Below are 43,404 nucleotides of genomic sequence, written 5' to 3' on the forward strand. Positions count from 1 at the left end.
GGGCGGTGCGCCCGTACCGGTCGTCGAGCTGCGCCTGTGTCGTCATCGGGCCTCTTCCGGGAAAGTTAGGCTGGGAGTACCAGGCTAGCCGTCGTCGTGGCGGCGGTCAGAACAGGAGCCCCTCGATGCACGATCTCGGCGCGTCCGCCGTCGCCTCCCTCGCCACGTCGCTGGCGGTCGCGACGCCGACGACCGTCGCCGCAGTCGACCCGGACCTCGTGACGCCGGGGCCGGCGGGGTTCGCGGTGATCGGACTCCTCGTCGTCCTGCTGGTCGTCCTCGCCGGTGACATGCTGCGCCGGGTGCGGCGCGCGCGCTACCGTCAGGAGGCGCAGGAAGCCCTCGACGCGGAGGAGGCGGCGGCCCGCGGCGACCAGACCGGCACCGAGGGCGACGACTCCCCGGCGGGCCGGTAGGCCTCACCCACCGGTCTGCACCGACGCGTCAGGCCGGGCCGTTGTAGGCGGGATCCAGGGCGATGAGCAGCGCCCCGGTCCAGTGGCACAGGAACGCGAGCACCGTGCACACGTGGAAGATCTCGTGGAAGCCGAAGTGTCCGGGCCACGGGTTGGGGCGCTTGACCGCGTACACGGCGGCACCCGCCGAGTACAGGAGGCCGCCGACGATCACCAGCACCATCATCGCGGCGTTCGCGTGGAACAGGTCCACCAGGTACATCACGGCGGCCCACCCGAGCAGCAGGTACAGCGCGACGTAGAGCCACCGCGGAGCGCTGAGCCAGAACACGCGGAACAGGATGCCGAGGATCGCGCCGCCCCACACCAGGCACAGCAGGAGCACGCCCTTCCCGGGCGGCAGCGCGAGCACCGCGATGGGCGTGTACGTCCCGGCGATGAGGAGCAGGATGTTCGCGTGGTCGACTCGGCGCAGGATCGCCTTGGTGGTCGGCTTCCAGTCGAAGCGGTGGTACACGGCCGAATTGCCGAACAGCAGCAGCGACGACGCCATGAAGACCGCCGAGGCCCACTTGGCCGCCGCGCCTTCGGCGAGGCAGATCAGCACGATGCCCGCGGCGATCGCCACGGGGAAGGTTCCGGCGTGGATCCAGCCGCGCCAGCTCGGCTTGATCTCGGCCGTGCCGGCGTCGCGCCCGGCTGCGTCGAGCAGCGGGAGCTGCGGCAGGCCGTCCGCTGAGGCGGGGTTCTCGTCCGAGGTCGGCGTCATATTCCGAGGTTACGCGGCTCCGCATGCCGTGCGGAGCACGCGCGGGGGCGGAGTAGCGTATTGCCGTGCGCACCACGCGATCCACCGAGGGCAGAGGGCCGCTGTACCGTCTCTACAGCTCGCGGCTGCGACGCCAGATCGACCCCGGCAGCGTGCCGCACCACGTCGCCATGGTGATCGACGGCAACCGGAGATGGGCCCGCCAGCTGGGCTATGCGTCCGCCGCCCACGGTCACCGCGCGGGGGCGGCGAAGATGATCGAGTTCCTCGGATGGTGCGACGAGCTCGGGATCAAGGTCGTCTCGCTCTACTTGTTGTCGAACGACAACCTGCGCAAGCGCGACAAGCGCGAGCTGGACGATCTCATCGAGATCATCGCGGACCTGGCGAGGGAGCTGTCCGCCGATGGCGACTGGCGGGTCCAGCACGTCGGGAGAGCCGCCCTCCTGCCCGACGGGCTCGCGGCCGCGCTGCGGGACGCCGAGGAGCGCACGCGGTCCCACGGGGGGCTGCACGTCAACCTGGCCGTCGGCTACGGCGGTCGGCACGAGATCGTCGACGCCGTGCGCCGCATCATCGACGGACACAGCCGCCGCGGCGGCACGCTCGAGGAGCTGGCGGAGAACCTCACGCCCGAGTCCATCGGTGAGCACCTCTACACGGGTGGGCAGCCGGACCCGGACCTCGTGATCCGCACGAGCGGCGAGCAGCGCCTGAGCGACTTCCTCGTGTGGCAGAGCGCGCACAGCGAGTTCTACTTCATGGAGGCGCTGGGGCCGGACCTGCGCGAGGTGGACTTCCTGCGCGCGATCCGCGACTACGCGTCGCGCGAGCGGAGGTTCGGCGGCTGAGGTCCAGCGGCTGAGGACCGTCGGCGGCGGGGCGGGCGATTCTGCCACAATGACGGAGTGAGCACGACCCTCGAGGAGTATCGCGCCACCTTCCAGGGTGAGCCCGGCTACCTGAACTGGGCGGCCTTCGGACCGCTGTCCTCGTCGGTCCGCGACGAGGTCGTCGCCGACCTGGAGCTGCTCGGGACGGGACGCGCGACGAGCATCGCGCACGTCGACGAGCGCGTCGCGGAGGCCCGGACGCTCCTCGCCGACCTGCTGGGGGCGTCGGCCGAAGACGTGACGCTCCAGCCCTCCACGTCGCACGGCCTCCTGCACGCGGTCTACGGGCTCGAGGGCGGCGTCCTCGCGTCGCCCGCGGATTTCCCCGCCATCCCGACCGCCCTGGTGCGTGCCGCGGACGCCTTCGGGCGGATCTCCCCCCGGTGGCTGCGGCCCGAGCACGGCATCGTGACGCCGCAGTCGGTGGCGGACGCGGTCGACGACGACACCGCTGCGCTCGTGGTGAGTCTCGTGGATTTCCGCACGGGGCACCGGGTGGACCTGGCCGAGCTGCGGGAGGCGCTCGGTCCCGACCGCCTCCTGATCGTCGACGCGATGCAGGGGTTCGGCGTGGTGCAGGCGGACTGGGCGTCCGCCGACGTCGTCTGCGGCAACGGGTACAAGTGGCTGCGCGCGGGACGCGGCACCGGATTCGCCTGGTTCAGCGCTCGCGCGCGCTCGCGCATCGCGCCGGTGCTCTCCGGCTTCGCGGGCGTCGAGGGCGGCCTCGCGCTCGACGAGGTGCCCGCTCCGGCGGCGTCCGCGCAGGCCTACACGGTGACCGGATCCGACGTCCTCGCCGCCGCCCGCCTCGCGGTGGCGCTCGCGGAGGTCTCGAGCGTCGGCGTCGCCGCGATCTCGGCCGCGCTCGCCGAACGCGTCGAGCGCGTCGTCGAGATCGCGCAGCGTCACGACATCCCGGTCGCAACGCCCGAGGATCCCGCTCGTCGCGCGGGCATCGTCGCGTTGGCGCCGCGGCCGCAGGACGTCGCGCCCCTCGGGGCCGCGCTCGCCAACCGCGGCGTGGTCGCGACCGCGCGCGGCGGACTGCTGCGGATCGCGCCGCACGTCGGCACCGACGAGGCGACGCTCGCCATGCTCGATGAGGCGTGCGCGGCGTTCGCCCAGCAGAGGGCCTGATCCGTCGGGGGCCGGCACGGCCCCGCCGCGGCGCGCGGATGCGGGGTATCCGGGTCGGCTGACGCGACCGTCCGGAAATTCACCTTCCCTTAATGCGGATCCGTGCGTGTCGTCGTAGCCGGATGGGCCCCCGCGGCCGTACGTTCGTCGCATCGGGCAAGGTGCTCGATCGGGTCGGCCCCTCGGATCGCGACTCGTGGCCCCAGGTCGACTCGCTGAAGCCGGGCAGGATCCCGGGTCGGGAGTGGGCGTGACTACAACAACTCACCAGTCCAGCCGTCGTCGACGCAGCACCGCGAGCGTGGCTGCGGGGGACTCCGCGCAGGACCTCCGTACCTACGTGCTCGACACCTCCGTGCTGCTGAGCGATCCGGGAGCCTTCTTCCGTTTCGCCGAGCACTCGGTCGTGATACCGGTCGTCGTGATCTCGGAGCTCGAGGGGAAGCGGCACGACCCGGAGCTCGGCTACTTCGCGCGCCAAGCGCTGCGCCACCTGGACGAGCTACGCGTCGAGCACGGCCGCCTCGACTTCCCGGTGCCGGTCGGCGACGGCGGCACGCTGCGGGTCGAGCTCAACAACACGGATGCGACGGTGCTGCCGAGCGGCATCCGGCTGGGCGACAACGACAGCCGCATCCTCGCCGTCGCGATGCACCTGGCGCAGGACGGTCAGCATGTCACGGTCATCTCCAAGGACCTGCCGATGCGGGTCAAGGCGGCATCGCTCGGCCTGTCCGCGGAGGAGTACCTCGCCGAGCAGGCGGTCGACTCGGGCTGGACCGGCATCAGCACGCTCCAGATCTCGGGCGACGACATGTCGGACCTCTACGAGAGCGAGATCGCCTCGCACGATCAGGCGCGGGGGCTTCCCGTGAACACGGGTCTGGTGATCCAGTCGGAGCGCGGGTCGGCGCTGGGCCGCGTCACCGGGGACGGCCAGCTGCGGCTGGTGCGCGGCGACCGCGAGGTGTTCGGGATGCACGGCCGCTCGGCCGAGCAGCGCATCGCGATCGACCTGCTGCTCGACCCCGAGGTCGGGATCGTCTCCCTCGGCGGACGAGCGGGAACGGGCAAGTCGGCCCTCGCGCTGTGCGCGGGCCTCGAGGCCGTGCTCGAGCGGCAGCAGCAGCGCAAGATCATCGTGTTCCGGCCCCTGTACGCGGTCGGCGGCCAGGACCTCGGCTATCTCCCGGGTGACCACGGCGAGAAGATGAACCCGTGGGGGCAGGCGGTCTTCGACACGCTCGGATCCGTCGTCTCCACCAACGTCCTCGACGAGGTCGTGGAGCGGGGTCTGCTCGAGGTGCTGCCGCTGACGCACATCCGCGGCCGGTCGCTGCACGACGCCTTCGTGATCGTCGACGAGGCGCAGTCGCTCGAGCGCAACGTGCTGCTGACGGTGCTGAGCCGCATCGGCCAGAACTCCCGCGTCGTGCTGACGCACGACGTGGCGCAGCGCGACAACCTGCGCGTCGGCCGCCACGACGGCATCGCGAGCGTGATCGAGACGCTCAAGGGCCAGCCCCTGTTCGGCCACGTCACCCTCACCCGGTCCGAGCGCTCCGCGATCGCCGCGCTCGTCACCGACCTGCTGGAGGCCGGCGAACTCACCTGAGCGCGGCGGCTGCGCGAAGACGAGGGGGCCCGGAGGCGATCGCCTCCGGGCCCCCTCGCGCGACAGGCGTCAGCCGGCGTGCGTCATGGAGAGCAGGTCGAGCTTCTCGTCCAGCTGCTCCTCGGTGATCTCGCCGCGCTCGACGTAACCGAGGTCGATGACGGCCTCGCGCACCGTGATGCCCTTCGCGACCGAGTGCTTGGCGATCTTGGCGGCCGCCTCGTAGCCGATCAGCTTGTTGAGCGGCGTGACGATCGACGGGCTCATGCCCGCGAATGCGGCGGCGCGCTCGAGGTTCGCCTCCAGTCCCGTCACCGTCTTGTCGGCGAGGACGCGCGAGGCGTTCGCCAGCAGGCGGATGGACTCGAGCAGGGCGGTGCCCATGACGGGGATCGCGACGTTGAGCTCGAACGAGCCCGACGCGCCCGCCCAGGCGATCGTCGCGTCGTTGCCGATGACGCGGGCCGCGACCATCAGCACGGCCTCCGGCACGACCGGGTTGACCTTGCCGGGCATGATCGAGGATCCGGGCTGCAGGTCGGGAATGTGGAGCTCGCCGAGGCCCGTGTTGGGGCCCGAGCCCATCCAGCGCAGATCGTTGTTGATCTTCGTGAGCGACACCGCGATCGTGCGCAGCGCGCCGGATGCCTCGACGAGACCGTCGCGGTTGGCCTGCGCCTCGAAGTGGTCCTGGGCCTCGGTGATCGGCAGGCCGGTCTCCTCGGCGAGCAGAGCGATCACCTTCTGCGGGAAGCCCAGCGGGGTGTTGATGCCCGTGCCGACCGCCGTGCCGCCCAGCGGCACCTCGGCCACGCGGGGGAGCGCGGCCCGCACGCGCTCGATCCCGAGGCGCATCTGGCGCGCGTAGCCGCCGAACTCCTGGCCGAGGGTCACCGGCGTGGCGTCCATGAGGTGCGTGCGGCCCGCCTTGACGGCGTCCTTCCACAGCTCCGCCTTCGCCTCGAACGCCCGCGCGAGGTGGTCGAGTGCGGGGATGAGGTCCTCGATCAGCGCCTGCGTCACGGCGACGTGCACGGACGTCGGGAACACGTCGTTCGAGGACTGGGAGGCGTTCACGTGGTCGTTGGGGTGGACGTCCGCGCCGAGCTTCTGCGTCGCCAGCGTCGCGAGCACCTCGTTCATGTTCATGTTCGAGGACGTGCCGGACCCGGTCTGGTAGGTGTCGACGGGGAAGTGCGCGTCGTGCTGGCCCGTCGCGACCTCGTCGGCCGCCGCCGCGATCGCGTCCGCGATGGCGCCGTCGAGCGTGCCGAGTTCCTTGTTGGCGAGCGCGGCGGCCTTCTTGATGCGGGCCAGCGCCGCGATCTGCGTCGACTCCAGACCCTTGCCCGAGATGGGGAAGTTCTCCACGGCGCGCTGCGTCTGCGCCCGGTACAGCGCGGTGGCGGGGACGCGCACCTCGCCCATGGTGTCGTGCTCGATGCGGTACTCGGTGTCGGTCACTTCGTCGTTCCTCCGGACGGGTCGTGGTGGTGCGTCGTGGTGGTTGGGGGATCGGGTCGGTCAGGCGGCCGCGTCGTCGGCTGTGCCCAGCATCACGTTGGGAACGACCGTGCCCTCTGCGAGGCGGTAGTTGGCTCCGACGATCGCGACGCGCCGCTCGGCGACCGCCTCGCTGATCAGTTCGGACGCGTGCAGGAGCGACGAGACGGTGTCGCGCAGGTGCTCCCGCCCGACGCGCTCCGCGTCGATCGTGTCGGGCGTCACGCCGTCCGCCGCGCCCTCGCGCTGCACGCGGCGGACCGCGGGCACGATCGGCGCGATGAGCCGCCACACCAGGGGCGGGAGTGCGGGGGCGTCCGACCGGGTGCTCTCGATCGCGGCGCGCACGGCGCCGCACTCGTCGTGACCGAGCACGACGATGAGCGGCACCTTCAGCACGTCCACCGCGTACTCGAGGCTGCCGACGATCGAGTCGCCCGCGACCTGCCCCGCGTTGCGCACGACGAACAGGTCGCCGAGGCCCATGTCGAAGATGATCTCGGCCGCGAGGCGCGAGTCGGAGCAGCCGAACAGCGCCGCGCGGGGCGTCTGCGCGGCGGCGATCTCGTGGCGGCGCGCGACGTCCTGATGGGGGTGCTTGGGCGTGCCCGCGACGAAGCGCGCATTGCCCGCCAGCATCTCGGCCCACGCCTCGTCGGGCGTCATCTCCCGCGCCATGGTCTCTCGCGTCATTCCCTCTCCTCGGCTAGAGCACGGACCTGCGAAGCGATCATTCCCGCGACCTCGGCCGTCTTCTCGGGCGACGACGTGCCGTAGAGCAGCACGTGGTCGTCGCCGGCCTGCGTGCCGAGGGCGTAAGAGATGTTGGCGTTCCGGCGGGGATCGACGTCGTACACCTGCCAGGTGATGCCGTCGATCACGACGTCGTCTGAGGGGGCGGTGCCGCCGAGCACCTGGGCGGCCCACGTGGCATCCGCGTCGAAGCCCTGGGCGAAGCGCAGGAAGCTCGTGTCGCCGGGGACGTAGACGATGTTCCAGGACGCGGGGGAGCCGGGTGTGACCTCCGCGAGGTTGACCCGCCAGCCGTCGCCGGCAGGCACGTCGGGGACGACCACGGTGCGGTCGTAGGCGTCTTCCGCCATGGCCGCGACCGGGGCGGGGTCGACGCTCGGGCGCTCACCGGGGTCGCCGCGCGGCACGCCCCAGATCATGATCGCGACGACGCCGAGCGTGACCGCGAGGGCGACGATCAGGTTCCGCAGGCTCTGGCTCTGGCGATAGGCGCGGGAGTTCGCGGCCTTCCGGGCCGCCGTCTCCTCCGGAGTCTCGGGACGGCCGAGCTCCGCGACCACGCGCGGCGAGCGCGCCATCACGACGCATCCTCCGCGCCGCCCCGGGCGTCCTCGAGCCGTCGCTGGGCCCCGCGCAGCCACTCGTCGCAGCGCGCCGCCAGCGCCTCGCCCCGCTCCCACAGCGCGAGCGACTGCTCGAGCGTGGGCGCGCCCTGCTCGAGCTCGCCGACGACACGGACGAGCTCGTCGCGCGCCTGCTCGAACGAGAGCGTCGCGACATCGGGAAGTGCGGGCTCCGCGGTCACGTCCTCCATCCTACGATCCAGCCTCCGAGGTCGCGGACGGGTCCGGATGAGGTCCGCCCTCGGCGACCTCGCCCGTCGACGTGGCCGCGACCGATCCTCGCTCGAGCGTCACGACGAGGCGCGTCCCGGCCGGCGCCTGCGCCGCGTCGCGGACGATGACGCCGCCGTCCGTGTGCGCGATGGCGTAGCCGCGCGCGAGCGTGGCAGCCGGCGACAGGGCACGCAGCGACGCGCGCAGTTCGGCGGTGCGCAGGGCGCCCTGCTCGATGCGGCGCGCGACCAGTTCCCGTCCGCGCGTGACCAGCTGCCAGACATCCTGCGTCCGCGTCCGGATCATGTGCTCGGGGGTGCGGAGAACGGGGCGCGAACGGAGCTGCTCGAGCTGCGCGACGTCGTGCGCGATGCGATGGCTCAGTCGCGTGGCCATGCGCGCGCGCAGCTGCGCCACGATGGCCCGCTGCTCGCCGACGTCTGGGACCACGCGCTTGGCCGCGTCGGTCGGGGTGGACGCCCGCAGGTCGGCGACGTCGTCGAGGAGCGGGCGGTCGTTCTCGTGCCCGATCGCGCTGACGACGGGCGTCCGTGCGGCCGCGACCGCGCGCAGGAGGCGCTCGTCACTGAAGCCGAGGAGGGTCTGGGGGTCGCCCCCGCCGCGCGCGATGACGATGACGTCGACCTCGGGATCCGCGTCCAGACGGGCGAGCGCAGCGAGCGTCTCGGGGACGCAGCGGTCGCCCTGCACCGCCGCATACTCGGTGCGGAAGCGCACCTGGGGCCAGCGCAGCTCGGCGTTGCGGTGAACGTCCTTCTCGGCGTCGCTGCGCTCGCCCGTGATCAGCCCGATGCAGTGCGGCAGGAACGGCAGCGGCTTCTTGCGCGCGGGGTCGAACAGGCCCTCCGCGCGCAGGGCCGCGCGCAGGCGCTCCAGCCGCTCGAGCTGCTCGCCCAGGCCGACGTGCTTCATCGACGACACCTGGAACGTGAAGTCGCCGCCGCGCACGTAGTAGTCCGCCTTGACGCATGCCACCACGTGGTCGCCGACCTTGAGGTCTGCGGGCATCCGTCCGCGCGCGCTCGACCAGATCCGGATGGAGATCTGCGCATCGCCCTGCAGGTCCTTCAGCCGGGCGTACACAGCCCCGGCTCGCACGTTCCACGACGTGATCTCGCCCTCGACCCACACCGAGCCCCACCGTTCGATGAACCCACGGATGGTCTGGTTGAGCCGCGCGACGGACGTGGGCGCGGCCGGCGTCGAGTCGCGCGGCGACACGCTGTCGGCGGGCGGTGCCTCGCCCGGCACCTCGGCCGGCTGGAACGACGTCATGCCACCTCGGTTCTGGCTCGGTGTACGGTCTGGTCTGTCCTCGCGACGCGCACGGGTGGCGCGGGCGAAACGGCGGCGCTCGGGCCCCGCACAGGGCGTCGCGCGTAGAATCGGCGTGTGAGCCCCACCGCCATCTCGCTACCCGTGCCCTCCGTTCCGGCGCGTCGCGCCCAGGCGCGGCAGGAGCCCCTCAAGGATATCCCGGTGGCCGGGCACAAGCGTGTGCTGCTCGCGGCGCCGCGGGGATACTGCGCCGGCGTCGACCGTGCCGTGGTCGCCGTGGAGAAGGCGCTCGAGCGCTACGGGGCGCCCGTCTACGTGCGCAAGCAGATCGTCCACAACATCCACGTCGTGACCGAGCTCGAGGGCAAGGGTGCGATCTTCGTGGACGAGGTCGACGAGGTGCCGGAAGGCGCGCACGTGGTGTTCAGCGCGCACGGCGTCTCGCCTGCGGTGGTGAACGCCGCCTCTGACCGCGGCCTGCACGCGATCGATGCCACGTGCCCGCTCGTGACGAAGGTGCACCGGGAGGCCGTCCGCTTCGCGCGGGACGACTACCGGATCCTCCTCATCGGCCACGACGGTCACGAGGAGGTCGAGGGCACCGCGGGGGAGGCCCCCGACCACGTGACGATCGTCAACTCGCCCGAGGAGGCCGACCACGTCGTGGTCGACGACCCGAGCAAGGTCGTGTGGCTGTCGCAGACGACCCTCTCCGTCGACGAGACGATGGAGACGGTGCGCCGGCTGCGCGCGCGCTTCCCCCAGTTGCAGGACCCGCCGTCCGACGACATCTGCTACGCCACGCAGAACCGCCAGGTCGCGATCAAGAAGGTCGCGCGCGACGCGGATCTCGTGATCGTCGTGGGTTCGGCGAACTCCTCCAACAGCGTCCGGCTCGTGGAGGTGGCGCTCGAGCACGGCGCCAAGGCCGCGTACCGCGTCGACTACGCGGACGAGGTGCGGCAGGAGTGGCTCGACGGCGTCGCGACGGTCGGCGTCACGAGCGGCGCCTCCGTGCCGGAGGTGCTCGTGCAGGAGGTGCTCTCCCAGCTCGCGGGCGCGGGGTACCGCGACGTCGAGGAGGTCCGCACGGCGGAGGAGGACCTCATGTTCTCGCTGCCGAAGGAACTGCGCCAGGACCCGAGTGGGCGTCGCGATGAGCGCGCCCTCGGCGGGCGGGGCCGCGCGTGAGCGGACCGACACCGCCCGCGGGCGGGCCCCGGTTCGGCGAGTACGCGACGCCCGAGGAGCAGCGCGCCCACATCCGCGCGCCGCTGCACGAGCCGCCGGTCCCGCCGCCTGCGGGGCCGCCCGCTGCGGCATCCGCGGGGACGTCGACGCGGCGTTCGCCGGGGCGCACGCTGGATCGCGTGGTCGCGGTCGGCCTGCTGATCTACGGCCTGCTGACCGTCGTGCGCGCCGCCACCGTGCTGCTCGACCCGGTCGCGCTCGCCGACGCCATCGGCGTGGACGCCGGATCCGTGGGGCTGCACTCGACGGGCGCGTGGGGCGTCGCAGGGGCGCTCGTGCTCGCGGTCGGCTGGTTCGTCACGGCATGGGCGACCTGGAAAGCGCACGTGCGCGGCTGGGTCCTGTTCTGGATCCCGCTCGCCGGGGGCGCCGTGTTCAACCTGTTCTCCGCGATGATCGTCGCGAACGCGCTGCTCTCGCACCCCGGTCTGATCGATGTGCTGGTGCAGCGCTTCGCCGGCTGACGCTTCTCCGGCTGACGCTTCTCCGGCTGGCCTTGGGATGCGCGGTGGCCGGGTCACTCCGGTCCGTCGCCGTGACGGCGCCGATTCGGAGCGCCTTCACCGCGGCGGGAGCGGGGCACGACAGACTGTGATCACATGAGCCCTCTCAGTCGTCGCCGTCGGCAGCGCCTCGCGCGCTCCGGGCTGTTCGTCGTGCTCGCGGTCGCGCTGGGTGCGGGCATCGCGTCGTTCGCGAACTCGGCGGTCGGATCGGGAGTCGGCCCCGAACAGGGGATCGAGGCCGAGGTCGTCCGGCAGGAGCTGCCGTCCCTCGACGCCGACCGGATGCCGTGGCCGGCCGAGGGCTCCGCAGCCGTCGCGGCGGGCGACGGACCGGCGCTCGCGCGCTCGGAGGAGGCGGCGCCCATGGCGAGCATCACGAAGCTCGTCACGGCGCTCATGGTGCTCGAGGAGCGGCCGCTCGCACCGGGGGAGCACGGCCCGGACTATCACTTCGTCGAGCGCTGGAACAACTCGTACGCCGAGTACACCGAGCGGGGCGAGTCGGCCCTTCCGGTGCCCGCGGGCGGGATTCTGACCCAGTACCAGCTGCTCCAGGGCATGCTCATGGGTTCGGCCTGCAACTACGCCGACATCCTCGTGACCGACATCTGGGGCGGCGACGAGGCCTTCGCCGCGGCCGCGGCGGTCTTCCTCGAGCGCCACGGGCTCGGTGGCATCGCCATCGTCGAGCCGACGGGCATCGACCCTCGGAACACGGCGAGGCCGTCCTCACTCATCGCGCTCGCACGGCTCGCGCTCGCCCACCCGGTGGTCGCGGAGATCGTGGCGACGCGCGAGGTCGAGCTGCCGGGCGCCGGCCTGGTGGAGAACACGAACGATCTCCTGGACGATCCCGGGGTCGTGGGCGTGAAGACCGGGACGCTGGATGGCAGCAGCCTGCTGTCCGCCAAGGACGTCGTGGTCGGCGGCGAGAGCGTCCGCGTCTACGTCGTCGTGCTCCACCAGCTCGACGACGACGCGCGCTTCGCGGAGTCGCGCGCGCTGTACGCGGCGGTGGAAGCGCAGCTCGCCGCGACTCCCTGACCCGCCGCCGACTTCCGCCCGCCATGCGCGCGGGGCACCGGCGGGGGACGTCGACCGGGGGCGCGCTCCGCGGATGCTAGGTTTGCATCGTGCAAATGAGAATGAGAATCAGTAGCTTCTGTCTCGTGATCGGAACGGGTGCGCTCCTCGTCGGGTGCAACGCATCGACGTCGCCGTACTCGGGCGATCCCGCGTCCGCGGCGGCCGGGTATCCGCTGGAGTACGACAACTGCGGACTGACCGTCTCGGTGGCGGACCCGCCGGAGCGCGTGGTCTCGCTCAACCAGTCGGCGACGGAGCTGCTGATCCGCCTCGGGGCGGCGGAGCGCGTCGTGGGGACCGCTTACCAGACCGATCCGGTGCCGGACGACATCCGTGCCGCGTACGAGTCGATCCCCCTGCTCACCGACGGCATCCTCACGCACGAGGGTCTCCTCGAGGCGCAGCCGGACTTCGTCTATTCGTCCTACGCGTCGTTCCTGACGGCGGACAACGCCGGCGAGCGGGCCGAGCTGCATTCCCTCGGGGTGCCCACCTACCTGACGGAGTTCGACTGCATCTATCACGCGGCGGTCGACGAGGCGTCCTTCGCGCTCCTGAACGAGGAGATCCGCGACATCGCGCACATCCTGGATGTCGCACCCGCGGGCGAGGAGCTCGTGGCGGAGCAGGAGGCGACGGTCCGGCAGGGGCTCGACGTCGCCGAGGCGATCGAGGGGGAGCCGTCCGTCGTGTGGTTCTATTCGACGGCGGCGTCCGCCGCGACTCCCTCGGTGGCGGGGCCGGGAGGCCTGCCCCAGCACGTGTCGGAGCTCCTCGGGCTGCGGAACCTCTTCGACGATGCGGCGAACAAGTGGCCGGAGGTGAGCTGGGACGAGGTCGCCGCGCGCGATCCCGAGTTCATCGTCCTGGCGGACCTCACCCGCGGGTACCCCGGTGACACCGCGGCGGAGAAGATCGAGTTCCTCACCACGGATCCGCTGATGTCGCAGCTGGAGGCCGTGCGGGAGGAGCGGTTCATCGTCGTTCCCGGCCAGTACATGGATCCCTCGATCAACAGCGTCCGCGCGGTTCCCGCCGTGGCCGAGGGCATTGTCGACCTGCAGGGGCGTGCGCGATGACCGACTGGGAGCGCCTCGTGGCGCGCTGGGATGCGCAGCAGGCCGCCTACATCACCGACCGGGAAGCACGGTTCGAGGTCATGCTCGACGTCCTCGCCGCGACGCAGGACGGAAGGACGTCCTTCGTCGTCGCGGACCTCGGGTGCGGCCCCGGTAGCCTCTCGGCGCGCATCCTGGATCGCTTCCCCGACGCCACGGTGATCGGGATCGACTATGACCCGGTGCTGCTGCGTCTGGCCGCGATCGCGCTGGAGTCGTATGGCGATCGATTCGTGCCGGTCTCCGCGGACCTCGCTGCGCCGGGCTGGGCGTCGGCGCTGCCTGTGACAGGGGTGGATGCGGCGGTGTCCTCCACGGCGCTGCACTGGCTGCCGCCGTCCACGCTCGTCGCGCTCTACGCGGAGCTCGGTGACCTGGTGCGGGAGGGCGGCGTCGTGCTCAACGCCGACCACCTGAGGTTCGACCCCGCGACGCAACCGCTCCTGCGCTCGCTCGCCGTCCGCGACGACACCCGCACGCAGGATGCCGCGCGAGGCGCGGGGGTGCCCACCTGGGATGAGTGGTGGGAGGAGGCGCTCGCGATGCCCGAGCTCGCCGCGCACGCGGACGAGCGCGAGCGACGCTTCCGGGATCGACCGGCTCCCGCGGACAGCCCGCTGGCGCTGCACCACGAGGCGCTGCGAGCCGCCGGCTTCCGCGAGACCGGCACGGTCTGGCAGCTCTACGACGACTACATCGTCCTCGCGCGGCGATGACGGCCGCGACGGCCGTCTCGCCCCGCCCGGTCGACGCGCGGCCCCGGCGGCTGCGCGGAGCCGCCGTCGCTGCGCTGGCGTCGGGCGGGCTGGTGGTGACCGTGATCGGGGCGGTGCTCGTGGGGACGGCGAGCATCGGTGCGCTCGATGTCGTCGGCATCGTGCTGCGCAACGTCGGCCTCGGCGCGCTGGCGCCCACGGCGCCGGCGCCGCCGCTCGTGGACTCGCTGGTCTGGCAGTCGCGGGTGCCGCGCGTGATCCTCGCCGGCGTGGTCGGCGCGGGTCTGGCCGTCTGCGGCGCCGTGCTCCAGTCGGTGACCCGCAACCCGCTCGCCGAGCCCTACCTGCTGGGGGTCTCTTCGGGCGCTTCCACGGGTGCGGTCGCCGTGCTGATCCTGGGCTGGGGCACGGGGGCGTTCGCGCTGTCCACGGGGGCGTTCGCCGGCGCGCTGCTCGCATTCGGGATCGTGCTCGTGCTGATCGGCGGCGGGCGGATCGCGAACCCCGCCCGCGTCGTGCTCACGGGCGTCCTCGTGTCCCAGTTCTTCTCCGCGGTGACGTCGCTCGTGCTCATGCTCGGCGGCGACGCGGACTCGACGCGGGGGTTCACCTTCTGGCTGCTGGGGTCTCTCAGCGGAGCGAGATGGCCCCAGACGCTGCTCGCCGCCGGCATCGTCCTCGTCGGCTGTTCGGTCTGTGCGGCACTCGCTCCGGCGATGGACGCGTTCGAGCTCGGTTGGGACGCTGCCGGCGCCCTCGGCATCCGCGTGACGGCGGCGCGGATCACCCTGATGACGTCCGCCGCGCTGGTCACGGCCGCCGCAGTGGCCGCCTCGGGGGCGATCGGGTTCGTGGGGCTGCTCGTTCCCCACGCGGTGCGGATCATCGCGGGCCCGGGGCATCGTCTGCTGATCCCGCTCTCCGCCATCACGGGCGCCATCTTCCTCATCTGGGTGGACGCGTTCGCTCGCACGGCGTTCGCGCCGCACGAGCTCCCGGTCGGGGTGATCACGGCACTGCTGGGCGCCCCGGCGTTCGCTCTCGTCCTGCGCAGGACGGCGCGATGACGGCCGCCGTGGGAGCGCTTCGAGCGCGTGACCTGACGGTGAGGGCACACGGGCGTGATCTCCTGAGCGCAGTGGAGATCGAGGCTCAGCCCGCTCGGCTCCTGGGGCTGCTCGGACCGAACGGCGCGGGGAAGACCACGCTGCTCCGGGCGCTCGCGGGCGTCCGGCGGCCGGACTCGGGGGAGGTGACGCTCGACGGGCTGCCGGTGCACGCGGCTCGTCGCCGTGCGGTCGCGCGCCGGATGGCGCTGGTCGAGCAGCACCACGACCTCCACACGGATCTTCTGGTCGCCGACATCGTGATGCTGGGTCGGACGCCGTACCGTCGCGCGTTCAGCGCGGCGAGCGAGCGGGATCGGGAGGTCGTCGAGGCGGCGTTGGCGAGGGTGGGCGTGGCGGAGCTGGCGTCACGCCGCTGGAGCACGCTCTCGGGAGGGGAGAGGCAACGGGTCCACATCGCCCGCGCCCTCGCTCAGGAACCGGAAGTGATGCTGCTGGACGAGCCGACCAACCACCTCGACATCCGCTTCCAGCTCGAGGTGCTCGCGCTGCTGCGGGGGCTGGGGATCACCGTCGTCGCGGCTCTGCACGATCTCAACCTGGCAGCGCGGTTCTGCCACGACGTCGCGGTGCTGGAGTCGGGGCGGCTCGTCGCCGCCGGCCCCGTGCAGGAGGTGCTGGACGCCGACCTCATCGAGCGCGTCTACGCGGTGCGGGCCGTGGTCGAGCGGTCGCCGCACACGGGTGCGGCGACCGCGACGTTCCTCGCGCCCTCGCGATGATCCGGGGCGAGGCACCGGTCCGAGGACCGGTGCCTCGCCGAGGGCTCAGCCAGAGCGTTCAGCCCTGGGAGTGGCCGTGGGAGCCGAGCTGCTTGGTCGCCTCGACCACGCGCGCGGCCATCGCCGACTCGGCGATCTTCCCCCAGGCGCGGGGGTCGTACTGCTTCTTGTTGCCGACCTCGCCGTCGACCTTCAGCACGCCCTCGTAGTTCGAGAACATGTAGCCCGCGATCGAGCGGGTGAAGGCGTACTGGGTGTCGGTGTCGATGTTCATCTTGATGACGCCGTTGGCCACCGCGAGCGCGATCTCCTCGTCGCTCGAGCCGCTGCCCCCGTGGAAGACGAGGTCGAGCGGCTTGGGGCCCGTGCCGAACGCCGCGGCGATGCCCTCCTGGATCTCGCCGAGCAGCTCGGGGCGGAGCTTGACGTTGCCGGGCTTGTAGACGCCGTGGACGTTCCCGAACGTGAGCGCCGAGATGTACCGGCCCTTCTCGCCCAGGCCGAGGGCCTCGACGGCCTTCGTCACGTCGGCGACCGTCGTGTAGAGCGCCTCGTTCGAGCCCTCGTGCTTGACGCCGTCCTCCTCGCCGCCGACGACGCCGACCTCGATCTCGAGGATCGCCCCGATGTTCTTCATCCGGGGCAGCAGCTCGCCCGCGATCTGGATGTTCTCGTCCAGCGGCACCGCCGAGCCGTCCCACATGTGCGAGTGGAAGATGGGGGCGCCGCCCGCCTTCACCTGCTCCTCGGAAGCCTCCAGCACCGGGAACAGGAACGAGTCGAGGGCGTCCTTCGGGCAGTGGTCCGTGTGGACCGCGACCGTGACGGGGTAGTTCTGGGCGACCTGCTTGACGTACTGCGCCATCGCGATCGCGCCCGTCGCGCGCCCCTTCACGGTGTGGCCGGCGAAGTAGTCGGCGCCGCCCGTGGTCACCTGCAGGATGCCGTCCGACCCCGCCTCCGTCAGGCCCTGCAGGACGGCGTTGATGGTCTGCGAGCTCGAGACGTTGATCGCGGGGTAGGCGAAGCCGCCTGCCTTCGCGCGATCCAGCATGTCGGCGTACTGATCCGGGGTGGCGAAGGGCATGGCGACTCCTTGAAGATCGGCGATCAGGCTTCGCCAGTCTATCCGCGCGGGCTCGCGCGCGAGAGGGTGTGCCCCGGGCCCGTACGCCGCCGACCAACGCTTGGCGGCGAGGAAAGAAACGCGATTTCTGCGCGCCCGTCGTGCCGGTCCGCGGCGTCACGCGGCCATACGCTGGAGAACATGGAGACCTCTGACATGGCGCCCCTTCACCCCGACCGCAACATCGCACTCGAGCTCGTGCGATCCACGGAGGCGGCCGCGATTCGCGCCGTGCCCTTCATCGGACGGGGTGACAAGGAAGCCGCGGACGGCGCCGCGGTCGACGCGATGCGCGCGTTCCTGGCGACCGTGGACTTCGACGGCGTGATCGTGATCGGCGAGGGGGAGAAGGACGACGCCCCCATGCTGTTCAACGGCGAGCACGTCGGCACCGGGAAGGGGCGCTCCTACGACATCGCGGTCGACCCGATCGACGGCACGTCGCTCACGGCGGCGGGCCGGCAGAACGCCCTGTCGGTCATCGCCATGTCGGATCGCGGGACCATGCTCGACGCGTCGAGCGTCTTCTACATGGACAAGCTCGTGACGGGCCCCGCGGGCGTGGGGGTCGTCGACATCCGCCTGCCCATCGGCGAGAACATCCGCAAGCTGGCGGCCGCACTGGGCAAGCCCGTCGACGAGATGGTGGTCTCCGTGCTGAACCGGCCCCGCCACGATCAGCTCATCCGCGAGATCCGCGAGGCCGGCGCCGGCACGCGCCTGATGAGCGACGGCGACGTCGCGGGCGGCATCAACGCCGCGCGGCATGATGCGCGCACCGACATGTGCGTGGGCATCGGCGGAAGTCCCGAGGGGATCGTGACGGCATGCGCGATCAAGGCGCTCGGGGGTCACATCCAGGGCCGCCTCTGGCCGCGCGACGACGAGGAGCGCCAGAAGGGCATCGACGCGGGGCTGAAGATGGACCACGTGTACGAGGCCGACGATCTTGTGGCCGGCAACAACACGCTGTTCGTGGCGACGGGTGTGACGGACGGGCAGCTCGTCGCCGGTGTCCGACGGCAGGGCGACTACGTGTACACGGAGAGCGTCGTGCTGCGCAGCCACTCGGGCACGCTGCGCCGGATCTCGTCGGACCACCTCGTCTCGAAGTGGCTCTGACCGTCGCTGCGGTGTGACCGCGGCCGCGCGATGGCGCCGCGACACTCGCCACCCGTGACGCACCTGTAACCGTCTTCTCGGCAAGCGTCTGGGAGAATGGGTGGGGACCGAACGGTCCGCACCACTGGGGGCGAACGATGACGGTAGGGCACGTGACAGCACGCGAGACGGCGAGGTCGGCGAAGGCCCCTCAGCAGGCCGTGAACGATCCGGCGCGACGCCCGGACGTGCTGCTGCGTGTACGCCGCGCCCCCGGCCAGGAGCCCAGCGCGTGGTGGTTCATCGGCGCCTTCGTCGCCTTCTCGGGGGCCGTCACGGCGCTGCTCAGCTTCGTTCCGGGCTGATCCGCTCCGGCGCGTCGAGTCTGCCCGGCTCCAGTCGGTCGGCGATCGACTCGGGCGGTGCGACGGCAGGTTCGGAGCCCTCGTCGAGGGCCTCCAGCAGTTCGGGGGCGGTCATGCGCCGCGGCACGGCATGCAGGGCAGCGGGCTCGGCGGCGGCATCGAGCTTGGTCGCGTCGATGCCGGGGAATCGCCGTGCGGTGACCAGCACGCGTGACTCGAGCGATCCGACGAAGCGGTTGTACGAGTCCACCGTGCGCTCGATCGCGCGCCGAAGGTCGTCCGCGTGCTGCGCGAGGGTGCCGAGGCGCTCGTAGAGCTGGTTGCCGAGCGTGAACAGCGTGCGCGCCTCGTCGGAGACCTCCTGCTGGGTCCACGCGTACGCGACGGTCTTCAGCACGGCCCACAGGTTGACCGGCGACGCCAGCGCGACGCGCTTGGCGAAGGCGTACTCCAGCAGGGTCGGGTCCTCGTCCAGCGCGACGGCGAGGATCGCCTCGTTCGGCAGGAAGCAGATCACGAACTCCGGGCTCGAATCGAGTCCCGACCAGTAGGCCTTGCGCGCGAGCGCGTCGACGTGCGCGCGCACCGCCTTGACATGTTGCGTACGGAGTTCGCGCCGGCGGCGTGCGGCGTCGCCCGTGGCCGTGTCGGGAATCGCCGCGGCGTCCAGGAACGCGTCGAGCGGGGCCTTCGCGTCCACCGCGAGCGCCTTGCCGCCCGGCAGGCGCACCACGAGGTCGGGCCGTGCGGTGACGCCGTCAACGGCGGTGCTCACCTGCGTGTCGAAGTCGACGTGGCGGAGCAGACCGGCCGCCTCCACGACGCGCCGCAGCTGAGCCTCTCCCCACACGCCCCGCGCGGTCGTGGAGCGGAGGGCGCCGGCGAGCGACTCGGTCGTGAGCCGCAGCGCTTCGTCGGCGGCGTGCGCGCGCCGGAGCTGCTCCGCGATCGCGCCGAACTGCCCGTGGCGTTCGCGCTCCATCTCGTCCACGCGCTGCTGCATGCGGTGCAGGCTGTCGCGCACGGGGGCCAGCGCCTTGAGCACCGCGCTCTCGCGACGAGCCCTCTCCTCCGCCGTCCGCCGCTCCGCCTCGGCGTGCGCGACCGCGTCGCGACGCAGATCCTCCTGCCGCTCGACCGTTTCGCGCAGCCCCGCGATCTCGGCTTCGCGCGCGGCCAGAGCCGCGCGCACCGCGGACTCGGCGCGCGCGGCGTGTGCGGCCCGCGCGAGCCATCCGGCGACGGCACCGGCGGCCAGTGCGACGACCGCGAGGATCAGGGAGAGCGCATCCATGCCGCCATCCTCCCGGGGGCCTCCGACATCGGCCGGAGACGCGCCCGGAGGGGCTCAGACGGCGACGGCTGCCGGAGCGATGCTGTGGGTGCGCACGCCGATCGTGGCTGCGAGGGCCTCGATGTCGTCGGCGCCGGAACGGCGAGCGGCGTCGATGAGGATGTGGGCGCACGCCAGCGCGTCGGCGACCGCGTCGTGGTGCGAGAAACCGGCGAACCCGGCGGCCTCGGCCGCGGCGGGCAGTCGGTACGAGGGGAGCCGGTAGACCTTGCGCGCCACCTGCAGCGTGCACAGATAGCGGTACGGCGGGCACGCGTACGCCGTGACCTCGCACGCCGCGCGCAGCACGCGCATGTCGAAGCTCGCGTTGTGCGCGACGAGCACGTCGTCGCCGGCGAAACCGATCAGGTCCTCGACCTGTTCGTCCCACGCGAGCGCGTCCGCGACGTCCTCGGCGGTGATCCCGTGGATCCGGGTGTTCCACTCGAGGAAGGCGTCGTGCCCCGCGGGCGGCCGGATGAGCCACCCGGCCGTCTCGACGACCCGGCCGTCGCGCACCCGGGTGAGTCCGACCTGGCACGCGGAGGCGGCCGAGCCGTTGGCGGTCTCGAAGTCGATCGAGGTGAAGTCCAGGGGCACGCATCGAGTCTGCGGCCCGCCGTCCCGTCACCGAGGCAGGCGCGCCGCCGCCGGCGAACAGGGGGTCAGTCGCCCGAGGTGTGGACGCCCTCGGCGCGGTCGGCCTCGTGGATGAGGCGGCGCACCCACGGGCCGAGCAGGAACAGCGCGGCGGCGAAGACGATCGCGACGACGCCGGTCCAACCGAAGTACGCCGTGTCGGAGGCGCCGTCGGTGACCTGCACCACCTGCGCCGTGATCGCGGTGCCCGCCGCCGGCGCGAGGAACCACAGGCCCATCGCCTGCCCCCGGAACGCCTTCGGCGCCAGCAGGGTCGTCGCCGCGAGGCCCACGGGCGAGAGGCACAGCTCGCCGAGCGTCTGCACCACGTAGACGGTCACGAGCAGCAGTGCGGGCGCCTGGGCATCGGCGGCGAGCCACGCCCCGCCCGCGAGGATCAGGAACGACACCCCCGCCAGGCCGAGCCCGAGCGCGAACTTGTACGGCACCGCCGGCCTGTCGTTCGTCTTGAGCCAGAGCCACGCGAAGACGGGGGACAGCACGATGATCGCCAGGGGATTGATCGACTGGAACATCTCGGGCGCGATCGCCAGGCCGAACAGCGACAACTCCGTCCGCTCCGCCGCGAACGTCGTCATGGTCGTGGCGGCCTGCTCGAAGATCATCCAGAACAGCATCGCCGCGACGAACAGCGGGATGTAGGCCAACAGGCGCTTGCGCTCCGCCGGCGTGACCTTGGGTGAGCGGTACATGATCGCGAACGCCGCCACGGGGGCCACGAAGGCGAGGTAGGACAGCGTGTCCACCATGGTGCCGAGCCCCCAGCCGCCCGAGAGCAGCGTGGCCAGCCCCGCCAGGGCGGCGACCGCGAGCAGGATCACGCCGATCATCCGCAGGACCGCCGGGATCTCCTCCCGCCCGATCGGGTTGGGGATGTCGTCGCCGGCTCCGGCGAGGGTGCCGCGCCCGGCGACGAACACGATGAGCGCGATGCCCATCCCGATCGCCGCGACGAGGAACCCGGCGTGGAAGCCGAACATCGCCCGCACCGCTCCCACCACCAGCGGCGAGAAGAACGAGCCGAGGTTGATGAAGAGGTAGAAGATCGAGAACGCCGACTGGCGACGCGGGTCTTCGCGCGTGTACAGCTCGCCGACCATTGCCGACACGTTGGCCTTGAGCAGGCCCGTGCCGATCGCGACCAGCACGATCCCGAGGAACGAGAACGCTCCCCCCGGGAGCGCAAGGCTCACGTGGCCGGCCGCGATGATGACGCCGCCGTAGAACACCGCGCGCCGCCCGCCGATGATGCGGTCCGCGATCCAGCCGCCCACGATCGTGAGCAGGTACACGCCGGTGCCGTAGATGGCCACGAGCGACTGGCCCAGTGCCGTGTCGAGACCGAGGCCGCTCTCGGCGAGCTCAGCGGTGAGGAACAGCAGCAGGATCGCGCGCATCCCGTAGTAGCTGAAGCGCTCCCACAGCTCGGTGGTCGCGAGCGAGAACAGCCCGAGCGGATGGCCGAAGAACCGCCGATCACCCGTGGCGGAGGGGGAGGGCTGGGAGGAGGAGGCACTCGCGCTCATCGTTCCAGATTCGCACCCGCACCTCCGGGTAGGCTCCGAACGGCTGCGCCAGCTGGCGGTGGGGGGCGCGGAGCCGCGGATGCTCAGGGGCGCGCGCGTAGACTGGTCTCCCGTGGCTCTTACCATCGGAATCGTCGGCCTTCCCAACGTCGGCAAGTCGACCCTCTTCAACGCCCTGACCAAGAACACGGTGCTCGCCGCGAACTACCCGTTCGCGACCATCGAGCCGAACGTGGGCGTGGTGGAGCTGCCAGATCCCCGCCTCGACAGGCTGGCCGAGATCTTCGGCTCGCAGCGGATCCTGCCGGCTCCCGTGTCGTTCGTCGACATCGCCGGCATCGTGCGCGGCGCGAGCGAGGGGGAGGGGCTCGGCAACCAGTTCCTCGCGAACATCCGCGAGGCCGACGCCATCGCGCAGGTCGTGCGCGGCTTCTCCGACTCGGACGTCGTGCACGTCGACGGCAAGGTCGACCCGGCCAGCGACATGGAGACGATCAACACGGAGCTGATCCTCGCCGACCTCCAGACGCTCGAGAAGGCCCTTCCTCGCCTGGACAAGGAGGTCAAGGGCAAGAAGACGGACCCGGCCGTGCTCGCCGCCGCCACCGACGCGAAGGCCGTGCTCGACTCCGGCAAGACGCTGTTCCAGGCCGGCTTCGACGTCGCGCCGATCCGCGAGCTGGGCCTTCTGACCGCCAAGCCGACGCTGTTCGTGTTCAACGTCGACGAAGGCGTGCTGACCGATGACGCGCGCATGGCGGAGCTCGCGGCGCTCGTGGCGCCCGCCAAGGCGGTCTTCCTCGACGCCAAGGTGGAGTCGGAGCTCATCGACCTCGACGCGGCCGAGGCGCTCGAGCTGCTGCAGTCGCTCGGCCAGCAGGAGTCGGGCCTCGACCAGCTCGCCCGCGTGGGCTTCGAGACGCTGGGCCTGCAGACCTACCTGACTGCGGGGCCCAAGGAGGCCCGGGCCTGGACCATCCGCAAGGGCTGGACCGCCCCGCAGGCCGCCGGAGTCATCCACACCGACTTCGAGCGCGGCTTCATCAAGGCCGAGATCGTCTCGTTCGCCGACCTCGACGAGGCCGGCTCCATGGCCGAGGCCAAGTCCCGAGGCCGCGTCCGCATGGAGGGCAAGGACTACGTCATGCAGGACGGCGACGTGGTGGAGTTCCGGTTCAACGTGTAGTTCCGGTTCAACATCTGGGGCCGGCCGTGCTTCCTGACAGATCCAGTCACTCGGCTTGGGTGAACCCGTAGCGCGCTGGATCGGCAAGAACCGTGTCGACCGTGAACATGGCCTGGTCGTCGTTCAGCGCCACACGCTTCAGGACTGCGATCGCCCGCTCGCGATCGCCTGCTGTGATCGCTTGGTCCCACGCGCCAAGCAGATGGGCGGCGGCAAGGCGCTCGTTCACGGTCATCCCGCCGAAGTCCTCACGCTCGCTCGTCATGAAAGCCACCTACGCTCTCGGCACCGATCGCAACGCCAGAGGTTGCTCGGTACCGGAACGTCGTGGAGTTCCGCTTCAACGTGTGACGCTCGTGCGCGTGCGGCAGGCGTCGATCCCCCTTGGCGGGAGGGCGGGAGGTGGCTGCTTTGGTGAACGAACCCCCGTTGTCTCGGCCGCCCCTGTACGCAGGATGACCGGACACCTGGGTGCGTCCGATCTGGGCTACTCTGACAGGCCGGTCATACCTCGTTGTCGAGCCAGGTCACGACGTCTTCGAGCTGGGCCCGGATCTGCGCCCACGGTCGGTTCAGGTCGAGCGTGCGGGCGCCGATCCGATTCCCCTGGATCACGAGGTCGAGGTCGGGCTGCGTCGCGGCGTCGGATCGCGCGTAGAGCAGGAGGCCGCTGACCGATCCGTTCCGATCCACGTCGGCGTTCTTCGCGTAGGCCAGCACTTGGTAGAGGTGCCCCGAGCGGACGGTCTCTTTCTCCCACCGGCCCACCTGCATCGGCTCGCGATAGAACTTCGCGTCAATGACGAGGGATCGTTCGCCTCGGCGAAGCGTGACATCCGTGCGCATGGAGGGCAGCTGCTCGACGCCGAGCGCACTCGATCGGTCATAGTCCCAGGGGATGCTGGATGCGGCAGGCCGCAGGTCTGGATGGTGGAACGTGTAGTACTCGCGCAGGAACCGCTCATACAGGTCGCTCATCGAGTCGTCCGATAGCCAGGACGCGAGCTTCATCGATCCTGCGCCGCGGCTGGGCAGCATTCCTCGGACGATCAGTTCGCAGACCCCGAGGAGCAGCCGATACGCCGCATTCGCACGGTGATAGGTAAGCGCATCCCAGCGGATCGAGCTCGGTGCGACAAGCGTGACGGCATCCAGGTAGGGCAGGAGCCGGCGCAACTCGGCTCTGCGCGCGGCTGAGACGTCGCCGTGGCGGATCAACAGCACGATGACCGACTTCAGAGCGCGGTTGTGCGGCGTATCCGCCTCGTACTCGTCGAACTCGCACGCGATCCGGCCGCGGGTCGTGGTGCGCTCGGCAACGGTGCGGGCGAAGTCAATGCGTCCTCGCACGGTGGCGAGGTTCTCGTGCCGGCGGAGATAGTCGCGGTGCAGGCCCCGTTTTACCTGCACTCCGACGCCGCGCACGAGGATCTCGGCGAGGAGGTCGTGAAGGTGGTCGAAGTGCTCGGCCTCGATTCGCTCGATCCCGTCGCGGTGAAGGGCCCGGAACGCGTACGCCATCATGACGTACACGTTGCGGATCAGGATGCCTGAGGTCATGTGAGGGCGGCGCGGAGCCTCTGGCTCCATTCCTCGGCTCGCGCGGGTTCGTCGAACCAGTACTCGTCGAGCAGAGGGATGAGCTCGTCCTCCACGACGGACTGCAACCACAGGTCGTCGGCGGCGCTATCGGCGGGGCGCGACAGGAAGCTGTGCCCGATCGCGAAGCCCTGGCCGAGGGCCGGGTCGTCGGCGATGGCCTCGTTGAGTTCGAGGATCGCGGTGACCAGGTTGTCGAGCGTGGGGTTGTCCGCCTCCTCCTGCCAGCGCACGAATCCAGCCGACTTGAAGCCCGGGCGCATCTCGAAGAAGCCGAAGCGACGGCGAAGCGCGTAGTCGAGAACGGCGAGGCTGCGATCGGCGGTGTTCATCATCCCGAGGATGTGGACGTTCTTCGGCACGGCGAAGGTCTCGTTCTTGTAGAGCAGCCGCAGTCCCTGGCCCCGCTTGTCGGCCTCGATGAGCATGAGCAGTTCGCCGAAGATCTTCGACATGTTGCCCCGGTTGATCTCGTCGATGATGAAGAAGTACGGGCGCCTCTCGTCATCCGCGCGAGCTTCCTCGCAGAACCGATAGAACGGCCCCTCCGTGAGCACGAAGCCGCCGCTCTCGGTGGGGCGGTAGCCCATCATGAAGTCCTCGTACGAGGAGCTCTGGTGGAACTGGACCATCTCCACGCGGCTCGGGTCCTGCGCGCCCATCATGGCGTACGCCAGGCGTTTGGCCGCGAACGTCTTTCCGACGCCGGGAGGGCCGGCGAGGATGACGTTCTTCTTTCGTGCGACCAGGCCGTGAAGCCGTTCGTACTGCTCATCGGAGATGTACACCTCCCGGAGGAACGCCTTGCGATCGTATGCCGGGATCGACGCGGGTGCTGCGGGCGGCGCGGGCTCGGGCTCATCGGTGAAGAGGGATTCGAGCGACTCAACGTAGTCGTGAACCGCCGTGATGTCGGTCAGCGTCTTCGTCACGGCGTCGCCCGGGTGCTCCCAGGCTCCGACATGCGTCCACCTCACAGAACGGACGTGCTTGTAGGCGGCGCGCTCCGGTTCGTACCGCGCCGCCGAGATGACCTCGCCCCGTCCGACGATCTCACGGCGGCCCCGTTTGGCGTAGACGATGTCGCCGACGGCGATGTCGTTCTGGAACTGCCAGACGGCGAGCACGGCGTTCTTCAGCGATCCTTCCGTCCCCTCCGGATCCAGCGCCGCGCGGATCGCCTCGCGATCGGGATATGTCGCGAGGTCATCGAGTGCGTCCCAACCGATTGCCATGATGCCGTTCGCAGAGAACTCTCCCCACTCCGATGCCTGTGGGCCGGGAGAGTAGAGCCAGAAGTGACGGCGGCGGGGCTCGGCGAGCGTGCCGCCCCCGGCCTGGGGTGGCTCCGTCTCAGTCGACGCCGGGTCCCAGAGCTCCCGGATGCCGGGCGTCCAGAAGTGGAAAGGTGTCGTCGCGTCGCCGGCCAGCGCGGCGCGGATGGCCAGCAGGTTCCGGTCGATCGACACCGGATCGTCCCCGGTCGCCCCGTCGATCCGGTTGGCGAGCCCGTCGCGGATCCTCGCCTTCATCCGAGCCGAGGAGATCGGCTCGAACGCATCGGGGCGCGCAAGGAACTGCAACGTGTTGCGAATGTCCGACCGGTCGTCACCGGAATCCAGCATCTCCTGCTGCAGCCGCCATGGATCCAGCCGCGCCGCTTCACGCGCCTCCTCGGGCAGCCCTTCCCAGTGAAGAACGAACGTGGCAGCCCAGATCAGGTGCCGCCACATGGCGCCGTTGTACCAGCTCCCCGGCTCGAACCCAGCGGTGCCCGCAGGACGAGCCAGCCACGTGGACACCGTCTCGGAGAGGGTCACTGGGCGATCGAGGTGGGAGAGCACCCGCTCGACGTGCGCCCGTCGGGTGTCGGGCAGGGCAGAGCGCAGCGGGTGCTCGCGCAGCAGCACGAGCTCGGCCGCGAGTAGGACCACCTCGCGCGGCGCGTCCTGAAGCTGCTTGTCGAGTTTGTCCCACTGGCCTTGATCCGTGCCGACGACGGGGTTGTCCTCGACTCTGGCTCGGAGTTCCTGGGCCGCGTCAGCCGTCCAGATCCTTGTCTCAGGGTCGAGCACGGATCGGCCGTCGCCTAGCATGTGCGTGATCACCTCGCCGACCTGCCGGGCGAGCGTCATCTCCTGGGTGGGACGCGAGGTGGAGACTTCGGAGGACACGTCGAAGGGTGCAAGGGCGTCGGTCACACACTGCATTCTGCCGCTTCGAAGAGGTATCGGTCACGGCGGACACAAGCACCTTAGGGAGGCGTGAACGCCCGGACCAGCGCATGCGTGAGGTGATTCGGCTACGGAACGTGGTGGAGTTCAGGTTCAACGTGTAGTCGCGTGGCCGTTCAACGTCTCGGCGCGTGGTTTTCTCTGACGCGCTCGTTGCCCGGGCCTGGCTGTACGGTCAGGGCATGCATGGAGTCGACTCGGGAGACACGCATGACACAGCACGTTCCGGATTCGTTGCTGTCGCGGCTTGTCGGATACCGGGTGTATTCGGTCGAGTTCGTACTGAACGACTATGTCCAGTTGCGATTCGATGGTGATTTCGGGGCCGGGTCTCCGGTGGTGCTGAACAGCTACGTGTGGCCCGAGGTCGAGACTCAGGGCCGTCGTTGGCGCGAGACGGATCTCGGGTACGCGGACGCGCTGAGGAAGATGACGCCCGGCGCAGTCGTGTCGACGAGCGAAGCGACGGGCCAGGGCATTCGGATCGAACTCGACACTGGGGCGGTGGTCATCCACCCGACGGCCGATGACGTATTCGTGGAGATCGCCGAATTGAGGGGCTTCCGCGACGGCTCCTGGATGGTTTGGCGCCCTGGAGAGGACAGCTTCGAAGACCTCACCTGACGTCGGCGTAAGGGCTTTGCAGTCTCGCATCGGCGTCCGCGGTTGATGAACGTCGGCTACAGAACGTCGTGGAGTTCCGCTTCAACGTGTGAGCTGATCTCCCCGGTGTCAGTGCGCCGAACACGCGCGAGAACCCGGCGCGGTTGCGCCCGTTTCCCCGTCTGATCCGATCGCACTCTTGACTCATCCTATAACCGGGATATATCTTCCTGTTTTGTGAAGAGTCCGGTTCCGCAGCTGACGCCATTCGTGCGCTCGGACGCGGTCGGAGCGATCCTGGCGGAGACGCTCGGGCACCCCGGCCGCGAGTACTCGCTGTCTGAACTCGGGCGTCGCACGGGCGTGAGTGGGACCGTTGTGCACCGCGAGGTCGGTCGCCTCGTCGACAACGACGTGCTTCGTGACCGCCAGGAGGGTCGCAACCGGATGGTGCGCGCAAACGACGAGCACCCGCTGTTCGCGCCGATGCGCGAGCTGATCGCGGCGACGTACGGTCCGGTCCCCGTGCTGCGCGAGCTCTTCGACGGTGTGGACGGTGTCGACGAGCTGCTGATCTACGGATCGTGGGCAGCACGCCGGGCGGGGGAGAGCGGTGCGTTCCCGAACGACATCGACGTGCTCGTGGTGGGCTCGACGCCTCGCCGCAGCCTCGCGGACCTCGCCGCGGAAGCGAGCGCACGTCTTGATGTGCCGGTGAACGTCACGCGGATGGGACCCGACGAATGGCACGCCGATCGTCCGTCGCCGTTTGTCGCGACGATCCGTGCGCGCCCGATCGTCGACGTGCTGACCGGCGATGTCCATGGCTGACGTCGTCGCCGCGATGATCGCTGGACGACGGCTCGAGCGCGTCGCCGTGAACCATGAGCACGCCGTGAGCGTGCTCGCGATGGCCGAGCGCCACGTCGATACGGCGGCCGCTCTCGCCGACACTGACGATCACGCGATGGCGTTCACCGCGGCGTACGACGGCGCGCGCAAGGCGCTCACCGCGGTGCTCGCGATCGAAGGCCTGAGGGTGCGGCCCGTCGGCGGTGCTCACAGGAACACGGGAACCGCCGCGGCACAGTTCGTGCACGATGACGCGCTCGGCGAGTTCGAGTGGATGCGGCAGGTGCGCAACGCCACCGAGTATCCGGACGAGGATCGTCCGAGCGCGACTCGGCAGGACGTCGCCGAGGGGATCGGGGCCGCGCGCGCGATCGTCGAGGCGTGCGCGGCGTACGTGCGTTCTCGAACCTGACGCTGGGAGAGCGGGCCTGCTGCCAGGTTCCGGTTCAACGTGGCTTGCATGCGTTGGCCGGCGCCCGGCAGCCTCTCAGCCCGAACGGCGCTCTTGACGGAGCCCAGCGGCGATCCCTGCGTCGATGACGAATAGTGCGCACATTGCGACGGCGTTGTGTCGACGATCGCTTCGCATGTACTCGCGCGCGAACAGCAAGTGGAGTAGGGCTCGTGCCGCCACGGCACGCCATTCGACGAGTTGACGACCGGCTGGCAATGATCGCGATGCCGAGGACGAGATCTGCGGCCCCCAGCGCGCGTCGACGTTTGACCTCGGTGCCCGTAAGGCCGAGTCGTCGCCCGCCCATGTGCGGTGCGATGGTCAGGAAACCGCCGAGGCCAGCAGAGACCGCCCCGACACCATCGGCGGCAACGGTGAGGAAGGCGTTCTTCGTGACCGGCATGGGGAGACTCTAGTTGAGTCGGCGTTGACGGCTGGGGGCTCCAGTTCAACCTGTGGCCACAGGTTGCGTGTGCCTCAACTCGGTGGAGTTCCGATGTAACGTCTAGCGTTATTGACGCGCCGCGTTATACTCTGCTGGTGTGATCAGGTCGTTCGCGAGCAAGGACACCGAGCGACTCTGGCGCCGGGAGCGCGTGCGGTCGATGGAACCTCGGATCCATCGAGTCGCTCTGCGCAAGCTGCGTCAGGTGGCCGCGGCGGTCACACTGGATGACCTCCGCATCCCGCCGGGAAACCGACTCGAGCCCTTGCGGGGTGACCGAGCGGGCCAGCACAGCATCAGGATCAATGACCAGTGGCGGATCTGCTTCACATGGACCGACGCGGGTCCCGAGGGGGTTGAGATCGTTGACTACCACTGACAAGCTCGCGCCGATCCACCCCGGCGAGGTCCTTATGGAGGACTTCATCGAGGGATTCGGCATCACGCAGAACAAGCTCGCCGTGTCGATCGGCGTACCGCCGCGACGGATCAACGAGATCGTGCACGGCAAGCGATCGATCACCGCAGACACGGCGCTGCGCCTGTCGAAGTTCTTCGGTACGACCGCGCAGTTCTGGCTGAACCTGCAGTCGCAGTACGACCTCGACCTCGCGGCAGACCGCGCGGCCGATCAGATCGAGGCGATCAAGCCGTTGAGGGTCGCGTGAGCCGGATCCGGTCGGACGTGGGCGCCCATGCCCACCTCGACGCGTGAGGTGATTCGGCTATGCGCCGCCACAGCTGCCGTCTGCGCCTCAGCGCGACCCAGACGAGGATCGCGTAGCCGGCTTATACGTCGGAGAAGTCGTTGCCCCACTGGATCTGCGTGACGACGTCGCCATCCAGCACGAAGAGGAAGTACTCGCGGCCCCCTTCGCCTGGTCGCGTGAGCGACTGCGTGCCCTCGACATTGCGCGGCTCCGCGCCGAGGTAGTCGGCGACGCCGTCGCCGTCCTGGTCCCACTCGTCCCATCCGCCAGCGGCCAGTACGTCCTGGCGTGAGGCACCAACGGTCAGACCAGACTGCGTGCGGAGCGGTACCCCGGCTACTGAGGCCGAATCGATGGTCAGGAAGCTGTGCCCGGTCTCGTAGACGCCGACACTGACACCGTCGAAGTGTGACAGTCGGTACCAGACGGCGTCGCCGTACGGCTCCTTCACCTCCTCCACCTCGGGCGTCTGACCCGTCAGCGACTCGAAGAACGACACGACGTCGGCGCCGTCGGCGAAGTCGATCCCACGCGTCGCGGATCCGTCGGCGTACTGCAGGGTGTCGAGGGAAACGATCAGCGTGGCGTCGGCCGTGGAGGAAGGCGGAGTCGGCGTCCCGCTGCGAGGTGTGGTGGCCACAGGGGAAGGTGCGGAGGCTGGTGCGCCAGCGTCGGCCGGTGAAAGTGAAGCGCAACCGCTCAGGGCAGTTGCGGCAAGCAGAAGGAGCGGGGCGTACCAGCGCATGCGCTCAACGTACCAGCGAAGCGCGCCGTGTGAGACCGCGCTGAGCAGGGGTTATCTCGGCACTGCGCGGTCGGGATAATGGCCGCATGCTCGCTGGACTCGCAGGGGTGGCCGGAACCGCGCTGGGCGGCTTCTTCTCTGTGCTCCGGCGCATCCGTCATCCGCGCCCTATCCATCCGCATGGGCTGGTGCTGACGGGACAGGCCACCTGGATTCGCGATGCCGCGCCGTCGGGCATCGGCTGGATCGACGATGCCCGGGGAACGCCGGTCGAGGTGACCGCGCGGTTGTCCCGAGGAGTCGGGCTGCCCGACAGGCTGCCGGACGTGCTCGGCCTCGCCTTGCGACTCCACGACGACGACGGTGGGCACGCGGATGTGCTGCTCGCGTCGACCGGTATCGGCTTCCCCTTCCGGTTCGTACTCGTGCCGCGGCGGTCGGCGACGGGCGCGACGTTCGGGAGTCTCCTGCCGTACCGCTCGGCGCGGGGGCCGGTGCTGATCTGCGCCCGGAGCGTTCCCCCGCGGGTGCTGCCGGCCGACCTGGGGCGCCTGCGGCGGTCGCTCAAGGAGCAGCCGTGGCAGGTCCGGCTTTATCACGCGGCGCCGATCGACAAGTGGCACCCCTTCGCAGACGTGGTGCTCCGGCCTGCTGCCGAGATGGACTCGGCCGAGCTTCGTTTCGATCCGGTGGGGCATCCGCTCCCCGGGTCCACCACCTACCTTTGGGCCCGCCGATTGCGCGACCCGAGCTACCGCGCCGCGCAGCGCGGGACCTCCGGGGTAGGCCGGGGGCGTAGCCCTGGCATCGCAGGGGCGATCCTCTGATGCGCGGTAGTGACGGTCTCGTCAATCGGTGGATGCGCGCTGCCGCTCTGTCGGGGGTGGTTCTCATTGCGTTGACGGGCTGTACGTCCAACTACGACAGCGTTCTGTGGCGACAGATGGATGCGACGGAGAGTGCATTCCTCGGACGGCTCAGTGAGCTTCGCCAGGTCTATGCCGCCCGAAAGGACGTGATCGCGAGGATCAAGTCAGGAACGTATTGGGCGGGTGGAGAACCGCCTGGTTTTCTCGTCGAGGACGCGGCGGGGGTGGTGACATACAACTTCCGTCCCGCCGGCGCTGCGTCTGGCGGCGATGGTTCGATCCTCTTCGATGCGCTCGTCTACTCGGGACCCCGCGATCCGGATGCGCCGCTCGAGGTACCTGGGCGCGCCCCGGGTGGTCGGTACAACGGCCCGTCGGCGTTGTACACGTGCTTCACGATCAGCGTTTCCTTCACTGGGGACCGGATGGACAGCTGGTACCGCACCTCGGATGATCCGGAGTTGCCGTGTCCCGACGAGCTCGTAGCCCTTCTCGACGACGGAGCGCAGTATGAGCGAGCCGACGCATTCGACGGCTAGATCTGCGACGAACGTCATCGCGGAGATCTTCCGGCCGTCGCCGGAGCCGCGCGTCGTCGATTGACTCGCGTCGCTCACCGGTGAGGTCGCTATCACGTCTGTCACGCTCGCGGAGCTGTTGGCGGGCGTCAGACGACTTCCGGACGGCCGCCGCAAGCAGGAGCTGTCGAAGCGCATCGACGCGGCGCTCGAGCCGTATCAGGGGAGTCGTGCGGTGCTGCCGTTCGACGACGCGGCGGCCGACCATTACGCCGACCTTGTCGTGGCACGTGAATCGGTGGGCGTGCCGATCAGCACGGCGGATGCTCGGATCGCCGCGATCTGTCTGGCCCACGACTCGACCTGCGCGACGCGGAACATCAAGGACTTCGCGCACACCGGCGTCGAACTGGTCGATCCATGGAGGGGCGACGGATGAGCACCGCACCGTGCCGCAGCGCCCGTGCGGGCGACGCGGTGGAGTTCCGCTCCACCGTGTGTCAGGTGCAGGCGAGCAGCCGTGCGTGCGGGTCGGCGGGATCGTCGGCATAGATGTCGAACTCGTCATCGTCCAGAGGTGCATCACCACCCGGTCGCGGCACGTACGCGGTGCGCATCCCGGCGTTGGCCGCGGCGCGGAGGTCCCACGCGTGTGCGGCGACGAGGTATGGCGGCGGTGCCCCGACGGGCGAGGCGGTCAGCGCGAGCTGGTAGACGGCAGGGTCAGGCTTGTACGTGCTGGCGTCCTCCGCGGACAGCACCAGCTGCAACCGCATCCCCGAGGATTCGATCAACTCGGCGAGGACCTGGTGGCTCGCGTTCGACAAGCCGGCGATCGTGAAACTGTCGGCGAGCAGCGCCACGCCGTCGACAGAATCCGCCCAGGGCTCGAGGTGCTGTGGGCCGCTGGCCAGCGGTTGGTGTGCCTCAGCGGGCAGCACGCCGTCGGCCACCAGCAGCGCCAGTGCTTCGTCGTCGAGCACGTGGCTGGCGACGAACGGCGCATCCCCGGCGGTGATCTGGTGTTCGCGCATGGCCACGTAGTCCAACCAGGCGGCAGCGACGCGGTCCGCGTCGCTCGCATCCTGATCGGTGACGTTCATGATCCGTCGGCGCAGGCTGCCTGCCTGGTCGACGAGCGTTCCCAGCACGTCGAACACGATCAAGGGGCGGGAATCACGGTCAGCAGTCATCATCCGTGACGAACGCCGATGGCGTCTGCCTCATTCCGACCCGGCGCGATCCGCCGAGTCAGGGTAGAACGGCGACGGCCGCGACCTCGATCAACAGGTCCGGCTCGCCCAGCGCTGCGACGCCGAGCAGGGTGATCGGGCGCACCAGGTCGAAGCCGCGCCGGCGGGTTGATGAGTTCGACGGGCGTTGCGGCCCTTCCTCGCGTTCACGGATGGTGCCGGTGATGCGGCGTGCCTGATGCGGCGGCCTCCTCCAGGGCGCGGCTGTGCGCGACGAGGGCGTCGTAGTCGCGCGCCGCGCCGCGCAGCAGCATCTCGATCGCCTGCTCCGCCTCGGTGTCGGTGATGTGACGGTTTCCGAACAGCGCGAGGTAGTGCACCAGCGCGCCCACCATGTCGAGCAGCACCTCGCGGTCGGCGTCGATGCGCAGATCGCCGCGGGCGACGGCCCGGTCGATCGTGTGGGCGACCGCGCGGCGTGCGGGCTCGATCAGCGTCTCGAGGTACGTGGTCCGCAGTTCAGGGGAGGTCGCGCACTCCGCCAGCAGCGCGCTCAGCACGTCCGGGCGGATCAGTCGATAGGCGGCGAGGAACAGGGTGAAGCTCTCGTCGAGATCGCACAGCGTGCAGCCCGTGTCGGGGGAGCGCGGCGCCTCCAGTCGTGAGCCGATCGCGGCCAGGGCGAGGTGCACGCGGCCCGGCCACCGGCGGTAGATGGCCGGGCGCGAGGTCCCCGCTCTCCGCGCGACCGCCTCGAGGCTCAGCTCCTGGTATCCCGACTCGTCGAGGATGGCGAGCGCCGAGGCGAGGATCGCGCGATCAAGTTGCGCATCGCGGGGACGCCCGGTGGTCGCTCGCTGCGAGGGGGTGGACATGAAACCAGTCTAGCTCTAGCGTTACGTGACATGACGAAACGTAACGTTCTCGCTGCACCTCCGCTCGCGCCGGCACGTGCGTGGTGGGGCCTCGCGCTGCTCGTCGCCCCGATGCTGGCCCTGTCGACGGATCTCACGGCGCTGTTCTTCGCGATTCCCACGCTCGTCGCGGATCTGGATGCCTCTGCGACGGAGTCGCTGTGGATCGTCCATGCCTACGGATTCCTCATCGCCGGGTTCCTGATCACGATGGGGCGGGTCTCGGATCGCGTCGGGGCCCGCCGGCTGCTGCTCTGCGGCGCCGCGGCGTTCGCCGCCCTGTCCGTGGTCGCCGCCTTCGCGGCCACGCCGATCGCGCTGATCATCACGCGCGCGCTGCTGGGCATCGCGGGCGCCACCCTGATGCCCTCGCTCTTCTCGCTGCTGAGGGCGATGTTCCGCGACGACGATCAGCGCCGGCTCGCGATCGCCCTCATGTTCAGCGCCTTCACCATCGGCGGAGCGATCGGGCCCCTTCTCGGCGGCGCGCTGCTCGAGGCCTTCTGGTGGGGGGCGATTTTCCTCGTCAACGTCCCGCCGATGCTGGTCCTCGTCGCTCTCGGCACGTTCCTGCTGCCGGAGCGGCGCGAGCCCACGCCGAGCCGGATCAACATGGTCAGCGTGGCGCTGTCGGTCGCGGGGATGCTGGCAGTGGTCTACGGCCTGCAGGAGATCGCCGCCGGCGCGGAGGCCGTCTCCGCGCAGCTACCGCCGTGGGTCTCCGTGCTGCTGATCGTCGCGGGGCTCGTCATGCTCGCGCTGTTCATACAGCGCCAGCGTCGCCTTGCGGATCCGCTGTTCGATCTGGCGCTGCTGAAGAACCGCCGACTCGCGGCCTCGCTCCTCACCCTGCTGGTGACCGGGATCGGCACCGTCGGCCTGTTCTTCCTGTTCACCCAGCACCTGCAGTGGGTCGGAGGCTTCGCCCCGCTCGTCGCCGGACTGCTGACGCTGCCGTACATCGCGACGGACATCCTCGGGGCGGTCGCCGCTCCCGCACTGGCGCGTCGGTGGCGTCCCTCGCGCGTCGTCGTCGGCGGGCTGCTGGTGGTCGCGCTGGGTGCGGGCTTGACCGCGCTCGCCGTCGCCGACGGCGCGATCGTGCCCCTCCTCCTCGCGCTCGCCGTCATCGGGCTGGGTCACGGGGCTGCGCTGGCGCTGGTGAGCGACGCGATCATCTCGAGCGCTCCGGAGGAGCGCGTCGGTTCCGCCGCCGCAGCACAGGAGGTCGGCGGGGAGCTCGGCTCGGCGCTCGGCATCGCGGCGGGCGGGACGGTGGGGATCATCGTCTTCCGGGCATCGCTCGATCGGCTGCTGCCGCCCGAGACCCCGGCGGGCACCGCCGATGCGCTGCGCTCGAGCGTTCACGAGGCGTTCGCCGCGGCGATGGATGCCGTGCCGATCCTGGAGGCCGTCCGAGCGGCGACGGCAAACGGTCTCCTGGTCTACGCGCTGATCGCCGCGGTCCTCGCAGGCGCCGCCGCGGCGATCTTCGCGCTTGCGTTCGCGGGGCGACCGACCGCCTCCGCGGAGGGTTGAACGCTCGGGCGCTCAACCGTGCGCCGCGGCCGACCGCCGGTATGCCGCCTCGAGGCGCTCCAGCGGCCCTGCACCAACGCGTTCGGCGGGCGGCGCGCCTAGATGCCGGGTGCGCAACTCGTCCATCAGCTCCTCGACGAAGGGGAGGCCCTCTGCGCGCATCAGCTCCTGACGCGTGCGCAGCTCGGGGGTTCCCTCGCGCCAATCCAGGCCCCAGTTCCCGAGCGCGAAGAGGATCGGCACGGTCTGGATGCCGGCCTCGGTGAGGCTGTACCGCGCGCGCTGGCCGCGCCTGGCCTGCTCTTTCGTCAGCAGTCCCGCGTCGACGAGCTTCTTCAGGCGGCTGCTGAGGATGTTCGACGCGATGCCCTCGATCGACCCCTCCAGGAGCTCGCGGAAGTGCCGGCGGTCGCCGAAGATCATGTCGCGCAAGACGAGCATCGACCACTGGTCGCCGAGCGCCTCCACGGCGGCGTTGATGGCGCATCCGGATCGTGGCTGCATCGGGCCTCCTCTTGACGGCGTCCGGCCTGCTCCCTATCTTAGTGCTTGCAAAATGCAATCACTGCGGGAAGTGGATGATGGGGATCACACGGGTCGACCTGAACATGTCGCTGGATGGGTACATCACGACCACCGACCAGACGCCGGAGGATCCGTTCGGGAAGGACTGGGAGCGGTTGGTCGCGGCGTACACCGCGACGCGCACCTTTCAGCAGCGGTTCGGCGCTTCGGGCGGGACGACGGGCGTCGACGACGCGTACATCGCGGCGGAGACCGTCGGCATCGGCGCCGAGATCCTGGGCGCGGGCATGTTCGGCTTCCACGCTCACCCCGACGACCCCGACTGGCGGGGCTGGTGGGGCCCGAACCCGCCGTTCCATGTGCCCGTCTTTGTCCTCACGCATCGGGAGCGCGAGAGCCTGGAGATGGAGGGCGGCACGACCTTCCACTTCGTGAGCGGCTCGCCTGCCGACGTGCTCGCTCGCGCACGCGAGGCGGCCGGCGATCTCGACGTGCGCATCGGCGGCGGCGGGACCGTGGTGCGCGACTTCCTGAGGGCCGGTCTCGTCGACAGGCTGCACGTCGCGGTCGTGCCGATCCTCCTCGGCAGGGGAGTCAACCTCTGGGAGGGCCTGCGCGGCTTCGAGGAGGGGCGCGAGGTGCGCAGCGAGGTCGCCGAGAGCGGCGTCATCCACGTGACCTTCGAGCCGAGGGCGTCATGACGACGCCGGCCGCGGGAAAGGTGACGTGGAGCTTCACGGCCTCGCTCGACGGGTTCATCGCCGGTCCGGGGCACGACATGAGCTGGCTGGCGGCGGCGGGGGAGGCCGATCCGGACGTGCTCGCGGAGCTGGCCGCGCGGGTCGGCGTGATCATCTCGGGCCGCCGCGGGTACGACGCCGCCATGGCCCAGGCGGGCGAGCGCGACGAGCTCACCGCCGAGGCCTACGGCGGTGCGTGGCAGGGGATCGAGTTCGTGCTGACGCACCGGCCGCAGGAGCTCGCCGATGACCCCGCGGTCACGGCGATGAACTGCGACATCCGCGAGGCGGTCGCGCGGGCGCGGAAGCTCGCCGGCGGGCGTGAGGTACAGATCATCAGCGCGGACATCGCCCGGCAGGCGCTCGAGCACGACCTCATCGACGAGCTACGGATGTTCACCGCTCCGATCTTCCTCGGCGACGGCACGCGCGTCTTCTCGGTGCCCGGAGGTCGCCGTGTCCACTGGGAGCGCGTCGACTCGGGCGAAGACCCGGAGCGGTTCGGGACCGTCTATCGGCCGAGAGTCGGATCGGGCCGGATGTAGGGGTATCCCGATACCGCTGGTGCGGGACGGGACCATAGGCTCGAGGCCGTGAAACCCAGCCCGCGCTCCGTCGCGCTCGCGCTCGGCCTCGCGGCGGGGATCGGAATCGCCAGGTTCGGCGTGATCGTCGGCGCGCTCGAACTGGCGCCGGTGCTCGGGATCGCCGGCTGGTACGCGGGGCTGTTCGCCAACGCGCTCTGCGTCCTCTTCGCTGCCGGTGTCGTGACCATGCTGGGAGTCTGGCGCGACCAGGGCGTGCTGCGGCTGTGGCGTTCCCCGCTCGCCGCGCTGTGGCTCCTGCCGTTCGTCGCGGAGGGCGTGCTGAGGTTCGCACTTCCGGGCTCGATCGTCGTTCCTCCTCCCGGACTGGCGCTGTGGATCCTGACGCTCGTCCTGGCGTCTCTCAACGAGGAGCTCATCAATCGCGTCGCGGTGCTCTCGGTGCTTCGTCGGGCGACGGGGGCGGTGGCATCGGCGATCCTCTCCGGTGCGCTCTTCGGCCTCGCGCACCTGTCGCTGCTCGTCACAACACCCTCCCGCAGTGCCGACGACATCCTTCTCAATGTGCTCGCGTCGGCGACCTACGGCTTCGCGCTCGCCGCGTTCCAGCTGCGGTTCCGGTGGCTGCTGCCGCTCGTGCTCGTGCACGCGTTCGCGAACGCATCGGTGATCTTCGTCCCGCTCGAGGTGCCCCTCGTCCTCGACGTGATCATCCATGCCGGGTTCGTGGTCGTCGGCGCCGCGCTGCTCGTCTCGCGTCGCCGCGGCTTCCGTCCCGGCCGGACCCGGTGAGTGTGCTTCACTGTCGATCGTGGATGTCAATGCGCTCGCTCTGAACGTCGCGATCCCGCCGGACCTGCGCTGGGAGGACGAGAGGCGCGGCGAGCGGTTCGAGCTGCAATCGATCACGGTCCGGCTGCTCCCCGACGGATCGCTCGCGGCGAAGGCCTACGGGCGTCCCGTCGCGGGAGGCCGCGGAACGTACGTGTCGTTCCCCGTGCGCCGCAGCGACCGCATTGACGCCCTCATCGCGGACGCCGCCCAGGAGGCGTCACGCCGATGGGCGGCCCACCAAGGGATGTGACCCCTTCGGTCGACGGTCTTGCTGCGGGTGTCGGCGAGTGAGTCTGCTGAGCTGGTCGATACGGTACGTCTATGAGCGAGGGGCAGGCGGCCGCAACGCGGTCGGGCAGGAGCCGTGCGGTGTGGGGCGGCAGAGGGCGACGGAGTTCGGATTCAACGGGCGACGCCGAGAGCGGGGAAAAGGCGGGCGCGGCGGAGCCCGAGGCGTCGGATACAGCGGAACCCGCCGCGTCGCGGCTGGGATGGAACGTCCTCGAGGTTTTTCTTCTTGCGCTCGCGGTGGCGTCGTTCGGGGTTGCGGCCTATGTGCTGTTGGATGCCGAATGGCTTGAGTCCCTGTCGAGCTTCGTGGGCTTGTTCTCACTGTGCGTCACGGCGTTCACCGGATATCTGGCCATTCGGATCTTCCGCGAGCAGAAGAAGCAGGCTGCTCGGGATCGCGCTTCCCAGAGCACCCGGCTTGAGCAGATCGACAGCGTGGCATCGAGGGCGGCGCTGGCGGCTGCCCGAGCGCGTGACAACACGGACGTCATCCTGCAGCAGCTGAACGAGGCAGAGGAAGCGAAGCTGCACAGATCGCTGTCAACGGAGCGGGGCCGCCGCGCCGCGCTTGCGTACAACGCCGCGCGTGTGAGTGGCGCACGAGTCCTCTGGGTCGACGACAACCCCGAGTGGATTCAGCCCGAACGGGAAGCACTCGAGTCGGCCGGTGTCGCGACGGTGTGGGTGCGTGACACCGCCCTCGCCCTGCAAATGCTGGACGGGAACTCGTTCCATGTCGTGATCTCCGACATGGGCCGTCCGGAGGGTAAGCGCGCGGGGTACGACCTGCTCGATTCGATGCGAGCACGCGGGGATGACAGCCCGTTCATCGTCTATTCGAGCTCCCGCGAGCCGGAACACCTTGCAGAGGTTCTTGAGCACGGCGGTCAGGGCGCGACGAACGACCCCCTCGAACTGTTCGAACTGGTTATGGCGCGGCTTCGATGACGCGGCTGTGGGGTGGGAACCTTCAACGCCGCGCCTTGACCGCGGACAGCGGACGCAGCGTGTGACACTGTCGCGGTGAAGCGACGACTATCGACAGACCTGCCCGAGGATGGCTCTAGCCGCGTCGATTGTCACGGCGCTGCTGCCCTCGGGGCCGCTCACCGTTATTGTCCTTGGCATCTTCGGGACAACTTGCGTGGTCGCAGGAGGGCGCTTTATGAGTGAGACGGCGGCGGTCGATGAACGGCGGCGCGCCGCCACCGCATGGCTCCTGGCGCTCGAGGACGGGATTCGTCGAGAGCGACGGGGAATGTTCGGTCGGTAGCGAGAGGCAGGACGCTGTGGAGACGGGCGTTCCGTGTTCTGGTCACCCAATTCGAGCGCACTCGTTGATCGGCAGTAGTCGCACCGTGGCGACCGGACGCTAGCGCCAATCGAGACCACGCGACTCCAGGAAAGCTCGCGCGATTGGGTCATCCAGCGAATAGCGTTCGGTGTCGCCGGTGAAGCCCGTGATGGTCATGTAACGTCCCGCGGGGTCCTCATGCGCCGTGATCTCCTCGAAGTCGTTGTGCAGCTCGGACTCTTGCAGAACCCAGCATCCGCGGCATCGGTGCTCGTCGTCGTAGTGCAATCCAGCCGCCATGCGGAGACGATATCGCAAGGACTCGAGGCGCCCGCGCCTGTGCCTTGGACTCGGTCCGCGGAGGGGCTCGGATGTCCGCCTCGTAGTATCGGGCGCGTGACAGACGGCGTGCTGGTCCGTGGCCCGCACGGAAACGCGGAGTACCTGGCGGCTTGTGGAGATCTGGCGGAGCGCCGTCGCTGCCACGCATGATTCCCTCGAGGGACAGTGATCGTCGGCTCGCCCGGCACCCGATCGAACCGGACCGGAATGATCGGGCGCGCACGTTGGGCGTGGGGCGATAGTCGATCGTGAAGGGAGTGACCATGATCGAGCTGCTCAACCGCCTGGTCGACGAGATCGAGGCGAGCCTCGGCGAGGAGCACGACGTCGACGCGCTTGCCTCGGCGATGGGCACCACCGGGTATCACGCGCGGCGGATGTTCTCGTCGCTCGCCGGCATGCCGGTGTCCGAGTACGTGCGACGTCGGCGGATGACGGTCGCGGCCGCCGATCTGGTAGGCGACGAGGATCTGCTCACGATCGCCGTGCGGTACGGGTACGGCTCGACCGAGGCCTTCGGTCGCGCGTTCCGCGCCGTGCACGGCGTGAGTCATGGTGACGTGCGTCGGCACGGCGGCCCCCTTCGCAGCCAACCTCAACTCAGGTTCCGCCTGACCGTCGAAGGGACGACCCCCATGCACGCTCGAATTGTCGAACAGCCCGCTTTCCGCCTCGTCGGCCACGCCACACGTGTGCCGCTGCAGTACCACGGCGTCAATCCCCACATCCAGGAGCACATCGCTTCGCTCCCCGCCGAGGAGCACGAGCGGCTCAAGCGGCTGAGCAACACCGCGCCTGCCGGGCTGCTGCAGGTCAGCGCCGACGTCGACGCCGATTACGCGGAGGGCAGCGAACTGACCTACTTGCACGGCGTTGCGATCACCATGGCCACGGACGTGCCGGACGACCTTGACGCCATCGAGGTGGAGGCCGGCAGCTGGGCCGTCTTCCGCACGGTCGGCGAGCACCCTGCGGCGCTTCAGGCGGCTTGGGCGGCCACGGCCACCGAGTGGTTCCCGTCCAACCCCTGGCGGTTGCGACCGGGCCCCTCGCTTGTGGCGGTCCTCGAGCGGTCGCCCGATTTCACCACCGCGACCTGTGAGCTGTGGCTGCCTGTCGAACGTGACTGATCACCTGATGTTTCACCGGCAGTGGCGACGGCGGGATCAACGCCGCCGTCGCCGCTGTCACCAGCGCTCGAAGAGCGCTCTGAGGAGCGGACCGGCGGTCTGGGCCCCCGATTCCCCGCGCTCGATGAAGACGGCGACGGCGAGATCGCCGTGGGTGCCGACCATCCAGGCGTGCGTGGGGAGGTCGCCGTTCTCGTCGGGCTGACCGTGCTCGGCGGTGCCGGTCTTGGCACCCACGGGGTCGCCGGGGATCGAGCCCAGGAAGCGCGCGGACCCCTCCGTCACGACAGCGCGCATGAGCTCTTGCAGCACCGAGGCCTCGTCGGCGGTGAGCGGCTGCGCCGGCTCCGGCTCGCCCGTGTGGCCGACCAGCAGATGGGGGACGACCGTGCGGCCGACCTGAATCGACGCCGCCACGGTCGCCATCGCGAGCGGCGACGCCTGCACGCGTCCCTGGCCGATCAGGTCGGCGGCCCGCTCGGTCTCGCCCTCGGGATCGGGCACCTGACCCATGCTCGCGGGGTAGCCCAGGTCGATCTCCGCCGTGAGGCCGAGCGTCTCGGCCGCCGCGGCGAGGTCGCTCGGCTCGATGCGGTCACGCAGCCCGATGAGGGCCGTGTTGCACGAGTGGGCGATGGCCGAACGGAACGAGATGTCGCCCAGCGCGCCGGCGGGGTAGTCGTCGTAGTTCTGGAACGTGAAGCCGTCGACCGTCAGCGTGGGTGGGCAGCTCACGCCCTGGTCCGGCGTCACACCGGCGCGCAGCAGCGCGAGGGCCGTCACCAGCTTGAACGTCGAGCCGGGCGCGTACTGTCCCGCGGTCGCGGCGTTCATGCCGCCGTTCCCGGGCCCGTTCGCCGCGACGAGGATCTCGCCGGTCGAGGGGCGGATCGCGACGATCGCGCTGCCGCCAGCGTCCTCGCCCAACTGCGCCAGGACGTCCTCGGCGTGAAGCTGCATCTCCTGGTTCAGCGTCAGCTCGAGCGGCTCGGCCGGGTCGCCGTCCCATTCCGCGAGGGTGCGGCGCGCGTCATCGGCGCCGACGGCCTCGATCCTCACGCTCGGGGTGCCCCGCAGGGTGCCGTCGTACCGGGCGAGCAGGCCCGCCAGGCCGACCCGATCACCGGGCCGGATCGCCCCGTCGGATGCTTCCACGGCCTCCGCGGTGGCCTCGCCCACGAACCCGAGGATCTCCCGGGCGAAGCGCCGCGTGGGGGCGAGGGGCACGGTGTCCTCGACCACCAGGGCCCCGGGGATCTCGGAGAAGTCGGGGTTGACGTGGAGGTGCTCTTCGCCTGCTCGCACCATCAGCGCCTCGACGAAGGCCTGGGGGCCGGAGCTCTCGGCGGAGGCCCGGAACGCCGCGGGATCGATGCCGACGGCGGCGGCGATGCGCTCGGCTGATTCGCCGACCTGCTCGGGGCCGACGTTCGCCTTGTCCAGCCCGAACCGACCCACGGGTCGCGCCGTGACGATCGGCTCGCCGGCGGCGTCGACGACGTCCGCGCGAGGTCCGAACTCCCGGCTCACCGCGATGCGCTCGTCGGCCGCCAGGTCGGGGACGATCGCCGCGGGGCTCCACTCCACGGCCCACCGGGCCTCCTCGTTGACGTTCTCCTCCGTGAGGGCCACCGACGTGTCGTAGGTCCACTCGTGGCCCTCGACCGTCCACGACCAGTGCAGCACGGCGTTCGCGCTCGGCCCGTCTCGCTCGACCTCTCCGGCGGTCACCTCGACCTCGTACGCTGCCACCGGCGCGACCAGTTCCTCGAAGGCCCCCGCTGCATCCGCATCCGTGAGCACCACTCCTTCGAGCGAGTGGTTCGAGAGGGACGCGGCGAGATCGTCGGCGGCCTTGCGCGCCGCGTCGTCCGCTTCGTTCGTGCATGCCGCGAGGGGGAGCACCAGGGCGAGCACGATGAGGGCGGCGCAGCGCTGCAGAGACCGAGGCATGGGGAGGGCGTCCTTTCGGGGGGGGGGG

At 70.3% G+C, this 43,404-nt stretch carries 48 protein-coding genes and 1 pseudogene (1 of these 49 running past the window's edge); 29 read left to right on the top strand and 20 right to left on the bottom strand.

Annotation, left to right across the window (positions count from 1 at the left end; genetic code table 11):
- Positions 1-46: the beginning of a DUF4307 domain-containing protein gene (locus tag IEX37_RS04525; protein ID WP_188755040.1), read on the bottom strand. It extends 350 nt beyond the left edge of the window; 46 of the gene's 396 nt are visible here — the first part of the coding sequence; it begins with the start codon at positions 44-46; the stop codon falls past the left edge of the window.
- Positions 47-125: 79 nt separating this feature from the next.
- On the opposite strand from IEX37_RS04525, the gene IEX37_RS04530 reads away from it, so the two are divergent.
- The gene (locus IEX37_RS04530; RefSeq protein ID WP_188755041.1) at positions 126-416 is read left to right on the top strand and encodes a hypothetical protein; all 291 of its coding nucleotides are present in this window, start codon (positions 126-128) and stop codon (positions 414-416) included.
- A gap of 28 nt (positions 417-444) precedes the next feature.
- Here IEX37_RS04530 and trhA read toward each other — a convergent pair whose 3' ends face one another.
- A complete protein-coding gene (gene trhA, locus IEX37_RS04535) occupies positions 445-1,185 on the bottom strand; it encodes a PAQR family membrane homeostasis protein TrhA (RefSeq protein ID WP_188755042.1) in 741 nt (246 codons plus the stop codon).
- Between the two features lie 65 nt (positions 1,186-1,250).
- Between trhA and IEX37_RS04540 the strand changes: the two genes are divergently transcribed.
- The 3 genes from IEX37_RS04540 (at position 1,251) to phoH2 (ending at position 4,833) form a co-directional block, all read left to right on the top strand.
- Positions 1,251-2,036 carry an isoprenyl transferase gene (locus tag IEX37_RS04540; RefSeq protein ID WP_188755043.1) on the top strand — a complete coding sequence of 262 codons (786 nt, stop codon included), beginning with the start codon at positions 1,251-1,253 and terminating at the stop codon, positions 2,034-2,036.
- A gap of 57 nt (positions 2,037-2,093) precedes the next feature.
- Positions 2,094-3,218 carry an aminotransferase class V-fold PLP-dependent enzyme gene (locus tag IEX37_RS04545; protein ID WP_188755044.1) on the top strand — a complete coding sequence of 375 codons (1,125 nt, stop codon included), beginning with the start codon at positions 2,094-2,096 and terminating at the stop codon, positions 3,216-3,218.
- A 301-nt stretch (positions 3,219-3,519) separates the two neighbouring features.
- Positions 3,520-4,833 (top strand): RNA 5'-3' helicase PhoH2, encoded by a 1,314-nt coding sequence (gene phoH2 / locus IEX37_RS04550; RefSeq protein WP_188755045.1) that lies wholly within the window; start codon positions 3,520-3,522, stop codon positions 4,831-4,833.
- Positions 4,834-4,902: 69 nt separating this feature from the next.
- On the opposite strand, the gene IEX37_RS04555 is transcribed toward phoH2, so the two are convergent.
- From IEX37_RS04555 to xseA, 5 genes are read right to left on the bottom strand one after another with little or no spacing between them, the layout of a single operon-like run.
- On the bottom strand, positions 4,903-6,297 hold the full coding sequence (locus IEX37_RS04555) for a class II fumarate hydratase (RefSeq protein WP_188755046.1): 1,395 nt from the start codon (positions 6,295-6,297) through the stop codon (positions 4,903-4,905).
- Between the two features lie 60 nt (positions 6,298-6,357).
- A complete protein-coding gene (locus tag IEX37_RS04560) occupies positions 6,358-7,014 on the bottom strand; it encodes a carbonic anhydrase (protein WP_188755117.1) in 657 nt (218 codons plus the stop codon).
- A gap of 11 nt (positions 7,015-7,025) precedes the next feature.
- Complete coding sequence (locus IEX37_RS04565) at positions 7,026-7,667, bottom strand: DUF4245 domain-containing protein (protein WP_188755047.1); 642 nt, start codon at positions 7,665-7,667, stop codon at positions 7,026-7,028.
- Positions 7,667-7,894 carry an exodeoxyribonuclease VII small subunit gene (locus tag IEX37_RS04570; RefSeq protein WP_373286246.1) on the bottom strand — a complete coding sequence of 76 codons (228 nt, stop codon included), beginning with the start codon at positions 7,892-7,894 and terminating at the stop codon, positions 7,667-7,669. The genes IEX37_RS04565 and IEX37_RS04570 overlap by 1 nt, the downstream gene beginning before the upstream one ends.
- Before the next feature lie 10 nt (positions 7,895-7,904).
- A complete protein-coding gene (xseA, locus tag IEX37_RS04575; RefSeq protein WP_188755049.1) occupies positions 7,905-9,221 on the bottom strand; it encodes an exodeoxyribonuclease VII large subunit in 1,317 nt (438 codons plus the stop codon).
- A gap of 132 nt (positions 9,222-9,353) precedes the next feature.
- Between xseA and IEX37_RS04580 the strand changes: the two genes are divergently transcribed.
- The 7 genes from IEX37_RS04580 (at position 9,354) to IEX37_RS04610 (ending at position 15,750) form a co-directional block, all read left to right on the top strand.
- The gene (locus IEX37_RS04580; protein WP_373286249.1) at positions 9,354-10,415 is read left to right on the top strand and encodes a 4-hydroxy-3-methylbut-2-enyl diphosphate reductase; all 1,062 of its coding nucleotides are present in this window, start codon (positions 9,354-9,356) and stop codon (positions 10,413-10,415) included.
- The gene (locus IEX37_RS04585) at positions 10,412-10,939 is read left to right on the top strand and encodes a DUF6264 family protein (RefSeq protein ID WP_188755050.1); all 528 of its coding nucleotides are present in this window, start codon (positions 10,412-10,414) and stop codon (positions 10,937-10,939) included. The genes IEX37_RS04580 and IEX37_RS04585 overlap by 4 nt, the downstream gene beginning before the upstream one ends.
- 135 nt (positions 10,940-11,074) lie before the next feature.
- Positions 11,075-12,025 (top strand): D-alanyl-D-alanine carboxypeptidase family protein, encoded by a 951-nt coding sequence (locus IEX37_RS04590; RefSeq protein WP_188755051.1) that lies wholly within the window; start codon positions 11,075-11,077, stop codon positions 12,023-12,025.
- 125 nt (positions 12,026-12,150) lie between these two features.
- Positions 12,151-13,146 carry an ABC transporter substrate-binding protein gene (locus tag IEX37_RS04595; RefSeq protein WP_229663061.1) on the top strand — a complete coding sequence of 332 codons (996 nt, stop codon included), beginning with the start codon at positions 12,151-12,153 and terminating at the stop codon, positions 13,144-13,146.
- Positions 13,143-13,901 carry a class I SAM-dependent methyltransferase gene (locus tag IEX37_RS04600; RefSeq protein WP_188755053.1) on the top strand — a complete coding sequence of 253 codons (759 nt, stop codon included), beginning with the start codon at positions 13,143-13,145 and terminating at the stop codon, positions 13,899-13,901. Before IEX37_RS04595 ends, IEX37_RS04600 begins: the two co-directional genes overlap by 4 nt.
- Positions 13,898-14,968, top strand: a complete 1,071-nt coding sequence (locus IEX37_RS04605) for a FecCD family ABC transporter permease (RefSeq protein WP_188755054.1) — start codon at positions 13,898-13,900, stop codon at positions 14,966-14,968. Before IEX37_RS04600 ends, IEX37_RS04605 begins: the two co-directional genes overlap by 4 nt.
- A gap of 71 nt (positions 14,969-15,039) precedes the next feature.
- Positions 15,040-15,750, top strand: coding sequence for an ABC transporter ATP-binding protein (locus tag IEX37_RS04610; RefSeq protein WP_229663062.1), 711 nt, complete (start codon positions 15,040-15,042; stop codon positions 15,748-15,750).
- A 58-nt stretch (positions 15,751-15,808) separates the two neighbouring features.
- On the opposite strand, the gene fbaA is transcribed toward IEX37_RS04610, so the two are convergent.
- A complete protein-coding gene (fbaA, locus tag IEX37_RS04615; RefSeq protein WP_188755056.1) occupies positions 15,809-16,837 on the bottom strand; it encodes a class II fructose-bisphosphate aldolase in 1,029 nt (342 codons plus the stop codon).
- A 180-nt stretch (positions 16,838-17,017) separates the two neighbouring features.
- On the opposite strand from fbaA, the gene glpX reads away from it, so the two are divergent.
- Positions 17,018-17,998, top strand: a complete 981-nt coding sequence (gene glpX, locus IEX37_RS04620; RefSeq protein ID WP_373286247.1) for a class II fructose-bisphosphatase — start codon at positions 17,018-17,020, stop codon at positions 17,996-17,998.
- Between the two features lie 137 nt (positions 17,999-18,135).
- Entirely contained in the window at positions 18,136-18,342 is a 207-nt protein-coding gene (locus tag IEX37_RS04625; RefSeq protein WP_188755057.1) for a UDP-N-acetylmuramyl pentapeptide phosphotransferase, read from the top strand.
- On the opposite strand, the gene IEX37_RS04630 is transcribed toward IEX37_RS04625, so the two are convergent.
- The 3 genes from IEX37_RS04630 to IEX37_RS04640 form a co-directional block, all read right to left on the bottom strand.
- Complete coding sequence (locus IEX37_RS04630) at positions 18,323-19,636, bottom strand: DNA recombination protein RmuC (RefSeq protein ID WP_188755058.1); 1,314 nt, start codon at positions 19,634-19,636, stop codon at positions 18,323-18,325. The genes IEX37_RS04625 and IEX37_RS04630 overlap by 20 nt on opposite strands.
- A gap of 54 nt (positions 19,637-19,690) precedes the next feature.
- Positions 19,691-20,275, bottom strand: a complete 585-nt coding sequence (locus IEX37_RS04635) for a 3'-5' exonuclease (protein ID WP_188755059.1) — start codon at positions 20,273-20,275, stop codon at positions 19,691-19,693.
- A gap of 65 nt (positions 20,276-20,340) precedes the next feature.
- Positions 20,341-21,861: a peptide MFS transporter gene (locus tag IEX37_RS04640; protein WP_188755060.1), complete on the bottom strand. Its 1,521-nt coding sequence runs from the start codon at positions 21,859-21,861 to the stop codon at positions 20,341-20,343.
- A 112-nt stretch (positions 21,862-21,973) separates the two neighbouring features.
- On the opposite strand from IEX37_RS04640, the gene ychF reads away from it, so the two are divergent.
- On the top strand, positions 21,974-23,047 hold the full coding sequence (gene ychF, locus IEX37_RS04645) for a redox-regulated ATPase YchF (protein ID WP_188755061.1): 1,074 nt from the start codon (positions 21,974-21,976) through the stop codon (positions 23,045-23,047).
- Between the two features lie 46 nt (positions 23,048-23,093).
- Here ychF and IEX37_RS04650 read toward each other — a convergent pair whose 3' ends face one another.
- The 3 genes from IEX37_RS04650 to IEX37_RS04660 form a co-directional block, all read right to left on the bottom strand.
- Positions 23,094-23,312, bottom strand: a complete 219-nt coding sequence (locus IEX37_RS04650) for a hypothetical protein (RefSeq protein ID WP_188755062.1) — start codon at positions 23,310-23,312, stop codon at positions 23,094-23,096.
- A 239-nt stretch (positions 23,313-23,551) separates the two neighbouring features.
- The gene (mcrC, locus tag IEX37_RS04655) at positions 23,552-24,607 is read right to left on the bottom strand and encodes a 5-methylcytosine-specific restriction endonuclease system specificity protein McrC (protein WP_188755063.1); all 1,056 of its coding nucleotides are present in this window, start codon (positions 24,605-24,607) and stop codon (positions 23,552-23,554) included.
- Positions 24,604-26,847, bottom strand: a complete 2,244-nt coding sequence (locus tag IEX37_RS04660; protein WP_229663063.1) for an AAA family ATPase — start codon at positions 26,845-26,847, stop codon at positions 24,604-24,606. Before IEX37_RS04660 ends, mcrC begins: the two co-directional genes overlap by 4 nt.
- A gap of 243 nt (positions 26,848-27,090) precedes the next feature.
- On the opposite strand from IEX37_RS04660, the gene IEX37_RS04665 reads away from it, so the two are divergent.
- The 5 genes from IEX37_RS04665 (at position 27,091) to IEX37_RS04685 (ending at position 29,902) form a co-directional block, all read left to right on the top strand.
- The gene (locus IEX37_RS04665) at positions 27,091-27,504 is read left to right on the top strand and encodes a hypothetical protein (RefSeq protein WP_188755064.1); all 414 of its coding nucleotides are present in this window, start codon (positions 27,091-27,093) and stop codon (positions 27,502-27,504) included.
- Between the two features lie 216 nt (positions 27,505-27,720).
- A complete protein-coding gene (locus IEX37_RS04670) occupies positions 27,721-28,314 on the top strand; it encodes a hypothetical protein (RefSeq protein ID WP_229663064.1) in 594 nt (197 codons plus the stop codon).
- Complete coding sequence (locus tag IEX37_RS04675; RefSeq protein ID WP_229663065.1) at positions 28,307-28,747, top strand: HEPN domain-containing protein; 441 nt, start codon at positions 28,307-28,309, stop codon at positions 28,745-28,747. Before IEX37_RS04670 ends, IEX37_RS04675 begins: the two co-directional genes overlap by 8 nt.
- A 584-nt stretch (positions 28,748-29,331) precedes the next feature.
- Positions 29,332-29,613 carry a type II toxin-antitoxin system RelE/ParE family toxin gene (locus tag IEX37_RS04680; RefSeq protein ID WP_188755066.1) on the top strand — a complete coding sequence of 94 codons (282 nt, stop codon included), beginning with the start codon at positions 29,332-29,334 and terminating at the stop codon, positions 29,611-29,613.
- Positions 29,600-29,902, top strand: a complete 303-nt coding sequence (locus IEX37_RS04685) for a HigA family addiction module antitoxin (RefSeq protein WP_188755067.1) — start codon at positions 29,600-29,602, stop codon at positions 29,900-29,902. The genes IEX37_RS04680 and IEX37_RS04685 overlap by 14 nt, the downstream gene beginning before the upstream one ends.
- 121 nt (positions 29,903-30,023) lie before the next feature.
- Here the strand turns inward: IEX37_RS04685 and IEX37_RS04690 are convergent, their stop codons facing one another.
- Positions 30,024-30,584 carry a hypothetical protein gene (locus IEX37_RS04690; RefSeq protein ID WP_188755068.1) on the bottom strand — a complete coding sequence of 187 codons (561 nt, stop codon included), beginning with the start codon at positions 30,582-30,584 and terminating at the stop codon, positions 30,024-30,026.
- A 191-nt stretch (positions 30,585-30,775) separates the two neighbouring features.
- Here IEX37_RS04690 and IEX37_RS04695 point away from each other — a divergent pair, with 191 nt between their 5' ends.
- The 3 genes and pseudogenes from IEX37_RS04695 to IEX37_RS04705 all read left to right on the top strand — a co-directional run.
- Positions 30,776-31,516 (top strand): catalase family protein, encoded by a 741-nt coding sequence (locus IEX37_RS04695; RefSeq protein WP_188755069.1) that lies wholly within the window; start codon positions 30,776-30,778, stop codon positions 31,514-31,516.
- Complete coding sequence (locus tag IEX37_RS04700) at positions 31,516-32,097, top strand: hypothetical protein (protein ID WP_194461741.1); 582 nt, start codon at positions 31,516-31,518, stop codon at positions 32,095-32,097. Before IEX37_RS04695 ends, IEX37_RS04700 begins: the two co-directional genes overlap by 1 nt.
- 85 nt (positions 32,098-32,182) lie before the next feature.
- Positions 32,183-32,515, top strand: a pseudogene (locus IEX37_RS04705) (PIN domain-containing protein); the annotation flags it as partial.
- A gap of 61 nt (positions 32,516-32,576) precedes the next feature.
- Here IEX37_RS04705 and IEX37_RS04710 read toward each other — a convergent pair.
- Both IEX37_RS04710 and IEX37_RS04715 read right to left on the bottom strand, forming a co-directional pair.
- Positions 32,577-33,236 (bottom strand): HAD-IA family hydrolase, encoded by a 660-nt coding sequence (locus IEX37_RS04710; protein ID WP_229663077.1) that lies wholly within the window; start codon positions 33,234-33,236, stop codon positions 32,577-32,579.
- Positions 33,237-33,475: 239 nt separating this feature from the next.
- On the bottom strand, positions 33,476-34,144 hold the full coding sequence (locus IEX37_RS04715) for a TetR/AcrR family transcriptional regulator (RefSeq protein ID WP_188755072.1): 669 nt from the start codon (positions 34,142-34,144) through the stop codon (positions 33,476-33,478).
- A 30-nt stretch (positions 34,145-34,174) separates the two neighbouring features.
- On the opposite strand from IEX37_RS04715, the gene IEX37_RS04720 reads away from it, so the two are divergent.
- Positions 34,175-35,722, top strand: a complete 1,548-nt coding sequence (locus tag IEX37_RS04720) for an MFS transporter (protein WP_188755073.1) — start codon at positions 34,175-34,177, stop codon at positions 35,720-35,722.
- 12 nt (positions 35,723-35,734) lie between these two features.
- Here the strand turns inward: IEX37_RS04720 and IEX37_RS04725 are convergent, their stop codons facing one another.
- Positions 35,735-36,226 carry a winged helix-turn-helix transcriptional regulator gene (locus IEX37_RS04725; protein ID WP_188755074.1) on the bottom strand — a complete coding sequence of 164 codons (492 nt, stop codon included), beginning with the start codon at positions 36,224-36,226 and terminating at the stop codon, positions 35,735-35,737.
- Positions 36,227-36,303: 77 nt separating this feature from the next.
- Between IEX37_RS04725 and IEX37_RS04730 the strand changes: the two genes are divergently transcribed.
- The 5 genes from IEX37_RS04730 (at position 36,304) to IEX37_RS04750 (ending at position 39,605) form a co-directional block, all read left to right on the top strand.
- Complete coding sequence (locus IEX37_RS04730; protein WP_188755075.1) at positions 36,304-36,948, top strand: dihydrofolate reductase family protein; 645 nt, start codon at positions 36,304-36,306, stop codon at positions 36,946-36,948.
- Entirely contained in the window at positions 36,945-37,532 is a 588-nt protein-coding gene (locus IEX37_RS04735) for a dihydrofolate reductase family protein (protein ID WP_188755076.1), read from the top strand. Before IEX37_RS04730 ends, IEX37_RS04735 begins: the two co-directional genes overlap by 4 nt.
- Positions 37,533-37,580: 48 nt before the next feature.
- Positions 37,581-38,324 (top strand): CPBP family intramembrane glutamic endopeptidase, encoded by a 744-nt coding sequence (locus tag IEX37_RS04740; protein ID WP_188755077.1) that lies wholly within the window; start codon positions 37,581-37,583, stop codon positions 38,322-38,324.
- Between the two features lie 19 nt (positions 38,325-38,343).
- Positions 38,344-38,616, top strand: a complete 273-nt coding sequence (locus IEX37_RS04745) for a hypothetical protein (RefSeq protein ID WP_188755078.1) — start codon at positions 38,344-38,346, stop codon at positions 38,614-38,616.
- Between the two features lie 71 nt (positions 38,617-38,687).
- Positions 38,688-39,605, top strand: a complete 918-nt coding sequence (locus IEX37_RS04750; RefSeq protein WP_188755079.1) for a response regulator — start codon at positions 38,688-38,690, stop codon at positions 39,603-39,605.
- 424 nt (positions 39,606-40,029) lie between these two features.
- Here the strand turns inward: IEX37_RS04750 and IEX37_RS04755 are convergent, their stop codons facing one another.
- Positions 40,030-40,251: a hypothetical protein gene (locus IEX37_RS04755; protein WP_188755080.1), complete on the bottom strand. Its 222-nt coding sequence runs from the start codon at positions 40,249-40,251 to the stop codon at positions 40,030-40,032.
- 305 nt (positions 40,252-40,556) lie between these two features.
- Between IEX37_RS04755 and IEX37_RS04760 the strand changes: the two genes are divergently transcribed.
- Positions 40,557-41,423 (top strand): AraC family transcriptional regulator, encoded by an 867-nt coding sequence (locus IEX37_RS04760; protein WP_188755081.1) that lies wholly within the window; start codon positions 40,557-40,559, stop codon positions 41,421-41,423.
- Between the two features lie 57 nt (positions 41,424-41,480).
- Here IEX37_RS04760 and IEX37_RS04765 read toward each other — a convergent pair.
- Positions 41,481-43,404, bottom strand: a 1,924-nt coding sequence (locus IEX37_RS04765) for a penicillin-binding transpeptidase domain-containing protein (RefSeq protein WP_229663067.1), incomplete at its 5' end; no start/stop codon positions are given.

This window comes from Microbacterium album (assembly GCF_014643695.1).
GTDB classification, from domain to species: domain Bacteria; phylum Actinomycetota; class Actinomycetes; order Actinomycetales; family Microbacteriaceae; genus Microbacterium; species Microbacterium album.

Bases quoted from the DNA above. Each gene is read 5' to 3' on its own strand.
- IEX37_RS04530 (WP_188755041.1), top strand. From the start codon at position 126: ATGCACGATCTCGGCGCGTCCGCCGTCGCCTCCCTCGCCACGTCGCTG.
- trhA (WP_188755042.1), bottom strand. From the start codon at position 1,185: ATGACGCCGACCTCGGACGAGAACCCCGCCTCAGCGGACGGCCTGCCG.
- IEX37_RS04560 (WP_188755117.1), bottom strand. From the start codon at position 7,014: ATGGCGCGGGAGATGACGCCCGACGAGGCGTGGGCCGAGATGCTGGCG.
- IEX37_RS04565 (WP_188755047.1), bottom strand. From the start codon at position 7,667: ATGGCGCGCTCGCCGCGCGTGGTCGCGGAGCTCGGCCGTCCCGAGACT.
- xseA (WP_188755049.1), bottom strand. From the start codon at position 9,221: ATGACGTCGTTCCAGCCGGCCGAGGTGCCGGGCGAGGCACCGCCCGCC.
- IEX37_RS04590 (WP_188755051.1), top strand. From the start codon at position 11,075: ATGAGCCCTCTCAGTCGTCGCCGTCGGCAGCGCCTCGCGCGCTCCGGG.
- IEX37_RS04600 (WP_188755053.1), top strand. From the start codon at position 13,143: ATGACCGACTGGGAGCGCCTCGTGGCGCGCTGGGATGCGCAGCAGGCC.
- IEX37_RS04605 (WP_188755054.1), top strand. From the start codon at position 13,898: ATGACGGCCGCGACGGCCGTCTCGCCCCGCCCGGTCGACGCGCGGCCC.
- fbaA (WP_188755056.1), bottom strand. From the start codon at position 16,837: ATGCCCTTCGCCACCCCGGATCAGTACGCCGACATGCTGGATCGCGCG.
- glpX (WP_373286247.1), top strand. From the start codon at position 17,018: ATGGAGACCTCTGACATGGCGCCCCTTCACCCCGACCGCAACATCGCA.
- IEX37_RS04625 (WP_188755057.1), top strand. From the start codon at position 18,136: ATGACGGTAGGGCACGTGACAGCACGCGAGACGGCGAGGTCGGCGAAG.
- IEX37_RS04630 (WP_188755058.1), bottom strand. From the start codon at position 19,636: ATGGATGCGCTCTCCCTGATCCTCGCGGTCGTCGCACTGGCCGCCGGT.
- IEX37_RS04640 (WP_188755060.1), bottom strand. From the start codon at position 21,861: ATGAGCGCGAGTGCCTCCTCCTCCCAGCCCTCCCCCTCCGCCACGGGT.
- IEX37_RS04650 (WP_188755062.1), bottom strand. From the start codon at position 23,312: ATGACGAGCGAGCGTGAGGACTTCGGCGGGATGACCGTGAACGAGCGC.
- mcrC (WP_188755063.1), bottom strand. From the start codon at position 24,607: ATGACCTCAGGCATCCTGATCCGCAACGTGTACGTCATGATGGCGTAC.
- IEX37_RS04665 (WP_188755064.1), top strand. From the start codon at position 27,091: ATGACACAGCACGTTCCGGATTCGTTGCTGTCGCGGCTTGTCGGATAC.
- IEX37_RS04675 (WP_229663065.1), top strand. From the start codon at position 28,307: ATGGCTGACGTCGTCGCCGCGATGATCGCTGGACGACGGCTCGAGCGC.
- IEX37_RS04695 (WP_188755069.1), top strand. From the start codon at position 30,776: ATGCTCGCTGGACTCGCAGGGGTGGCCGGAACCGCGCTGGGCGGCTTC.
- IEX37_RS04700 (WP_194461741.1), top strand. From the start codon at position 31,516: ATGCGCGGTAGTGACGGTCTCGTCAATCGGTGGATGCGCGCTGCCGCT.
- IEX37_RS04715 (WP_188755072.1), bottom strand. From the start codon at position 34,144: ATGTCCACCCCCTCGCAGCGAGCGACCACCGGGCGTCCCCGCGATGCG.
- IEX37_RS04720 (WP_188755073.1), top strand. From the start codon at position 34,175: ATGACGAAACGTAACGTTCTCGCTGCACCTCCGCTCGCGCCGGCACGT.
- IEX37_RS04725 (WP_188755074.1), bottom strand. From the start codon at position 36,226: ATGCAGCCACGATCCGGATGCGCCATCAACGCCGCCGTGGAGGCGCTC.
- IEX37_RS04730 (WP_188755075.1), top strand. From the start codon at position 36,304: ATGGGGATCACACGGGTCGACCTGAACATGTCGCTGGATGGGTACATC.
- IEX37_RS04735 (WP_188755076.1), top strand. From the start codon at position 36,945: ATGACGACGCCGGCCGCGGGAAAGGTGACGTGGAGCTTCACGGCCTCG.
- IEX37_RS04750 (WP_188755079.1), top strand. From the start codon at position 38,688: ATGAGCGAGGGGCAGGCGGCCGCAACGCGGTCGGGCAGGAGCCGTGCG.
- IEX37_RS04755 (WP_188755080.1), bottom strand. From the start codon at position 40,251: ATGGCGGCTGGATTGCACTACGACGACGAGCACCGATGCCGCGGATGC.
- IEX37_RS04760 (WP_188755081.1), top strand. From the start codon at position 40,557: ATGATCGAGCTGCTCAACCGCCTGGTCGACGAGATCGAGGCGAGCCTC.